The sequence below is a fragment of the Arthrobacter sp. SDTb3-6 genome (assembly GCF_013376095.1).
Classification (GTDB): Bacteria; Actinomycetota; Actinomycetes; order Actinomycetales; family Micrococcaceae; genus Specibacter.
Genome location: NZ_JAAMFN010000028.1, coordinates 1 through 55,698, shown reverse-complemented (window position 1 = coordinate 55,698; position 55,698 = coordinate 1). Strand labels below are relative to the sequence as shown.

The 55,698-nt window shown below is 68.0% G+C and carries 56 protein-coding genes and 1 pseudogene (1 of these 57 only partly in view); 37 read left to right on the top strand and 20 right to left on the bottom strand.

Annotated elements, in window-relative coordinates; translation table 11 throughout:
* Positions 1-498, bottom strand: partial view of a malonic semialdehyde reductase gene (locus G6035_RS13875; protein WP_256884276.1) — the 5' portion only. It extends 132 nt beyond the left edge of the window; the window shows 498 of its 630 coding nt (coding positions 1-498); it begins with the start codon at positions 496-498; its stop codon lies off the left edge, out of view.
* Positions 499-726: 228 nt separating this feature from the next.
* On the opposite strand from G6035_RS13875, the gene G6035_RS13870 reads away from it, so the two are divergent.
* Positions 727-2,136 carry an MFS transporter gene (locus G6035_RS13870; RefSeq protein WP_371131017.1) on the top strand — a complete coding sequence of 470 codons (1,410 nt, stop codon included), beginning with the start codon at positions 727-729 and terminating at the stop codon, positions 2,134-2,136.
* 129 nt (positions 2,137-2,265) lie between these two features.
* A complete protein-coding gene (locus G6035_RS13865) occupies positions 2,266-3,546 on the top strand; it encodes an ATP-binding protein (protein WP_176617688.1) in 1,281 nt (426 codons plus the stop codon).
* Here the strand turns inward: G6035_RS13865 and G6035_RS13860 are convergent.
* Complete coding sequence (locus tag G6035_RS13860) at positions 3,488-4,093, bottom strand: TetR family transcriptional regulator (RefSeq protein ID WP_176617687.1); 606 nt, start codon at positions 4,091-4,093, stop codon at positions 3,488-3,490. The two genes, G6035_RS13865 and G6035_RS13860, sit on opposite strands and share 59 nt — an antisense overlap.
* Positions 4,094-4,304: 211 nt before the next feature.
* On the opposite strand from G6035_RS13860, the gene bioB reads away from it, so the two are divergent.
* From bioB to bioD, 5 genes are read left to right on the top strand one after another with little or no spacing between them, the layout of a single operon-like run.
* Entirely contained in the window at positions 4,305-5,402 is a 1,098-nt protein-coding gene (gene bioB, locus G6035_RS13855; RefSeq protein WP_176617686.1) for a biotin synthase BioB, read from the top strand.
* The gene (locus G6035_RS13850; protein ID WP_176617685.1) at positions 5,395-6,753 is read left to right on the top strand and encodes an adenosylmethionine--8-amino-7-oxononanoate transaminase; all 1,359 of its coding nucleotides are present in this window, start codon (positions 5,395-5,397) and stop codon (positions 6,751-6,753) included. The genes bioB and G6035_RS13850 overlap by 8 nt, the downstream gene beginning before the upstream one ends.
* The gene (locus tag G6035_RS13845; RefSeq protein WP_256127987.1) at positions 6,753-7,880 is read left to right on the top strand and encodes an aminotransferase class I/II-fold pyridoxal phosphate-dependent enzyme; all 1,128 of its coding nucleotides are present in this window, start codon (positions 6,753-6,755) and stop codon (positions 7,878-7,880) included. The genes G6035_RS13850 and G6035_RS13845 overlap by 1 nt, the downstream gene beginning before the upstream one ends.
* Positions 7,877-9,013, top strand: coding sequence for a cytochrome P450 (locus G6035_RS13840; protein ID WP_176617684.1), 1,137 nt, complete (start codon positions 7,877-7,879; stop codon positions 9,011-9,013). The genes G6035_RS13845 and G6035_RS13840 overlap by 4 nt, the downstream gene beginning before the upstream one ends.
* A complete protein-coding gene (gene bioD, locus G6035_RS13835; RefSeq protein WP_176617683.1) occupies positions 9,010-9,735 on the top strand; it encodes a dethiobiotin synthase in 726 nt (241 codons plus the stop codon). The genes G6035_RS13840 and bioD overlap by 4 nt, the downstream gene beginning before the upstream one ends.
* On the opposite strand, the gene corA is transcribed toward bioD, so the two are convergent.
* Both corA and G6035_RS13825 read right to left on the bottom strand, forming a co-directional pair.
* Complete coding sequence (gene corA / locus G6035_RS13830) at positions 9,713-10,708, bottom strand: magnesium/cobalt transporter CorA (protein WP_176617682.1); 996 nt, start codon at positions 10,706-10,708, stop codon at positions 9,713-9,715. The genes bioD and corA overlap by 23 nt on opposite strands.
* 62 nt (positions 10,709-10,770) lie before the next feature.
* Positions 10,771-11,241, bottom strand: coding sequence for an Lrp/AsnC family transcriptional regulator (locus tag G6035_RS13825; protein WP_176617681.1), 471 nt, complete (start codon positions 11,239-11,241; stop codon positions 10,771-10,773).
* A gap of 276 nt (positions 11,242-11,517) precedes the next feature.
* Here G6035_RS13825 and G6035_RS13820 point away from each other — a divergent pair, with 276 nt between their 5' ends.
* The gene (locus tag G6035_RS13820) at positions 11,518-12,762 is read left to right on the top strand and encodes an MFS transporter (RefSeq protein WP_176617680.1); all 1,245 of its coding nucleotides are present in this window, start codon (positions 11,518-11,520) and stop codon (positions 12,760-12,762) included.
* Between the two features lie 60 nt (positions 12,763-12,822).
* On the opposite strand, the gene G6035_RS13815 is transcribed toward G6035_RS13820, so the two are convergent.
* Together G6035_RS13815 and G6035_RS13810 are read right to left on the bottom strand one after the other, a co-directional pair.
* Positions 12,823-13,338 carry an Lrp/AsnC family transcriptional regulator gene (locus G6035_RS13815; protein WP_256884279.1) on the bottom strand — a complete coding sequence of 172 codons (516 nt, stop codon included), beginning with the start codon at positions 13,336-13,338 and terminating at the stop codon, positions 12,823-12,825.
* A gap of 212 nt (positions 13,339-13,550) precedes the next feature.
* On the bottom strand, positions 13,551-14,789 hold the full coding sequence (locus G6035_RS13810) for an MFS transporter (RefSeq protein ID WP_176617678.1): 1,239 nt from the start codon (positions 14,787-14,789) through the stop codon (positions 13,551-13,553).
* Between the two features lie 106 nt (positions 14,790-14,895).
* Here G6035_RS13810 and G6035_RS13805 point away from each other — a divergent pair, with 106 nt between their 5' ends.
* Entirely contained in the window at positions 14,896-15,846 is a 951-nt protein-coding gene (locus G6035_RS13805) for a LysR family transcriptional regulator (protein WP_176617677.1), read from the top strand.
* 73 nt (positions 15,847-15,919) lie between these two features.
* Here the strand turns inward: G6035_RS13805 and G6035_RS13800 are convergent, their stop codons facing one another.
* The gene (locus G6035_RS13800; RefSeq protein WP_176617676.1) at positions 15,920-16,948 is read right to left on the bottom strand and encodes a nitronate monooxygenase; all 1,029 of its coding nucleotides are present in this window, start codon (positions 16,946-16,948) and stop codon (positions 15,920-15,922) included.
* Between the two features lie 17 nt (positions 16,949-16,965).
* On the opposite strand from G6035_RS13800, the gene G6035_RS13795 reads away from it, so the two are divergent.
* Complete coding sequence (locus G6035_RS13795; RefSeq protein WP_256884280.1) at positions 16,966-17,892, top strand: BadF/BadG/BcrA/BcrD ATPase family protein; 927 nt, start codon at positions 16,966-16,968, stop codon at positions 17,890-17,892.
* Between the two features lie 6 nt (positions 17,893-17,898).
* Here G6035_RS13795 and G6035_RS13790 read toward each other — a convergent pair whose 3' ends face one another.
* Positions 17,899-18,915, bottom strand: coding sequence for a LacI family DNA-binding transcriptional regulator (locus G6035_RS13790; protein WP_218063222.1), 1,017 nt, complete (start codon positions 18,913-18,915; stop codon positions 17,899-17,901).
* Between the two features lie 233 nt (positions 18,916-19,148).
* Between G6035_RS13790 and G6035_RS13785 the strand changes: the two genes are divergently transcribed.
* From G6035_RS13785 to G6035_RS13775, 3 genes are all read left to right on the top strand, one after another.
* On the top strand, positions 19,149-21,029 hold the full coding sequence (locus G6035_RS13785; protein WP_176617675.1) for a glycoside hydrolase family 35 protein: 1,881 nt from the start codon (positions 19,149-19,151) through the stop codon (positions 21,027-21,029).
* A gap of 131 nt (positions 21,030-21,160) precedes the next feature.
* On the top strand, positions 21,161-22,111 hold the full coding sequence (locus G6035_RS13780; protein ID WP_176617674.1) for a glycine betaine ABC transporter substrate-binding protein: 951 nt from the start codon (positions 21,161-21,163) through the stop codon (positions 22,109-22,111).
* 67 nt (positions 22,112-22,178) lie between these two features.
* Positions 22,179-23,396 carry a pyridoxal phosphate-dependent aminotransferase gene (locus G6035_RS13775; RefSeq protein WP_176617673.1) on the top strand — a complete coding sequence of 406 codons (1,218 nt, stop codon included), beginning with the start codon at positions 22,179-22,181 and terminating at the stop codon, positions 23,394-23,396.
* Positions 23,397-23,419: 23 nt separating this feature from the next.
* On the opposite strand, the gene G6035_RS13770 is transcribed toward G6035_RS13775, so the two are convergent.
* Both G6035_RS13770 and xseA read right to left on the bottom strand, forming a co-directional pair.
* The gene (locus tag G6035_RS13770; protein ID WP_176617672.1) at positions 23,420-23,659 is read right to left on the bottom strand and encodes an exodeoxyribonuclease VII small subunit; all 240 of its coding nucleotides are present in this window, start codon (positions 23,657-23,659) and stop codon (positions 23,420-23,422) included.
* 68 nt (positions 23,660-23,727) lie between these two features.
* Positions 23,728-24,969 carry an exodeoxyribonuclease VII large subunit gene (gene xseA / locus G6035_RS13765; protein WP_176617671.1) on the bottom strand — a complete coding sequence of 414 codons (1,242 nt, stop codon included), beginning with the start codon at positions 24,967-24,969 and terminating at the stop codon, positions 23,728-23,730.
* 194 nt (positions 24,970-25,163) lie between these two features.
* Here xseA and G6035_RS13760 point away from each other — a divergent pair, with 194 nt between their 5' ends.
* Entirely contained in the window at positions 25,164-25,997 is an 834-nt protein-coding gene (locus G6035_RS13760) for a hypothetical protein (protein WP_176617670.1), read from the top strand.
* A 9-nt stretch (positions 25,998-26,006) separates the two neighbouring features.
* Entirely contained in the window at positions 26,007-27,086 is a 1,080-nt protein-coding gene (locus tag G6035_RS13755) for a 4-hydroxy-3-methylbut-2-enyl diphosphate reductase (protein ID WP_176617669.1), read from the top strand.
* Here the strand turns inward: G6035_RS13755 and G6035_RS13750 are convergent.
* Positions 27,083-28,264 carry a DNA recombination protein RmuC gene (locus G6035_RS13750; protein WP_176617668.1) on the bottom strand — a complete coding sequence of 394 codons (1,182 nt, stop codon included), beginning with the start codon at positions 28,262-28,264 and terminating at the stop codon, positions 27,083-27,085. The genes G6035_RS13755 and G6035_RS13750 overlap by 4 nt on opposite strands.
* A gap of 137 nt (positions 28,265-28,401) precedes the next feature.
* Between G6035_RS13750 and ychF the strand changes: the two genes are divergently transcribed.
* The 5 genes from ychF to G6035_RS13725 all read left to right on the top strand — a co-directional run bounded on the left by ychF (position 28,402) and on the right by G6035_RS13725 (position 31,897).
* Positions 28,402-29,487: a redox-regulated ATPase YchF gene (ychF, locus tag G6035_RS13745; RefSeq protein ID WP_176617667.1), complete on the top strand. Its 1,086-nt coding sequence runs from the start codon at positions 28,402-28,404 to the stop codon at positions 29,485-29,487.
* Positions 29,488-29,520: 33 nt separating this feature from the next.
* The gene (locus tag G6035_RS13740; RefSeq protein ID WP_176617666.1) at positions 29,521-29,802 is read left to right on the top strand and encodes a type II toxin-antitoxin system RelE/ParE family toxin; all 282 of its coding nucleotides are present in this window, start codon (positions 29,521-29,523) and stop codon (positions 29,800-29,802) included.
* A 10-nt stretch (positions 29,803-29,812) separates the two neighbouring features.
* A complete protein-coding gene (locus G6035_RS13735) occupies positions 29,813-30,112 on the top strand; it encodes a HigA family addiction module antitoxin (RefSeq protein WP_176617665.1) in 300 nt (99 codons plus the stop codon).
* Between the two features lie 2 nt (positions 30,113-30,114).
* Complete coding sequence (locus G6035_RS13730; RefSeq protein WP_256884282.1) at positions 30,115-30,933, top strand: alpha/beta fold hydrolase; 819 nt, start codon at positions 30,115-30,117, stop codon at positions 30,931-30,933.
* Between the two features lie 319 nt (positions 30,934-31,252).
* Positions 31,253-31,897: a dihydrofolate reductase family protein gene (locus G6035_RS13725; protein ID WP_176617663.1), complete on the top strand. Its 645-nt coding sequence runs from the start codon at positions 31,253-31,255 to the stop codon at positions 31,895-31,897.
* A 211-nt stretch (positions 31,898-32,108) separates the two neighbouring features.
* Here G6035_RS13725 and G6035_RS13720 read toward each other — a convergent pair whose 3' ends face one another.
* Positions 32,109-32,543, bottom strand: coding sequence for a hypothetical protein (locus G6035_RS13720; RefSeq protein ID WP_176617662.1), 435 nt, complete (start codon positions 32,541-32,543; stop codon positions 32,109-32,111).
* Between the two features lie 548 nt (positions 32,544-33,091).
* Positions 33,092-33,235, bottom strand: a complete 144-nt coding sequence (locus G6035_RS20640; protein WP_371131018.1) for a LysR family transcriptional regulator — start codon at positions 33,233-33,235, stop codon at positions 33,092-33,094.
* A gap of 71 nt (positions 33,236-33,306) precedes the next feature.
* Between G6035_RS20640 and G6035_RS13710 the strand changes: the two genes are divergently transcribed.
* A complete protein-coding gene (locus G6035_RS13710) occupies positions 33,307-33,450 on the top strand; it encodes a hypothetical protein (protein ID WP_176617661.1) in 144 nt (47 codons plus the stop codon).
* Positions 33,451-33,488: 38 nt separating this feature from the next.
* On the opposite strand, the gene G6035_RS13705 is transcribed toward G6035_RS13710, so the two are convergent.
* The 3 genes from G6035_RS13705 to G6035_RS13695 are packed head-to-tail and all read right to left on the bottom strand — an operon-like array spanning position 33,489 to position 35,527.
* A complete protein-coding gene (locus G6035_RS13705) occupies positions 33,489-34,256 on the bottom strand; it encodes an SCO1664 family protein (protein ID WP_176617660.1) in 768 nt (255 codons plus the stop codon).
* Positions 34,256-34,810, bottom strand: coding sequence for a DUF3090 domain-containing protein (locus G6035_RS13700; RefSeq protein ID WP_176617659.1), 555 nt, complete (start codon positions 34,808-34,810; stop codon positions 34,256-34,258). The genes G6035_RS13705 and G6035_RS13700 overlap by 1 nt, the downstream gene beginning before the upstream one ends.
* A gap of 36 nt (positions 34,811-34,846) precedes the next feature.
* Complete coding sequence (locus G6035_RS13695; RefSeq protein WP_176617658.1) at positions 34,847-35,527, bottom strand: histidine phosphatase family protein; 681 nt, start codon at positions 35,525-35,527, stop codon at positions 34,847-34,849.
* 224 nt (positions 35,528-35,751) lie between these two features.
* Between G6035_RS13695 and G6035_RS13690 the strand changes: the two genes are divergently transcribed.
* Both G6035_RS13690 and G6035_RS13685 read left to right on the top strand, forming a co-directional pair.
* Positions 35,752-36,138 (top strand): Rid family detoxifying hydrolase, encoded by a 387-nt coding sequence (locus tag G6035_RS13690; protein ID WP_176617657.1) that lies wholly within the window; start codon positions 35,752-35,754, stop codon positions 36,136-36,138.
* Positions 36,139-36,357: 219 nt separating this feature from the next.
* Positions 36,358-37,439, top strand: a pseudogene (locus G6035_RS13685) (amidohydrolase family protein).
* 122 nt (positions 37,440-37,561) lie between these two features.
* Here G6035_RS13685 and G6035_RS13680 read toward each other — a convergent pair.
* A complete protein-coding gene (locus G6035_RS13680) occupies positions 37,562-38,095 on the bottom strand; it encodes a sugar O-acetyltransferase (RefSeq protein ID WP_176617656.1) in 534 nt (177 codons plus the stop codon).
* A 193-nt stretch (positions 38,096-38,288) separates the two neighbouring features.
* Here G6035_RS13680 and G6035_RS13675 point away from each other — a divergent pair, with 193 nt between their 5' ends.
* On the top strand, positions 38,289-38,783 hold the full coding sequence (locus G6035_RS13675) for an isoprenylcysteine carboxylmethyltransferase family protein (RefSeq protein ID WP_176617655.1): 495 nt from the start codon (positions 38,289-38,291) through the stop codon (positions 38,781-38,783).
* A gap of 34 nt (positions 38,784-38,817) precedes the next feature.
* Here the strand turns inward: G6035_RS13675 and G6035_RS13670 are convergent, their stop codons facing one another.
* Positions 38,818-39,291: a hypothetical protein gene (locus tag G6035_RS13670; RefSeq protein WP_176617654.1), complete on the bottom strand. Its 474-nt coding sequence runs from the start codon at positions 39,289-39,291 to the stop codon at positions 38,818-38,820.
* A gap of 58 nt (positions 39,292-39,349) precedes the next feature.
* A complete protein-coding gene (locus G6035_RS13665) occupies positions 39,350-39,742 on the bottom strand; it encodes a VOC family protein (RefSeq protein ID WP_176617653.1) in 393 nt (130 codons plus the stop codon).
* A gap of 87 nt (positions 39,743-39,829) precedes the next feature.
* Here G6035_RS13665 and G6035_RS13660 point away from each other — a divergent pair, with 87 nt between their 5' ends.
* The 9 genes from G6035_RS13660 (at position 39,830) to G6035_RS13620 (ending at position 51,922) form a co-directional block, all read left to right on the top strand.
* Complete coding sequence (locus G6035_RS13660; protein WP_176617652.1) at positions 39,830-40,366, top strand: DinB family protein; 537 nt, start codon at positions 39,830-39,832, stop codon at positions 40,364-40,366.
* 259 nt (positions 40,367-40,625) lie between these two features.
* Positions 40,626-42,413, top strand: coding sequence for an ABC transporter substrate-binding protein (locus tag G6035_RS13655; RefSeq protein WP_176617651.1), 1,788 nt, complete (start codon positions 40,626-40,628; stop codon positions 42,411-42,413).
* 295 nt (positions 42,414-42,708) lie between these two features.
* Complete coding sequence (typA, locus tag G6035_RS13650; RefSeq protein ID WP_176617650.1) at positions 42,709-44,625, top strand: translational GTPase TypA; 1,917 nt, start codon at positions 42,709-42,711, stop codon at positions 44,623-44,625.
* Between the two features lie 247 nt (positions 44,626-44,872).
* Positions 44,873-46,513, top strand: a complete 1,641-nt coding sequence (locus G6035_RS13645; protein WP_176617649.1) for an ABC transporter substrate-binding protein — start codon at positions 44,873-44,875, stop codon at positions 46,511-46,513.
* Positions 46,514-46,716: 203 nt separating this feature from the next.
* Positions 46,717-47,643 carry an ABC transporter permease gene (locus tag G6035_RS13640; RefSeq protein WP_176617648.1) on the top strand — a complete coding sequence of 309 codons (927 nt, stop codon included), beginning with the start codon at positions 46,717-46,719 and terminating at the stop codon, positions 47,641-47,643.
* The gene (locus G6035_RS13635) at positions 47,636-48,649 is read left to right on the top strand and encodes an ABC transporter permease (protein WP_176617647.1); all 1,014 of its coding nucleotides are present in this window, start codon (positions 47,636-47,638) and stop codon (positions 48,647-48,649) included. The genes G6035_RS13640 and G6035_RS13635 overlap by 8 nt, the downstream gene beginning before the upstream one ends.
* Positions 48,650-48,654: 5 nt before the next feature.
* Positions 48,655-50,487, top strand: coding sequence for an ABC transporter ATP-binding protein (locus tag G6035_RS13630; protein WP_176617646.1), 1,833 nt, complete (start codon positions 48,655-48,657; stop codon positions 50,485-50,487).
* Positions 50,488-50,588: 101 nt separating this feature from the next.
* A complete protein-coding gene (locus tag G6035_RS13625) occupies positions 50,589-51,476 on the top strand; it encodes a PIG-L family deacetylase (protein ID WP_176617645.1) in 888 nt (295 codons plus the stop codon).
* Positions 51,473-51,922 (top strand): hypothetical protein, encoded by a 450-nt coding sequence (locus G6035_RS13620; RefSeq protein WP_176617644.1) that lies wholly within the window; start codon positions 51,473-51,475, stop codon positions 51,920-51,922. The genes G6035_RS13625 and G6035_RS13620 overlap by 4 nt, the downstream gene beginning before the upstream one ends.
* Positions 51,923-51,999: 77 nt before the next feature.
* Here the strand turns inward: G6035_RS13620 and G6035_RS13615 are convergent, their stop codons facing one another.
* The gene (locus G6035_RS13615) at positions 52,000-52,230 is read right to left on the bottom strand and encodes a hypothetical protein (protein ID WP_176617643.1); all 231 of its coding nucleotides are present in this window, start codon (positions 52,228-52,230) and stop codon (positions 52,000-52,002) included.
* A 108-nt stretch (positions 52,231-52,338) separates the two neighbouring features.
* Here G6035_RS13615 and fdxA point away from each other — a divergent pair, with 108 nt between their 5' ends.
* From fdxA to G6035_RS13595, 4 genes are all read left to right on the top strand, one after another.
* Positions 52,339-52,662, top strand: coding sequence for a ferredoxin (fdxA, locus tag G6035_RS13610; RefSeq protein ID WP_176617642.1), 324 nt, complete (start codon positions 52,339-52,341; stop codon positions 52,660-52,662).
* A 10-nt stretch (positions 52,663-52,672) separates the two neighbouring features.
* Complete coding sequence (gene dapC / locus G6035_RS13605) at positions 52,673-53,854, top strand: succinyldiaminopimelate transaminase (RefSeq protein ID WP_176617641.1); 1,182 nt, start codon at positions 52,673-52,675, stop codon at positions 53,852-53,854.
* Between the two features lie 243 nt (positions 53,855-54,097).
* Positions 54,098-55,381: a citrate synthase gene (locus tag G6035_RS13600; RefSeq protein ID WP_176617640.1), complete on the top strand. Its 1,284-nt coding sequence runs from the start codon at positions 54,098-54,100 to the stop codon at positions 55,379-55,381.
* A 125-nt stretch (positions 55,382-55,506) separates the two neighbouring features.
* Positions 55,507-55,689, top strand: coding sequence for a hypothetical protein (locus tag G6035_RS13595; protein WP_176617639.1), 183 nt, complete (start codon positions 55,507-55,509; stop codon positions 55,687-55,689).
* Positions 55,690-55,698 lie beyond the last annotated feature (9 nt).

Genomic DNA, 55,698 nt, shown 5'->3' with positions numbered 1-55,698 from the left:
GCCGGCAGCGTCAAAGCCGGTCATGGGGCCGGCGGCCAGCCCTGCAGCGCGGGCGGCCACGATGAAGAAGCCGGCCTGGATGTGCGCGTTGTTGGCGGCCATGCCCTGGCGCAGGGCGTCGTTGGCGGCGAAGGTGGGCACCATGCCGGCGGCGTGCGGGGCCGTGGTGGGCAGGAGTTCGTGCCAGTCGGTGTCGTAGCTGAGCACGGCCACCACGGGTGCCGTCAGGGTCTTGGCCTTGTTGCCGTCGGCCATGTGGGCAACCAGCCGCTCACGGGCCTCGGCCGAACGCACCCACAGCACGCGCAGCGGCTGGATGTTCATCGCAGTCGGCGCCATGCGGGTCAGCGCGTAGACGGCTTCGAGCGTTTCGGCGGGGATTTCATCCTCGGCCCAGCTGTTGGCCGTGCGGGCCTCCAGGAACAGGGCCGCCGCGGCGCCCGCGTCCAAGATCAGCTCATCCTGCAGATTGATTTCCGATGCGATGTCAACGCTCACGGGCCCAGCTTTCTGTTTCGGGGGTTGTGGTTCCGTACCTTCTCAGCGTCAAAAGGCACGCAATTGTTTCCCGAGGGGGACGTGAGTTGCCTCACGTCCCTTGGGGCCGGCCGGCTTCGGGGTGCTGGCACCGCAGACCGTGCGGGGCCGCTTGCCCGGTAGCGCCGTCGCGCCCTCCCCGCCGCTCGCTCCGCTCGCGGGGGGCCCCTCGGCCGCTAGGCTTGTGCGGTGGGAATCACCAGTACGACGTCGGCCGGCACGAGCTCCTTCAGCCGCGCCCTGGCGCTCTTGGTCGCCGGGACCTACTTCATGGAGATCCTTGACGGCACCATCATTGCCACGGCCGCCGCCGGCATGGCCGCGGACCTGCACGTGCGCCCCGTGGACATCAACCTGGCCATGACCAGCTACCTGATCACCCTGGCGGTGGGCATCCCCATCAGCGGCTGGCTGGCCGAACGCTTCGGCGCCCGGAAGGTGTTTACGGCGGCCATCGCCGTCTTTGCCGTCGCGTCCCTGCTGTGCGCGCTCAGCCCCAGCCTCACCGCCCTCTGTGCCGCCCGGATGCTGCAGGGCATGGGAGGGGCGATGATGGTGCCGGTGGGCCGGCTGGTGGTGCTGCGGGACGCCGACAGGAAGGAATTCCTCGAGGCGATCGCCTACCTGACGTGGCCGGCCCTCGTGGCGCCCGTGATCGCCCCCGCGCTGGGCGGGCTGTTGACCACCTATGCCAGCTGGCACTGGATCTTCCTGATCAACGTCCCGCTGGGTGCCATCGCCTTCATCGTGGCCCTGCGGGTGGTGCCTGACCTCCGCGCACACAAGGTGCCGCCGCCGGACTGGCTGGGCTTTGTGCTGTGCGGCGTGGCGCTGGCCGCCCTGGTGATCGGGCTGGAACTGGTGGGGTCGGCGCCCACCCCGTGGGCCGGCGTCGCACTGTGGCTGCTGCTGGCCCTGGCCGGCGGGGCGGCCGCGCTGTGGTGGTTCAAGCGGTCCCGGCATCCGCTGCTGGACCTGCGGGCGCTGCGGATCCCCACCTTCCGGGTGGGAAACGGCGGCGGGGCGTTGTACCGGCTGGTCATCAACGCCGTGCCGTTTTTGCTGCCGCTGATGTTCATGGTCGGCTTTGGCTGGACCGCGTTTGGGGCCGGGCTGATGACCATGGCCGTGTTTGCCGGGAACGTGCTGGTCAAGCCGGCCACCTCGCCGCTGATCCGGCGGTTTGGATTCCGCACTGTGCTCCTGCTCAGCAACGGCGGCGGTGCCGCGGTGCTGGGCGCGTGCGCGCTGCTGCGGCCGGGGACGCCGCTGGCCGTGGTCGCGGCGGTGCTGTTTGCCAGCGGCGTGCTGCGCTCCATCGGCTTCAGCGCCTACAACACGCTGCAGTTCGCGGACGTGCCCAAGGCCCGGATGTCCGGGGCCAACACGCTGTCCTCGACCATCGCCCAGGTTGCCACCGGACTGGGCGTGGCCGTGGGGGCCCTGATCCTGCGGGCCGCCGACGTGCTGCTGGCAGGCGCCGCACCGGTGGCCGGCTTCCAGTGGACGTTTGCCGTCCTTGCCGTCATGATGCTCTACCCCGTGGCGGAAGCGCTGCTCATGCACCGCTCGGCCGGTGAAGTGGTGCGGACGCGGTAGCCGCGCTGTGGCGCGCCGGCCCTGGCCACCGCGGAAGGCGACACATTACGGCGCCTGAGCGGCGGTGTGCCATGATGCTGGCACCGGTTTTTGCCGGCCGGTCCGCACAACGCAAGGGAGCGTCGGAGCATGACAACGTGGACGATTCGTGACTTTCACCCGCAGGACGTGGAGGGGGTCCTGGCCCTGTGGCAGTCGCTGAAGGCCAACGGCGTGGAGCCCGTCTACGACCTCTCCGAGGTGCTGGCGTCCTGCGAAAAGGACCACGCCGTGGTGGCGGTCCACGGCGAGCAGCTGGTGGGCGCCGCCGTGGCCCGTGCGGCACACGACCAGGGGTGGATCGTGTTCCTGTCCACCCTGCCGGCCTTCCGGGGCCGGGGGATCGGCACCTCGCTGCTGGCCGCCGTCGAAAACCGCATGGCGGCGCACGGGCTGAACAAGCTCTCCGCGTTGATGCCGGAAACCGAGACCCGCGTGGAGGCGTTTTCCAACCGCGGCTTCGTGGTGAAGAAAAACCTGCGCTACTTTGAACGCCGCATCCCCGTCCAGCGTGCGGAGCTGGGGGCGTTGGAGGAACTGGGTGGCCGGGTCCTCCCGCGCGACCTCTGGGACCGGGTGGCGGGCATGTCGGCGGAGAAGGAACTGCTGGAGCGCAGGCTGGTGCTGCCGCTGGCCGAGCCGGAACTGGCCGAGGAGTACGGGGTGGTGCCGCCACGCGCCGTGGTGCTGTTCGGCCCTCCCGGCACGGGCAAGACCACGTTCGCCAAGGCCATCGCGTCGCGGCTCGAGTGGCCGTTTGTGGAGGTTTTCCCCTCGCGGCTGGCGGGGGAGCCGGGCGGGCTGGCCGGCGCACTGCGGCAGACGTTCCTGGACATTGCCGAGCTGGAGCACGCCGTGGTGTTCATTGACGAGGTCGAGGAGATCGCCGCGCAGCGCTCCGGCGAGCCGCCGTCGCCCATGCAGGGCGTCACCAACGAGCTGCTGAAGATCATCCCGGCCTTCCGCGACCAGCCCGGCCGGCTGCTGGTGTGCGCCACGAACTTCATCCGCTCGCTGGACTCGGCGTTCCTGCGCCACGGCCGCTTCGACTACGTCATCCCCATCGGCCTGCCCGACGCCGGCGCCCGCACCGCCCTGTGGACGCGCTTCATCCCTGCGGCCGCGCTGGAACGGGTGGACGTGGCCGGGCTGGTTGCGGCCAGCGCGGGGTTCTCCCCGGCGGACATCGAATTTGCTGCCCGCAGCGCCTCCCAGCGGGCCCTGGAAAAGGCGGTGTACGACGGCGGCGCCCCGGCGGGCGGGCCCGTCACGGCCGACTACCTGGAGACGATTGCGGACACCCGGGCCACCGTCAGCGACGCCGTGGCCCAGGACTTTCTGGAGGACATTGAGGCGCTGGCGCGGACGTAGCCGCCAGGCCGGGGACACCGGCCAAAAACAGCTCTAGGCCCAGCACAAAGACCTCCCCGGCGCTGGAGCCATCCGGCGCGTCCACGGCGTCGAGCAGGCCGGCCCGGGAGAATCCGGCGCGCGTCTGCTCCTCCATGGCCGAGCCCAGGACGTAGTGCACCAGCGCGCGGCCGGCACCCTCCGCCACCGGTGCGGGCAGGCCCTGGCCGGCCAGGAGCGCGCCAAAGCCCAGCAGCGGCGGAGGTGAATCAGGTTTCAGGGCGTGGGCCAGGGCCACCACCTCGGCGCCGTCGCGCACGGACAACAATGCTTCGCGGACGGCCAGGGCAAGGTCCCGCGCCGTGGCTGCCGCACGGCCGTCCACGGGCGCCAGGATCAGGCCGGCCAGGACCGTGAGGAGTTCCTGCTTGTTTTTTACGTGCCAGTAGAGCGCCCCCGGCTGGACGTCCAGGTCGCGGGCCAGGCGGCGCATGGAGAGGTCGGCGAGGCCGTATTCGCGCAGGATTCCCATCGCGGCATCCACGATGGCCTCACGTGTCAGCGGCATGGGCGCGCTCCTTTCCAACAGTCCGGGGTGCTGTTCGGCGGGCGGTCCGGGTGCTGCCCCGTGCCGCCTCCGCGCCAGGGCGGCGCGTCCCTCCATCTTCCCCCATCCCCGCAGCGCCTGCGGTCCATTGGACCCCGTGCGCCGCACAAGCGGCAGCAGGCGCGCAGCGCGCGCCCTTGACAGAGGGCCTCGCCCGGCACAAACTTGAACGGTGTTCAATTATTTTCACGACCTCGCCGACCGGCAGCTCGCCGGCGCCACCCTGGGCCGCGACGAAGCACTCGCCGTCCTTGAATCCACCGATGCGCAGCTGCTGGAGGTGGTGGCCGCGGCCGCCCGCCTCCGCAGGGCCCACTTCGCCAACACGGTCAAGGTAAATTACCTCGTCAACCTGAAGTCCGGCCTGTGCCCGGAGGACTGCAGCTACTGTTCCCAGCGGCTGGGCTCGGCCGCCCAGATCCTGAAGTACAGCTGGCTCAGCCCGGAGGAGGCGGCGGCCCAGGCGGCCACCGGCATCCGCGCCGGTGCCTCACGGGTGTGCCTGGTGGCCAGCGGCCGGGGCCCGAGCGACCGCGACGTGGACCGCGTGGCCGGCATGGTCACCGGGCTCAAGGGGGAACACCCGGACGTGGAGGTCTGCGCCTGCCTGGGCATCCTGAAGGGCGGCCAGGCCGAGCGCCTCAAGGACGCGGGCGTGGACGCATACAACCACAACCTCAACACGAGCGAAAGCAACTACGCCGACATCTGCTCCACACACACCTTCACCGAACGGGTGCAGACGGTGGAGCACGCCAAGGGTGCCGGACTCTCACCCTGCTCGGGGCTGATCGCCGGCATGGGGGAGAGCAACAACGACCTCGTCGACGCCGTCTTCGCCCTCCGCTCCCTGGGCAGCGAATCGATCCCGGTCAATTTCCTGATGCCCTTTGACGGCACCCCGCTGGAAGGGACCTGGCTGCTCACCCCCGGCCAGTGCCTGCGCATCCTCGCCATGGTCCGCTTCGCCTGCCCCGCCACCGAGCTGCGCATGGCCGGCGGGCGCGAGATGCACCTGCGCTCTCTCCAACCACTCGCCCTGCACGTGGCCAACTCCCTGTTCCTTGGCGACTACCTCACCAGCGAGGGCCAGGAAGGCCGGGCCGACCTGGACATGATCGCCGACAACGGCTTCGTGGTCCTGGGCAAGGGCCCTGCCGGCCAGCCCGCCACTGCGATCCGGGGCACGAACGACGCCGGCACCACCCCGGGTGCCCCCGCCACCATCCGCCGCCGCGGGGCGGGAACGGCCGTGGCGCCCAATGCCTGAGGCTGCCGGCGCAGTCCGCGCGGGCGCCGCAGCACCGGCCTGCGGGCTCATTGCCCGGGACCGCGGCCTGCTCTGGCACCCCTACGCGCCGCTGGACGGGGACGCACCCTACGCCGTCCTTGGCGCGTCCGGGACCCGGTTGACCCTGGGCGCGGCCGACGGCACACCGTTCGACGCCGTGGACGCCATGAGCTCCTGGTGGTCCGCCATACACGGCTACCGCAACCCCGTGCTGGACCGGGCGCTGCTGGACCAGGCGGGCCGCTTCAGCCATGTGATGTTTGGTGGCCTGACCCACGGGCCCGCCGTGGAGCTGGCCGAACGGCTGGTGGCGATGACGCCGGACGGCCTGGACCACGTGTTCCTGGCCGACTCCGGCTCGGTCTCCGTGGAGGTGGCACTGAAGCTGGCCGTGCAGTGCCAGCTGGGCCGCGGCCGTCCCCGGCGGACGCGGTTTCTGGCGCTGCGCGGCGGATACCACGGGGACACCTTCGCCGCGATGGGAGTGTGCGATCCCGTGGACGGCATGCACGCGGCCTTTCCGTCCCTCATCGCCGAACAGCTCTTCCTGCCCCGCCCGCCCGCCGCCCGGCTGGTTGGCGGCGAACTGCTGGCCGACGCCGAAGCACTCGCCAAGTGGGTGGGCACGCTTGAGGACACGGTGGCCCGCCACCGAGACGAGCTGGCGGCCATCATTGTTGAACCGGTGCTGCAGGGCGCCGGCGGCATGCACGCCTACGCTCCCGGTGCGCTGGCCGCCATGCGGCGCGTGGCCAGTGACAACGGGCTGCTGCTCATTTGCGATGAGATCGCCACCGGCCTCGGCCGGACCGGCAAGCTGTTTGCCTCCGACTGGGCGGGCGTGGTCCCGGACATCATGTGCGTCGGCAAGGCCCTGACGGGCGGCTACCTGACGCTCGCGGCAACGCTGTGCTCGGCCGGGGTTGCCCGTGCCATCACGGGCTCGCCGCTGCGCGCCCTGCTGCACGGGCCCACGTTCATGGGCAACCCGCTGGCCTGCGCCGTGGCCTGTGCCTCGCTGGACCTGCTGGCCGCCTCCGGCTGGGAGGACCGGGTGCGGGGGATCAGGCGCGGCCTGCAGGACGCCCTGAAGCCGGCGGCATCGCTCGGCGCGGTCCGGGAGGTGCGCGTCCTGGGTGCCGTGGGCGTCGTCGAACTTTCCGGGCCGGTCAACGTGCCGGCCGTGACGCGCGCGGCCCTGGGGCACGGCGTGTGGGTGCGGCCCTTCCGCAACCTCGTCTACACCATGCCGCCCTACACCAGCACCCCTGCCGACGTGGCCGAAATCGGCGCAGGCATCACTGCCGCCATCAGAGAGGTGCACGGCTGATGGCCCCCACGGCAACAGCCATGGACGAATGGCTGGCCGCCCGCGCGGCCGTCCGGAAACGCCGCGGGCTGGTCCGCACCGTGGGGCTGCAGCACGGCCTCGTCGACCTGGCCTCCAACGACTACCTGGGGCTGTCCTCGGACCCGCGCGTGGTCGCGGCTGCCACCGCGGCGCTGGCCCTGCACGGCGCCGGCGCCCGCGCATCCCGCGTGGTGTGCGGCACCACGGCCGCCCACCTGGACCTGGAACGGCAGCTGTGCCTGCTCACCGGCCAGGAAGCCGCCCTGGCCTTTTCCAGCGGCTACACCGCCAATCTAGGCGTGGTCGCGGCCTTGGGCGGACCCGGGACGCTCATGGTCCACGACGCCCACGTGCACGCCTCGCTGCTTGACGGCATCAGGCTCTCGCGCTCGCCGTCGGTCGCCGTGGCGCACCAGGACACGGACGGGATCCGGGCGGCACTGGCCGGGCGCACCCAGCCGCGCGCCGTCGTCGTGCTTGAATCCATTTATTCAGTGCTGGGGGACGCCGCGCCGCTCGCGGACATGGCAGCCCTGTGCGCCGAATACGATGCGCTGCTGCTGGTGGACGAGGCGCACGGGATCGGGGTGGCCGGTGCCGGGCGCGGGGCCGTCCACGCCGCCGGGCTTGCGGGGGCGGCGCACGTGGCCGTCACCGTGACGCTGTCCAAGGCGCTCGGTTCGCAGGGCGGCGCCGTCCTGGGCCCGCATTTGCTTCGGGAGCACCTGGCCAACACGGCCCGGACCTTCATCTTCGACACCGCCCTGGCCCCGGCTGCAGCAGCGGCGGCGGCCGAGGCGGCCCGGATCGTGCTGGCCGAGCCCGCCCTGGCCCGGCGCATGCTGGACAACGCCTCGCTGCTGGCCCGGCGGTGCGGGACGGACCCTGCGGCCGGCGCGGTGCAGTCCATCGCCGTGGGGTCGGCCGAGCGCGCAGCCTCGCTGGCTGCCGGGCTGCGTGCCGCCGGCGTGGCCGTGGGCTGCTTCCGACCGCCCAGCGTGCCCGACGGCGTGTCCCGGCTGCGCCTCACGGCCCGGGCCAACCTTGGTGCCGCGGAACTGGACCGGGCTGCCGGCGCCGTGGCCCGGGCAGTGGGTGCGGCATGACGTTCACGGTGGTCGGGGACCCTGCCCAGGTGCGGGAGGTCATGCGGCGCACGGAGGACTTTGCCCCCACCAACGCCCTGACCTCCGTGGTGCCCCTGGCGCCGGCCACCCTGCGCATCCTCAGCAAGGCCCGCTTTGCGCTGCCGCCCGTGCTGGCCTCCGCCACGGGGGAGCGGCACCGTGCGGTGCGGACCATGGTTGGCCGGTTTTTCACGCCCGCCAAGGTGGCCGCCGTTGCGCCGCGGGTGCGCGAGCTCGCCCGGCAGCGGCTGGACGCGGCGGCGGCCGGCCTCCGGCACGGGCCCGTGGACCTGGCCGACGCCGTGGCCCGCCACATCCCGCCGCTCATCATGGCCGGGCTCACGGGCCAGCCGATCCCGGAACCGGGCCTCCTCAATCGCTGGAGCCGGGACTCGCTGGAACTGTTCTGGGGCTGGCCGGACCCGGAGCGGCAGCAGGTCCTGGCGCGCAGCGCCGCCGAATTTTATGGCTGGCTCCGGGGCGAGGCGGCGGCCGCCCGCGGCACGGCCTCCCTGTTCGGGGTGCTGGACGCCGCCGGGCTGACACAGCCGGAGGTGTGCTCGCTGGGGTATTTTCTGGTCATTGCCGGACAGGAGACCACCTCCCTGCTGATCAGCACCGCACTGTACCGCGGCCTTGAGTCCGCCGGCACCGAGTCCGCCGGCACCGAGTCCGCCGGCACCGAGTCCGCCGGCACCGGCACCCCGGGCCCGGGCCCGGGCGGCTGGGCCGGACTCGCCGAACCCGGGCGGGCGCAGGCCCACGTCCGCCGCGTCCTCGCCGCAGAGTCCTCCGTCCACACCTGGCGGCGGGCCGCCGTCGTCGACACCACGCTGGGCGGCGCCAGCCTCCCGGCGGGGGCGGAAATCCTGCTCGAACTCAGCGGGCACCACCCCGCCGGGGCAGGGCCCACCGCCTATTCGCTGGCCTTTGGCCACGGCCTGCACCGCTGTCTCGGGGCCCGGCTGGCGGAACTGGAAACCGCACTGGTTGTGGAGGAGACCGCCGCGGCCCTGCCCGGACTGCGCCTGGCCGGGCCGCCGCCGCAGTGGCTGCGGCTGCTGTCGTTCCAGGCCCCGCTCACCGTCACCGCCACCCAGGGAGAACCGTGAAACCAGCTGCCATCACGTTTGTCACGGGCACGGACACCGACGTCGGCAAGACCGTCACGACGGCCGCCCTCGCCGCCGCCCACCGTGCCGTCGGGGCAACCGTTGCCGTCTACAAGCCGACGCAAACAGGGGTGGCCCCGGACGGTGCCGGCGACATGGCCGAAGTGTCAAGGCTCAGCGGTGTCAGGGCCGTCCACGAGGGCATCCGCCTGCGGGATCCCATGGCGCCGGTGGCCGCCGCCGTCCGCGAGGGCCGGGGGCTGCCCGCGCTGGCCCAGCACGTGGACCGGATCGCCGGCCTGGCCGGCGCGTTCGACCACGTCCTGGTCGAAGGCGCCGGCGGACTGCTCGTGGAGCTGGACGCCAACGGCAACACCCTCGCGGAGCTGGCGGTGGCGGCGGGACGGGCCTTCCGGTGCAGCACCGTGGTGGTCTGCCGCAGCGGCCTGGGCACGCTGAACCACACGCTGTTGACGCTGGAGGCGCTGGAGCGCCGCGGCCTGCCGGCCGCCGGCCTGGTGGTCGGCTCCTGGCCGCGCACGCCGTCGGACCTTGAGGAGGACAACCGCAGCTATTTCCGCCAGCTGGCCACCCCGTACCTGGGCGCACTGCCGGCCGGGGCGGCCGGCCTGGCGCCGCACACCTTTCAGGAACGGGCGCCGCGGTGGCTGCGCCTGCCGGCCGGGCCCGGACCGGGTGCTACAGCCAGGTCTTCTTCTTGAATACCACGTACATGACGGCGCCAATGAGCAACATGAGGCCGATGGCGTACGGGTAGCCCCACGGCCAGGCCAGCTCCGGCATGTTGTGGAAGTTCATCCCGTACACACCGGCCACGAAGGTCGGGGCGAAGAAGATGGCCGCCCAGGAGGAGATCTTCTTGACCTGCTCGTTTTGGGCGGCGCTCGCCTCGTTCTGGCGGTTGGCGGTCAGGGTGCCGTCCACGGTGAGCGCATTTTGCAGCAGCTGCCGGAACGAATCGGCCTTGGCCGTCAACGATTCCACATGGTCCTCAACGTCGCGCAGGTAGCGCTGCAGCTCCACGTCGACCCCGTACTTCTCAAAGCCGCCCTTGAGCCGGCCCAGCGTGTCGGGCAGGGGGTGGATGGCGCGCTGGAAGTGGATGACCTCCCGGGACAGCTGGTAAATCCGCCGGGAGACGTTGGGGTCACCGGCAAAGAGCTGGTCCTCGATCTCGTCAATGTCGTTTTCCAGCCCGGCCGCCACCGGCAGGTAGTCGTCCACCACCTGGTCAAGGATGGCGTACAGGACGGCCTCGGGGCCCTGGGCGAGCAGCTGCGGGTCGGCCTCCATGCGGTGCCGGGTGGAGGCCAGGCTGCGGGTTTCGGCGTGCCGGATGGTGATGACGAAGTTCTTGCCCGTAAAGATGTGCAGCTCGCCAAACTCGACGGCTTCCTCCGCATCCAGGTAGCGTGCGGGGCGCAGGACGGTGAACAGGACGTCGTCGTATCTCTCCATCTTGGGCCGCTGGTGTGCCTTGATGGCGTCTTCGACGGCCAGCTCGTGGAGCTGGAACTCATCGGCCAGGGAGGCCATTTCCGCGGCATCGGGGCGGAACAGGCCGATCCAGGCCATGCCGCCGCAGGCGGCCATGGCCTCGTAGGTTTGGTCCAGGCCCTGCGGGGTGGCGACGCGGACCCCGTCCACGTACACGCCGTTGTCAATGATGGTCACCTGCCCATTATGGACGCACGACGGCGGCTGCCCGGCTTCCGCGGGCGTGGCCCGGCGTGGCGTCAGCCGCGGCCCATGCCCTCCAGCAGCGGCTCCAGACGGTAGGGGATGTGTTCGTGGAGCGCCAGGGAGGTCTCGGTGCGCACCACGCCCCGGATCCGCAGCAATTGGCGCAGGGCGCCCTGGAGGTGGTGGACGTCGCGGGCGGCCAGCCGGCACCACACGTCGCCGCGGCCGGAGATCTCGTACACCTCCAGGACCTGGGGCACCGCGCGCATGGCCGCGATGACGCCGTCGAGGTCCCGGTGGGTGACCTCGATGGTGATGAAGGCGACCACGTCGTAGCCGACCGCCGCCAGGTCCACCTCACGCCCGCCCTGCCGAAGGGCGCCGCTGCGGGAGAGGCGGCGCAGGTGCGACTGCACGGTGTTGCGGGCCACGCCGAGGGATTCGGCCAGCTCGCCGATCTGGGCCCGGGGGTCCTCGACCAAGGCAAGGAGCAGGCGCACGTCGAGGGGGTCCAAAATGCTCATGCGGCTCACTCCGGGATCGTCTTGACGGGAATTCTTGATCATTTTGATTCAAAGAGTTGGAAAGTCTGGATCATAAAACTTCCCATACGCCATTCTATAGATGGATTTGCAGCATCCGGCAACACTCTGTTGCCGGTTTTCGCGGTCCCGGCCGCTGCGGCCGTGCCACACAAACCGTGCCAGACAAACCGTGCCAGACAAACCGTGCCAGACAAACCGTGCCAGACAAACCGTGCCAGACAAACCGTGCCAGACAAACCGTGAAGGGAACCGCCCGTGACCGTCCTGCAGGAACTTGCCATGCGCCCCGGCCCCGCAGCACGGTGGTCGTGGAACGCCGGCGTCGGCACGCGGCTGTTCCTGGCCGGCACGGTCATCTTCACACTCCTGGTGGGGGCCAACCTGGCCACGCCGCTGTACCCGCTGCTGCAGGCACGGATCGGCTTTGATTCGGTGGGCACCACGGTGGCGTTCACGGCCTATGTGGTGGCCCTGATCGGCGGGCTGGTGGCGTGTGGCCACTGGTCGGAGCACATTGGCCGGCGGGCCGCCCTCGTGCTGGCCGTCGTGGTCGGCCTGGCGGGCGGGCTGGTGTTTGCCACGGCCGGATCGCTGGGGGTGCTGGTGGCCGGACGCGCCCTGCAGGGCCTTGCGGTGGCCATCGGCACCGGGGCGAGCGCCGCGGCGCTGCGCGACTTGATGCCCGGCCGGCCGGAATGGGCCTCGCGGTTTACGCTGTTGGCCTCTTCGGGCGGCGTGGCCGCCGGACCCGTGGCGGGCGGGCTGCTCTCGCTGCTGCCGGACCACACCCAGGCGCCGTTCCTGGTGCATTCGGTGGTGCTGCTGGCGTTGTTGGTGCCGCTGCTGCTCCTGGACGCCCGGCCGGCAGCCAGTCCGGCGCCGGCCGGCCAGGGGCGCAGCTGCCTGCGGCCGCGCCTGCCCGCCCTGGCCCGCTCGGCGCGGGGCACGTTTTGGCTGGCGGCGTCCACCGGCTTTGTCAGCTTTGCCGTCTTTGGGTTCTGCCTCTCGCTGGCGCCCGGCTACTTTGCGCACATCGTGCAGGCCGATTCCCGCCCCCTGGTCGGGCTGCTCGCGGCCGTCACGCTGGGCTGTTCGGCGCTGAGCCAGCTGGTGGCCTTGCGGGGCCGCCACCTGGTGCCTGCCGGCCTGCTGCTGCTCGGGGCCTCGGTGGTGCTGATTGCCGCGGCCGGGACGCTGCACTCGCCCGTGCTGCTGGTGCTGGCCAGCATCAGTGCCGGGCTTGGCCAGGGCGTGGCCTTCCGGGTGGTTTTCAACGACGTTGCGGCCGCCGTGGAGCCGTCGCGGCATGCGCAGGTCATTTCCGCCGTCTACATCGTGACCTACCTGGGCAGTGCGGTTCCCGTGCTGGGGCTGGGCGTGGCCGCCAAGCTGTGGGGCCTGCAGGCCGCCGTGTCCGGCTTCGCCGTGCCGATCGCCCTGGCCTGTGCCGCCCTGGCCGCGGCCGCGCACCTGCAGAACCGGGCCGCCGTCGTGCGGTGACGGCCGGCACGGGGCCCGGGGTGCGACGGCGTTCGTCCGGGAAGCCGGGCCGCCAGCCGGCTAGGTCAGCGGGCCGGTATGGCCGGGCATGTGCTTGAACACGAGGGTGGTTTCGGTGTGGCCCACCACGGGGTCGGTGGTGAGGTTGTCCAGGACCCAGTCGCGCAGCGCGTCGGTGTCGCGGACGGCGATGTGCAGCAGGTAGTCCACCGAGCCCGAGGTGTGGAAGGTGGAGAGGACCTCGGGCAGCTTCGGCACGCGGGAGGTGAAGGTGTCGATCTGGTCGCGGTCGTGGGCGCGGAGCCTGACGGCGATCAGTGCCTGCACGGCCCGGCCGATCACGGCCAGGTTCAGCTTTGCCTCAAACCCTTCGATGGCGCCGCGTTCCATGAGCGAGCGCGTGCGCATGAGCGCCGTGGACGGGGCAATGCCGACGGCGTCGGCCAAGTCCCGGTTGGTGATGCGGGCGTCGGCCACGAGGGCGTCGATGATCTGGCGGTCCACGCTGTCCAGGGCCTCCGCCGGCCGGGAATGCCCGGCCGGTTCACGCCGAACGTTCTTCGCTGGTGACGCCACGGAACCCTCCAAAATGGTGCAAAATAGGCGAACTTGGCGATTCAAATTGCCAATAGTTCGCCATTCTACCAAATATCCGTCCACATAAGCCATGCCCGCCCATCAACGCTCGGTTGCAACCGGGGCACTTTTTCCAAGCCCTTCCGCACTGGGTGAGGGAGGGTTCGCCCGTAACGCCCCGATTGCAACCGGGGGTTGGGTGGGGGTGGGCGTCAGCTGCGGGGGCGGCCCGGGGGGAGGAGTGTGGCGGCGGCTGCTGCCGCCAACAGGGCCAGGCCCGCCAGGGCCGCCGCCAGTGCGGTCCAGCCCACGGCCTGGAACACCAGCCCGGCGGCCCAGCCCACCACACTCGATCCCGCGTAGTAGCTCAGGTTGTATAGCGAGGATGCCTGCGCCCGGCCGGAGGTGGCCATGGCGCCCGTCCAGCCCGAGGCGATGCTGTGGGCGCCAAAGAACCCGGCGGTGAACAGCACCAGGCCCACCAGGATGACCGGCAGGGCGGGTGCCAGCGTCACGGCGAGCCCGACGGCCATGAGCGCCGTGGACGCCAGCAGCAGGGTGCGCCGGCCGAACCGGACGGCCAGGCCGGCCACCGTGCGTGAGGACACCGTCCCGGCCAGGTAGGCCAGGAACAGCAGCGCCACTGCCGAAGCCGGAAGCAGGTAGGGAGGCGCCTCCAGCCGGAAGCCCAGGTAGTTGTAGACGCTGACAAAGGCGCCCATCAAAAGGAATGCCTGTGCGTACAGGGCCAGCAGCGACTTGTTGCGCAGCTGCGGGACCAGCCGGGCCAGGACCATGCCGAAGCCGCCCCCTCCCCGGACCGGGACAAAGCCCCGGGGCCCGGGCGCCAGCAGCAGGAAGCCCGCCGCTGCGACGGCGGCGCAGACGGACACGGCAAGCGTGCCCATGCGCCAGCCGGCAAGGTCCGCCACCGGACCGGCCAGCAACCGCCCAAACAGCCCGCCCAGGGTGGTGCCGGCCACGTACGCGCCCGCGGCTGCCGCAGCATTACGGGGACTGATCTCCTCGGTCAGGTAGGCAATCGCGAGGGCCGGGATGCCGCCCAGGGCCGCCCCCTCCAGGGCGCGCAGCGCCAGCAGCACCTCAAAGTTGGGGGCGGCCGGCACCAACAGCCCGAAGATGGTGGCCAGGATGACGGCCAGTCCCATGGTGCGCACCCGGCCGACGCGGTCGGCCACAAAGGACCACGGAAGCACCGCCACGGCCAGACCCATCGTGGCCGCGGAAATGGTCAGGGCCGCCTGGGCGGCCGTGACGTGGAGGTCGCGGGACAGGAGGGGAAGCAGGCCCTGGACGGCATACAGCTGGGCAAAGGTGGCAACGCCGGCGCACGCCAGTGCGGCCAGCACGCGCCGGTAGCCGGCACTGCCGAGTTGGTGTCCGGCCCACGGGGCTGCCGGTGCCGCTGTCCCTGCCTGGTTCGCGCTCATCACCCTTCAACGGTAAGACCGCCGAACTAATGCGTCCAATGCATGATTATTTCAAAATACATCCAAATATGCATGACATCCGGCGTGCCGCGTGGTTCCATGAAGCATGGACGACGACCACGCGGAACTTTCCGGGCTGCTGCCCGTGCTGCCCATCCTGGTGGAACTGGGTGCCAGCCGGCACGTCACGGCCACCGCCCACGCACTGGGGCTCCCACAGTCCACGGTGAGCCGGGCACTCTCCCGGGCGGCCGCCGTCGTCGGCACCCCGCTGCTGCTGCGCAGGGGGCGCGGCGTGGAGCTGACGCCCGCTGCGCTGGCCCTCATCCCGAAGGCGGCCGAAGCGCTGGATGCCGTGCGCACGGGCCTGGCCCTGGCCCGCCAGGAATCCGGAAAGTCGTTCGGCCGGATCCGGGTGGCCTTCCAGCACACCTTCGGGGAGGCCGCACTGCCGCTGCTCATCCGGGCCTTTGCCTCGGACAACCCCGGTGTCACCTTCGACCTGCAGCAGGGGAGCCGGCAGTTCTGCCTGGATCTTTTGGAAAGTGGCACGGCCGACCTGGCGCTGGTGGCCCCGCCGCCGGTGCCAAACAGCGTGATCGGCGCAGAGGTGCTGTATTCGGAACCGCTGAAGCTGGTGGTCCCCGAGGGCCACCGGCTGGCCGGATCGGCCGGGACCAGGCTCGACGCCGTCCGGGACGAAGGCTTTGTCATGCTGGAACCCGGCTACGGCATGCGTTCCATCGTCGAGGCCCTGTGCCACAGCGCCGGATTCCGTCCACGGGTCGCCTTCCTGGGCCAGGACCTGCACACCATCCGCGGCCTCGTCTCGGCGGGCCTGGGCGTGGCCGTGGCCCCGCCGGCGCGGGTCAGCCTGCCGGCGCCGCACGGCAGCGTCCTCGGCTGGCGGGAAGTGGACATCACCTGGCCTGCCGCGCGCCGCGACATCGGCCTGGTGTGGCGGAACCGGCCTGACGGCCCCGCCCAGGCGGCCCGGTTCCGGGACATGGTGCTCGCCGGGGGCCGAGAACTCCTCGGCGGCGCGGACCGCCAGTAGCCGCAGGCGGCGCCCTCCGCCGAAACATGCCCCGCTGAAGCGCGCCCCTTAACGAAACACGCCCGGCGGCTGCCTACAGCCCGTCCAGGAAGCCCCTGACGATGTCCGCGACCGGCCCGGCGGCCGCCTTTTGCCACGCGGTCCCGGCCCACAGGTTCAAGGCTGCGCGGTCGCCGGACGCTCCAGCGGCGGCACGCAGCGGACCCGTCAGGAAATGCACTTCCGGATAGGCATGGGGCGCCCCGGCCGAATGGGCCCGGACAAAATCGTTGACCAGCGCCCGCGCCGCACGCCCCGTGAAGGCCCGGGTGACGGCGGTGGCCGTGAACGCAGGATCGGCCAGCGCCTCCTTGTGCAGCGCCCGGGCGCCGCTTTCATCGCTGCGCAGCACGGCCGTGCCCAGCTGGACCGCCTCGGCGCCGGCCGCCAGGACGGCCCTGGCCGTCGCCGCGTCGCCAATTCCGCCGGCGCCGACGAGGGGAAGCCCGACGGCGGACCGCACCTGGGCGACCAGTTCCACGACACCCGGCGCACCCTGGGGCGCGTCCGGAAGGAAGGCTGCGGAGTGCCCGCCGGCGTTGGCGTGCTGCACCACCAGGGCGTCCACGCCGGTGGCAGCCGCGGCCAGGGCCTCCTCAACGCCGGTCACGGATGCCACCACCCGGGTGCCCTTGCCGTGCAGCGCCGACACCACGGATTCCGGTGCCAGGCCGAAGGTGAAGGAGACCAGCGGCACGGGATCGTTCAGCAGCAGGTCCAGCTTTTCGTCCCAAAAATCCCGTGCCTTGGGGTCTGCCGCGTCCGGCAGCGCCGCGGGCAGTTCCGTGCCCAGGCGTTCGGCCTCGCCGGCCAGCTCCGTGCGGTAACGGGCCAGTGCGGCGGCGTCGCCGGACGGGAGCGCCCCACTGCGCGGCACGAAGAGGTTCACACCAAAGTCTCCGCCGGCCGCACGCAGCGGGGCCAGGTGCCCGGCAAGGGCCGTGGCGGTGAGGTACCCGCCTGCCGCATACACAAACGCGCCGGCGCCGCGGGCCGCCAGGGCGAGTTCCGGCGTCGTGGTTCCCCCGGCCATGGGGGCAATGATGATGGGGGAGGCGAACATGCCACTAGTCTAGATGAGTGACTCCCGACACCCTGAAATCCCGCGCCCTGCCGAAGACCGTGCTCGGCCTGGACATCGGCGGGTCCAAGACCCGCGGCATCCTGTGGGTGGACGGCGAAGTCGCCGCCGATGCGAGCGCCGGCAGCGCCAACGTGCAGAACGTGAGTGTCGAGACGGCGCGCGAACACCTGGCCGCGCTCTGCGGCGCGCTGGACAGCCCCCGCCCGGACGTGGTGTTTGCCGGCGCCGGCGGCGTGGACACGGACGACGATGCCGCTGCCCTTCGGGCGCTCATCTCGCCTTTTGTGCCCGGGGCCAAGGTCACCGTGGTGCACGACACCCGCCTGCTGCTCGCTGCGGGCGGCGCGTCCACCGGCGTGGCCGTGATTGCGGGCACGGGCTCGGCTGCCTGGGGCACCAATGCCGACGGCGCCGAGGCGCGCGCCGGGGGATGGGGCTACCTCCTCGGCGACGAGGGCAGCGGCTACTGGCTGGGGCGCGAGGCCGTGCGGCACAGCCTGCACCGGATGGACCTGGGGGCCGTGCCGGACGAGCTGACGCTCGGCCTGCTTCGGTATTGCCGGCTGGAGCAGCCCGGCGAACTGATTGCGCACTTTCACCAGGGCACCACGCGCCGCTACTGGGCGGCCGCGTCGCCGGTGGTCATCGCGGCCGCCGCCAACGGCCACGCCGGCGCGCTCGCGATGGTGGACCGGGCCGGCGCCGACCTGGCCGCCATGGCGCACCAGGTGGCGGTGCAGCTGGGCGTGGCGGGCCCCATCGTGCTGGGCAGCGGACTGGGCAGCAACGTGCCGGCCCTGCAGGCGGCCTTCCGGCGGCACCTGGCGGCCAGGGGGCTGGGCGACGTGCGGATCCTGGACCAGGACCCGATCTTTGGGGTGCCCCGTCTTGTTGCCGACGGCGCCGCGGCGGACGCCGGCTAGGTACGGCTAGCCTTTCGGCGGCGGGGCGGTGCTGCCGCGCACCACCAGGGTCGGGGCCACCAGCTCTGGACAGCCCTCCCGGTCCGGGTCGGCGATCTGTGCCAGGAGGTGCAGCACGGCGCGGCGTCCGGTGTCCTCGAACGACTGGCGGATGGTGGTCAGCGGCGGGTTGGCGTAGGCGGCCAGGTCGATGTCGTCAATGCCCACCACGGAAACGTCGCCGGGAATGCGCCGGCCCAGTTCGCCCAGGGCCCGGATGACGCCAAACGCCATTTCATCGCTGGCCACCAGGATGGCGGTCACCTCCGGCATGCGGCCCAGGATCAGCCCGTTGCGGTAGCCGGACTCCGGGCTCCAGTCGCCGTGCAGCTCCGGCGGCACTTCGCGGCCGGCCTCCTGCAGGGTCCGCCGCCAGCTTTCCAGGCGGCTCGCGGCGTCGGACCAGTCGGCGGGGCCGGCCACATGCCACACGGTCTTGTGGCCCAGGTCGAGGAGGTGCTGCGTGGCCAGGACGGCGGCAAGTTCCTGGTCCACGCCCACCAGCCCTGCGCCGCTGCCGGCCGGACCGTCCGTGGTGACAGTGGGGATGTGGGCCGTCAGCTCGCGGACCTTTGCAGCGGCTTCCCGCAGCGGGGTGGCAATGACGAGTCCGTCCACGCCCTGCTGGACCAACCGGTTGACGGCGTCGGTCAGCGCCTGCACGCTGAGGTCGGAGGTGACCGAATTGACGGTGTAGCCGGCCTCGCGGGCACCCAGCTCAACGCCGAGCGCCAGCGAGGAACGTGAGTAGTGGTTGGTGGCCAGCGTCAGCAGGCCCAACGTCTTGGAGCGCCCGGTGACCAGGGCGCGGGCCATGTTGTTTTGGCGGTAGCCAAGCTCCTCGACGGCCGCCAGCACCCGGCGGCGCGTTGACTCCTGGACGTGGGGATGGTTGCTGAGGACGCGTGATACTGTCTGGGCCGAGACGCCGGCGGCTGCCGCGACGTCGCGCATGGCGGGGCCCCGCTTGAATTGTTGTTTCATGGTGTGCCTCCTCGCTCGGTTGCGCGGTCTCCGCCGGCTGCCCGGAGAGTGGTGCTTCAGTCCGGTGCCGGGTGGCCCGTCGCGCCTGCCACCATTGTAGGTGTTTCGCGTAACATGGCCGCCCCGGGGCCCACAAACGGACCCCGCATTTCACCAGCCGGGGAGCAGACGCCTATGCTTGTTATCCATAACAGTCTGTGCCTGCCGAACGAATGCCGGGAGAAGCCTTGTCCATGAATGCCCCAACGCCCGCCGAGGAGGCCGCACGCCTTCCCGCAACGCGCCGGTCAGGCCCCGGCCCGGCGCTCTCCTATTCCGGGCGGAAGCTCAGCCGGTACGGCCGGCCGCACCGGATCCTGGCCGGTGCCATGCACTATTTCCGCATCCACCCCGAGCTGTGGGAGGACAGGATCGCCCGGCTCGCGGCCATGGGGGTGAACACGCTGGACACCTACGTGGCCTGGAACTTCCACCAGCCCACCAGGGGGGTGGCCCCGGATTTCACCGGCTGGCGGGACCTTGCCCGCTTCATCACGCTTGCCGGCGACGCGGGCCTGGACGTCATTGTCCGCCCCGGACCCTACATTTGCGCCGAATGGGACAACGGCGGCTTCCCGGCCTGGGCCATTGCCGACCCGGAGATGGTGCTGCGCTCCTCGGATCCGCGCTTTACCCGCGTCGTGGGGGAGTGGTTTGACGGGCTCCTGCCCGTCCTCGTGCCCCTGCAGGCTTCGCACGGCGGCCCCGTGGTCGCCGTCCAGATTGAAAATGAATACGGCAGCTATGGCGACGACGCCGGCTACCTGCGCTGGAACCGGGCAGCGCTGCAGTCCCGCGGCATCACCGAAATGCTGTTCACGGCCGACGGCGGCACGGACTACTTCCTGGACGGCGGCGCCCTGCCGGACACCTGGGCGGCGGCGACCCTGGGCTCCGGCGGCGATGCGGCCGACGCCGTCTGGCGGCGCCGCCGGCCCGGCGAACCGTTCTTCAACGTCGAGTTTTGGAACGGCTGGTTTGACCATTGGGGCGAGGAGCACCACACCCGCGGTGCGGCCGATGCCGCCGCCGACGTGGCGAAGATCCTGGACCTTGGCGGTTCCGTCTGCCTGTACATGGCCCATGGCGGCACCAACTTCGGCCTGACGTCCGGGTGCAACCACGACGGCGCCATCCAGCCCACCGTCACCAGCTACGACTCGGACGCGCCCATCGGCGAGGACGGGCGCCTCACCGACAAGTTCCATGCCATGCGAAAAGTGTTCCATGCCGCGGCCGGCCGCGAGCCGGCCCCGCTGCCCGAGGCCCTGGCCCGCCCGGCCGCGGTCCTGCCGGCGTCGGGCATCGACCTCACGGCCGGCACCGGGCTCCTGGAACTGGTCCGCGCAGGGGAAGCCGCCGCCAGCATCAAGCCGCTGTCCTTCGAACAGCTGGGCCTGGACCGCGGACTGGTGCACCACACCGCCACGGCCGTCCTGCCCATCGGCGGCGGCACCATCAGGATCCGCGGCCTGCATGACCGCGCCTACCTGTGGATTGACGGTGTGCCCGCCGGCGTCCTGACGGACAGCACGGCGGAAGCCGGCCTGACGGTGGCCCACGCGGGCGGTCCGGCCGTGCTGGAGATCCTGGTGGAAAACCAGGGCCGCATCAACTACGGGCCGCTGTTCGGACAGGGCAAGGGCATCCTGGGCGGCGTGCTGGTCAACCAGCGCTACGTCTTCCACTGGGAGCAGCGGGCCCTGGACCCCGGCGCGCCGTTGGCGGAGCTGCTGGGCCGCGCGGGCGGCCGGGATTCGGGCAGCCAGGACCCGGGCGGTGAGGCGGGCGGCCGGGGACTCTTCCACGGCAGCCTCCACGTCGACGGACCGGCGGACACCCACCTGGCCCTGCCGGGCTTTGTCAAGGGGTTCGCCTGGGTCAACGGCTTCCTCCTGGGCCGCTACTGGGAGGTGGGCCCGCAGCATACGCTCTACGTCCCGGCGCCCCTGCTGCGGCCCGGGACCAACCGCATCACGGTGCTGGAACTGGAGCACGCCGGCACACAAGCGCAGTTTCGGGAGGCGCCGGAACTCGGCGCCCGGGGCGCAACCCACGTCGAGGACCTGGGCTGAGCACGCGCGGCCGTTCCCGCGGAGGCGGGGACGGGGCGGGTGCGGGCCGCCGGTAAGCTGTTCCCTGAAGGACGCGCCGCAGGCCCGGCCCGGCCAGCAGGGCCGCCGGACCCGGCAGACCAAGGGAGAACATGCACCTGTTACGTTTGGCCGCGTCCGCGGCCGTGGCGGTCATGCTGGTTGCGGGCACCACGGCCTGCACCACCAGCCCCATTGTCGTCATCCCCAGCGCCACGCAGTCGAAGCGGCCGGCGCTCGTGGTGGGGACCCCGGCCGTGCCGGATGGTTCGAACCCGCTGGAGGGCGTGCTGCTGGCCAATGTGTACGCCGAGGCAATGAACGCCGCCGGTCTGGCCGCCGTCGTCAAGCCGGAGGACCCCAAGGACCCCACGCTGCTGGACCAGGTGGCGGCGGGAAAGGTCGACGTCGTGCCGGGCTACTCCAGCGACATGCTGCTCGGACGGGACCCGTCGGCGGGTGCCACCGCGCCGGCAGCAGTGCCCGCCGCCCTGAAGGCCGCACTTCCGGCCGGGACCGCCCTGTTGGACCCGGCCGCGGCCAATGACAACGATTCCCTCGTGGTCACGGCGGTGACGGCGGAAAAATACCACCTGAAGACCATCTCCGACCTGGCAAAGGTGTGCGCCAAGCTCAGCTTTGGCGGCTCGGCCGCCTTCCACACCAAGGACCGCGGCCTGGCCGCCGTCGGTGCCGACTACAACTGCGTCCCCAAGACCTACCGGGAACTGCCTTCCACCCACGACGAACTCCTGCTGGCGCTGCTGCGCGATGACATCCAGGTCGCGGACATCCACAGCACCTCGCCCGCCATCGACGACAACGCACTGGTGGCCCTGACCGACACCAAGGGCATCTTCCGGCCCGAAAACGTGGTGCCGGTGGTCAACGAGGCCAAGGTGCCCGCCGACGTGCAGGCGGTCCTGAACAAGGTCTCCGCTGCGCTCGGCAACGACGAACTGGTCAACCTGAACCGCATCGGCGCCGGCATGCACTTCGGCTCCCCGGCACAGGTTGCCAGGTCCTGGCTGGTGCAAAACGGGCTCGTCAAGGCCACTTCCTGACCATTGGCACTGCCCCGGCGGGCACGTCACACAGGCACCGGCAGGGACGGTGTGCAATATTTGGTTAATGGCAGATTTCAAGCAGTCCACCAAGCTTCACAACGTCCTCTATGACATCCGCGGCCCCGTGCTGGAACGGGCCCAAAAGCTGGAGTCCGAGGGCCACCGCATCCTGAAGCTGAACATCGGCAACCCGGCCCCCTTTGGATTTGAGGCGCCCGACGCCATCCTCGTGGACATGATCCGCCACCTGCCGCACGCCCAGGGGTACAGCGATTCGCGCGGAATATTCTCGGCACGGACCGCCGTGGTCCAGTACTACCAGACGCGGGGCATCCACAACATCAGCGTCGATGACGTCTACCTCGGCAACGGCGTCAGCGAGCTCATTACGCTCTCCCTCATGGCACTGCTGGACAACGGCGACGAGGTCCTGGTGCCCACCCCGGACTACCCGCTGTGGACCGCGTCGGTCAGCCTGGCCGGCGGGAGGCCGGTGCACTACCTGTGCGACGAGGACAACGGCTGGTGGCCGGACCTGGCGGACCTGGAGGCGAAGATCACGCCCCGGACCAAGGGCCTGGTCATCATCAACCCCAACAACCCCACGGGCGCGGTCTACCCGCCCCACGTCCTGAAGTCCATGGTGGACCTGGCCCGCAAGCACGGGCTGATCGTGTTCTCGGATGAGATCTACGAGAAGATCCTCTACGACGGCACCGAGTTCACCAACACCGCCATGGTTACCGGCGACGACGTGCTGTGCATGACGTTCAGCGGGCTGTCGAAGGCGTACCGGATCTGCGGCTACCGTTCCGGCTGGCTGGCCATTTCCGGGCCCAAGTCCAGGGCCGCGAACTACCTTGAGGGCATCAACCTGCTGGCCAACATGCGCATGTGCGCGAATGTGCCGGGCCAACACGCCATCCAGACCGCCCTCGGCGGGCACCAGAGCATTGAGGATCTCATCCTGCCGGGCGGGCGGCTGCGCGAACAGCGGGACGCCGCCTACCGGCTGCTCAACGAGATCCCCGGCGTTTCCGTCAACCAGGCCAAGGGGGCGCTCTACCTCTTCCCCAAGCTTGATCCGGAAGCCTACCCGATCAAGAGCGATGAACAGTTCGCCCTGGACCTGCTGGAGCAGCAAAAGATCCTCATTTCCCACGGGACCGCCTTCAACTGGGTCCGCCCCGACCACTTCCGGCTGGTCACGCTGCCCAACGTGGAGGACCTTGAAGAAGCCGTGGGACGGATTGCCGAGTTCCTAGGCACCTACAAACCCTAGAAAAGGTGCCGCGGGGTCCCAGCTCAGCCCTCCGTTGAGGCGCGGGCGGCGTCGAGGCGGGCCTTGGCGCCTTCGAGCCATTCCTCGCACTTCCTGGCCAGCGCCTCCCCGCGCTCCCAGAGGGCGAGCGAGTCCTCCAGGCTGGAGCTGCCCGCCTCGAGCTGGTTGACCACGGCCACCAGTTGTTCGCGGGCCTGTTCGTAGCTCAGGATGGCAACGTCGGCGTTCTGCGGGTTCGTTGTTGAGGGTGTTTCGGGGCTCATGGCTGGTCCTTTGCTTCGAGCCGGCAGCGTCCGCCGGCGGTGTCGGTTGGCAGTGTCAGTTGGCAGTGTCAGTTGGTGGTGGCTGCGGCGCTGAAGTCGCCGCCCGCCACACGGATTTTCAGGGGTGTGCCGCCGGGCGCCTGGGCGGGGTCGCGCACAATGCTGCGGTCCGCAAGCTGCACCACGGCGTAGCCGCGGTCGAGCGTCTTTTGCGGGGACAGGGCGCGCACCTGGGCACGGAGGTGGGTGAGCTGGTCGGCATGCCGCCCCACCTGGCTGCGCACCGCGGTCAGTGCCCGCCCGCCGAGCCGGGCGATGTCATCGGCACGGGCCGTGAGCATGCTTTCGGGGCGGGCCATGGCCGGCCGGGAGCGGAGCTGGGCCAGCCGGTCGCCTTCGCGCTCCAGCAGCTGGTTGATGCGGCGGTTGAGCTGGGTGCGTGACTGGTCCACGCGCCGCAGTTCCTCGCCGACGTCGGGGACGATCCGCTTGGCGGCGTCGGTCGGGGTGGAGGCGCGCAGGTCCGCGACGTCGTCCAGCAGCGGGCGGTCCGCCTCGTGGCCGATGGCACTGACCACCGGCGTCACGGCGTCGGCCACGGCACGGACCAGCGATTCGTGGCTGAAGGGCAGCAGGTCTTCCAGGGAGCCGCCCCCGCGGGCAATGACAATCACATCCACGGCCGGGTCGGCGTCAAGCTCCCGCAGCGCCCCGATCACCGCCGTGACGGCATTGACGCCCTGGACGGCGACCTCGCGCACTTCGAATTCCACCGCCGGCCAGCGCAGCGCGGCATTGCGCAGCACGTCCTTCATGGCATCCGAATTGCGCCCCGTGACCAGCCCGATCCGGTGGGGGAGCAGCGGCAGCCGCTTCTTGCGACGCGGGTCAAACAGGCCTTCGGCGGCCAGGGCCTGGCGCAGCTGCTCAATCCTGGCCAACAGATCGCCCAGGCCCACGGGCCGGATGTCCCGGCCCTGCATGGACAGGCGGCCGGTTTTCAGCCAAAAATCCGGTTTCAGGAGCGTCACCACGCGGGCGCCGCGCTCCAACGGAGTGGCGAGCTGGCTGAGGACCGAACCCCAGACCGTGACACTGAGCGAGACCTCTGCGTCGACGTCGCGGATGGTGAGATAGCTGACATTGGCCCGCTTGTTGAGTTCAATGATCTGCCCCTCAACCCAGGCCGCGGGCGCCCTGTCAATATGGGACTTCAGCTTTTGGCTCAGCATGGCCAGCGGCCACGGGTTCTCCGGGGATGTCTGTGCCGCCGTGGGCGGAAGCACTTTCCGTTCCGGGGTTTCCTGCATGGGCAACGCGCTCCGTCCTGGTGGGCAACACAATCCTTGGGAAACAAATTCTGCTTCCACTCTAGCTTTGGCCAGCGACAACCCCCCGCCGTTATCCACAGGCGCCCGGGGTGGTAATCCGCCAGGCGTGTGGCGGGGACGCCAATATTCTTCGAATAAAGTGGTATCCCACCACCTCAATCAAGGGATTATTCATGCGCTCACTGGTCTCCGCCATCCTGGTCATCGCTGCGCTGGTGCTGGCCGCCATCAGCGGTCCCGCGGTGTGGACCGAACGCAACATAGTGGACCAATCCGGCTTTGTGGCCCTGGCCGGGCCGCTGGGCGCCAACGCAGACTTCCAGCAGGCCCTCTCCTCCATGGTCGCCAGACAGGCAACCGCCAAGCTGAACCTGCCACCGGAACTCCAGGGCCTGGCCGCCGGCATCATCAAGTCGACCTCCCAGTCCCTCTACACACAGCCCGGTTACCCCGAGGCCTGGTCGGAAACGCTGCGCCGCAGCCACACGCTCACCTTCGACCCGTCGGCACAGCAACAGGGCAGTGGCGACGTCCACCTGGACGTCGCCCCGCTGGTGGGGCTGGTGGGTGCAAAGATCTCCGCCGACACGGGCGTCAGCCTGTCCACGCCGAAGCAGGTGCTGGTCAGCCTGGACCAGCCGACGGTGGCCAAGGCCATTCCCGTGGTGACCAAGGTGGGGGCCGCGGGACAGTGGCTGGCGCTCGCCGCCGTGCTCCTGCTCCTGCTGGCCGTGGCTGTGGCGCGGCGAAGGGCGCTGACACTGGTCCTGGCCGGCCTGGGGATGGGCGTGGTGGCCCTGGCCTGGCTGGTGGGCACGGGCTCTGCGGCCGGGCAGGTCAGCAGGATCGGCGCGGGAAGCGCGGTGGTGGCACGGTTTGGGAGCGAACTTGCCGCGCAAGCCCAGGCAAGCTGGCAGTGGGGCATCGTGCTCGGCTTCATCGTGGCGGTCGCGCTGGTGGTTGTCGGCCTCCTCACAGGCCTGCTGGGCAGGGGGCGGGCAACGTAGGATGGGGGCATGAGCACCACTGCCGTTTCCGTCCCCATGCCCGCCGTTCCGCGCCGCCGCCGGTCTCCCGAAGAGGTCGCTGCCGCAGCCCCCGTGGCCGGCGCCAAACGGGTCCTGCTGGCCGCCCCGCGCGGCTACTGTGCCGGCGTGGACCGTGCCGTGATCGCCGTGGAAAAGGCGCTGGAACACTATGGTGCGCCGGTCTACGTGCGCAAGCAGATCGTGCACAACGTCCACGTGGTCTCGACGCTTGAGGAACGCGGCGCGATCTTCGTCGAGGAAACCGACGAGGTGCCCGAAGGCGCGCTGGTCGTGTTCTCGGCACACGGGGTGAGCCCCGCCGTCGTGCAGTCCGCCGAAGACCGGAAATTGCGCACCATCGACGCCACGTGCCCCCTTGTCACGAAGGTCCACCGCGAGGCAGTGCGCTTTGCCAAGGCGAAAAACCACATCCTGCTCATCGGCCATGTGGGCCACGAGGAGGTCGAGGGGACCTACGGAGAGGCGCCGGAAAGCACCACGATTGTGAACAACCCGGCCGAAGCCCGCACCGTGCAGGTCGAGGATCCGGAACACCTGATCTGGCTGTCGCAGACCACGCTGTCCGTGGACGAGACGATGGAGATTGTCAAGATCCTGCGTGAACGCTTCCCGAAACTGCAGGATCCGCCCAGCGACGACATCTGCTACGCCACCACCAACCGCCAGGTGGCCATCAAGAAAATTGCACCGCAGGCCGAGCTGGTCATTGTGGTGGGTTCGGCCAATTCCTCCAACTCGGTGCGGCTGATGGAGGTCGCCTTGGAATACGGTGCCAAGGCCTCCCACCGCGTGGACTTTGCCAACGAGATCGACGAATCCTGGTTTGAAGGCGTGGCCACCGTCGGCGTGAGCAGCGGCGCCTCCGTCCCGGAAATCCTGGTCCAGGACGTGCTGCACCTCCTCGCCGGGTACGGCTACGGTGCGGTGGAGGAAGTGGTCACCGCTGAGGAGGACATCCTTTTCTCCCTGCCCAAGGAACTGCGTGCCACGCTCAAGGCAGCCGGCGACACCTCCCGCGGCCTGGGCGGCCACGGACACGCCGGCTAGCCCGCTTGTTCCTCCAGCTCCGGTGCCGTGAGGGATCTCGGCACGGCTTCCACCAGGGCGGGGGCGGACAGCGTGTTGGGGTCGAAGGCGTTCAGCTTCCGGGCAGTGGGAAGCACCCGGGACTCGAGCGTGCCGACCAGCTTGTTGTAGCGCTCCACCGAGGTTTTCAGCGAGGCCCCCACCCCGGAGACGGCCTCGCCCATGACGCCCAGGCGTGAATACAGCTGCGCCGAGAGGTCAAAAAGTTCCTTGGCGCTTTCCGTGAGCACATCCTGGCGCCAGCTGAACGCGATGGACTTCAGGATGGCCAGCAGGGAAATCGGCGAGGCCAGCACCACGCTCTTGCCCATGGCGTAGTCCAGCAGCGAAGGATCCGCGACCAGGGCGGAGGACAGGATGGATTCCACCGGCACAAAGCAGATGACCAGTTCCGGGGAATTGTGGGCGGACGTCCAGTATTTCTTGGCGGCCAACGCATCCACGTGGGCCTTTACCGCCTTCGCGTGGCGGGCCAGGTGCGCGTCCGCGCCGGCACCTGCGGACGGGCCGGCGTCGTGCGCGTGCAGGTAGGAGGACAGCGGCACCTTCGCATCCAGCACCAGTTCCTTGCCGCCGGGCAGGTGGACCACCATGTCGGGGCGGTGCGCGCCGTCGGCCGTGGCCGTGTGGACCTGTTCCTCAAAGTCCACATGGGCCAGCATGCCGGCAGCCTCCACGACGCGGCGCAACTGCACCTCGCCCCACTTGCCGCGGGCGTTGTTGGAGCGCAGCGCGGACTCCAGGGAGGTGGTGGTGGCCAGGAGCCGGGCGTCGGCATCCTTGGCTTCACGCAGCTGTTCGGCGAGCTGGCCGTACTGCTCCACCCGGTCCCGCTCCAGGAGCGCCACCTGCCGCTGGACGGCATTCAACTTTTCCGACACCGGGCCCAGGGCCTGCAGCACGGAGGAATCCGAGCCCTGCTGGGCGGACAGCGCACGGTTCTGGTTGAACAGGAGACGGCGTTCGGCGTCGGCCGCGGCAAAGTTCGCATTCACCTCGCCGGTCTCGCGCCGGGCAGCGGCAGCCTCGCCCTGCGCGGCGAGCAGGCGCCCGCGCATCAGCCACGCAGCCACGGCGGCGCCGGCCAGCACGCCGGCCAACAACATCAATACGGCCACAAGCCATCCAATTCCAGTCATGCCTCCACCTTGCCACGGGGGTCTGACATGCACGGCCAGCGGCACAGGCCCGCCCCGCAAAACCAGCCCGAAGGGCCCGTACCGTCCGGCCATTGCCCCAGGCGGCGAAATCCGGGCCCTGCCGGTACGATTGACGGGTGGCACTTACAATTGGCATCGTCGGACTGCCCAACGTCGGCAAATCAACCCTTTTCAACGCACTGACGCGCAACAACGTGCTCGCGGCAAACTATCCGTTCGCCACGATCGAGCCGAACGTTGGCATGGTCAGCCTGCCCGATCCGCGACTGGCCCGGCTGGCCGAGGTCTTCGGATCCCAGCGGCTGCTGCCGGCGACGGTGTCCTTTGTGGACATCGCCGGCATTGTCAAGGGCGCCTCGGAGGGCGAAGGGCTGGGCAACAAGTTCCTGGCCAACATCCGCGAGGCGGAGGCAATCGCCCAGGTCATCCGCGTCTTTGACGACCCGGATGTGGTGCATGTGGACGGGAAGGTGGATCCCCGCTCCGACATGGAGACCATCAATACCGAGCTGATCCTCGCGGACCTGCAGACCATTGAAAAGGCCGTCCCGCGCATTGAAAAGGCCGTCAAGCTCAAGCAGCGCGAGGCTGCCGAGCTCAACGCCGTCAAGGCCGCGCAGGCCGTGTTGGAGCGTGGCGACACCATCTTCTCCGCTGTAAAGACTGACAAGCTGGAGACGGAACACCTGAAGGAACTGGGCCTGCTGACGGCCAAGCCCTTCATCTACGTCTTCAACGTGGACGACGCCGTGCTGGGCAACCCGGAGCGCCAGGCGGAGCTGCGCGAGCTGGTGGCCCCTGCCGATGCGATCTTCCTGGATGCCAAGCTGGAGGCCGACCTTGTGGAACTTGACGAGGACGAGGCCCGCGAAATGCTGGAGATGAGCGGCCAGGAGGAATCCGGGCTGGACCAGCTGGCCCGGGTCGGCTTCCACACCCTGGGCCTGCAAACGTACCTGACTGCCGGGCCGAAAGAGGCCCGTGCCTGGACCATCCGCCAGGGCGACACCGCCCCGCAAGCGGCCGGCGTGATCCACTCCGACTTCCAGCGCGGCTTCATCAAGGCCGAGGTGGTCCACTTCGAGGACCTCATCGAAGCCGGGTCCATGCACGAGGCCAAGGCCAAGGGCAAGGTGCGCATTGAAGGCAAGGAATACGTCATGCACGACGGCGACGTGGTGGAGTTCCGCTTTAACGTCTAGCGTTATTGACGCACTCCGTTATACACTGGTGTCATGATCAGATCGTTCGGTGACCGCGACACTGAGTTCGTCTGGTTGCGCGAACGGGCGAAACGTATCGACCCGCGAATACATAGGGTGGCGAATCGGAAGCTGCATCTGCTGGATGCGGCGACGACCCTCGACGCTCTGCGGGTGCCTCCGGGGAATCGCCTGGAAGCTCTCAAGGGTAATCGGGCTGGTCAGCACAGTATTCGAATCAACGACCAGTGGCGGATCTGCTTCCGTTGGACCGACGCCGGACCCGAGAACGTCGAGATCGTGGACTATCACTGAGGAGGAGACGATGACTCAGAAGCTCTATCCGCCGATTCACCCTGGCGAGATTCTCATGGAGGACTTCATCAGGGGCTTCGGCATCACGCAGAACAAGGTCGCCGTGTCGATCGGTGTGCCTCCGCGGCGTATCAACGAGATTGTGCATGGCAAGCGAGCCATCACTGCCGATACGGCTCTGCGGCTCGGACAGTACTTCGGCATCGACCCGCAGTTCTGGCTGAATCTTCAGTCCCAGTACGAGCTGGAGCTTGCCCGCGACGCCGGGGCGGCGACCTACGCACAGATCACGCCTTTGAAAGCGGCATGAGAGTGGGCGTCAACCTTGTGAGGAGAGGAAGCGGAGTTCCGCTCATCGCAGTGCATGGCAACGGCGTCGATCACCGGCTGCTGTTAGCGCTCGACGACTGTTTCGCGGGTGACGGTGACTGGGAACGGATCTATCTCGACCTTCCTGGTTTCGGTGAGACGGCTCCGCTCGACGACGTTGGCGGACTTCCGGAACTCGCACAGTGGCTCGTCGAAATGATCCGCGAGCTTGTCGAAGAGGGCCCGTTCGCGCTCCTAGCGAATTCGATGGGCGGACTTCTCGCGAGGCATGTGGTCGCCGCGCTCCCTGATCAAGTAATGGGCCTCGCCCTGATTGCTCCAGCGGTTGAGCCTGACGCAGCGCTGCGCCGCCTACCGAAGTTCGAAGTACTCGAGTGCGATGCGGGTGTGCTGGATGCACTGACACCCGCGGACCGTGAAGAATTTGCGGGTATCGCGGTGCGTCAGGACGATGAGTCTTGGAAGGCATTTCGCGATCATGCGCTTCCGGGTATTCGTGCCGCCGATCAGGCCGCAATGGATCGTCTTTCGCGGCGCTACTTTCTCGAGGAGCGGCCCGAGGATGTGTTCAACCAATTTGATGGCCCGACGGTGATCATCACCGGACGGCAGGATCATGTCGTGGGTTTCGAGGATCAGTTCACCTTGCTGATGCACTATCCACGAGCAAGCTACGTCGTGATCGACGGGGCCGGGCACAATGTCCATCTTGAACGGCCTGCGGTCGTCGAGGCTACGTTGCGGGACTGGGCGCAGGATCTGATGCGGCAACACAAGGGCTCGTCGACGCATACTGTGTGACTAATTGCACAGATGCAGATGTGACGTATAGAGGTTGCCATCTGCGGCGACGTGGTGGAGTTCCGCTTCAACGTCTAAAACACCTTGGGAACGCTCTTCGGAACATTATCCGGGGAGCGTTTTCCCGTATCCCCACCATAAGGCTGAAACTGCCATTCCAGCTGCTTCGTGTAGAGCCGGCGCTTGGTCGATGACCATTTTTGCGCGGGTATCGGTCAGACATGGCCTGGGCCATCCGACCGCCAGAACGATTGCAGCCGGAAACCACTCTGCGCTAGGGTTCAAACGGTTCCGGATTGCAACCACATAGGGAGATCTCATGGTTCAGACGCGGGTGCACAACCTGTTCGTTTCTTCAGATGGATACGCCGCTGGTGATTACGTGACGCTCGAAAAGCCGATCGGTGGAGCCGGGGCGCTTTTCAGCAAGTTCGACGGCCGCGTCATCCATGGCATTCATGGCACGGACGACCCCGTGACCGTGGATCGGGCCATGTTCAGCATGTGGGGCCAGGGCATCGGGGCGGAGATCATGGGGCGCCGAAAGTTCGGTCCGCAGTCGGGGCAATGGCCCGACGACGGCTGGGAAGGATGGTGGGGAGGCGAACCGCCTTTCCTCACTCCGGTGTTCATCCTGACCCACTATCCCCGCAAACCACTCGAGTTCGCCAACGGCACCAGCTTTCATTTCGTCGATGCGTCCCCGGAAAAGGCGCTTCGCCTGGCTCAGGAAGCCGCAGGTGGGTTGGACGTTCGGATTGGCGGCGGGCCCTCGACCGTGGGTGAGTTCCTCCAAGCTGATCTCATCGACTTCCTGCATGTGGCGATCGTTCCGATCGTGCTCGGCACCGGGGTCCGGATTTGGGACCACCTTGCAGGCTTGGAAGACCGCTTCAGCGTTGAATCCATCAGCACGTCCAGCGGACTGACGCATCAGCTGTGGAACAGGAACAACCGCGTGTGAAGGCTCCACCCCGGTATCAGGTCGCTGCAAAGTGCAAGAATGCCGTGGGGTTCCGCTTCAAGGTCCAACCTTCCCGGCAGCCGGATGTTGCCGGCACGGATCAAAAACGACCCGATTCCAGCACGGTGCATGCGGGAATCGGGTCGTTTTTGATGCCTGGGGTTTCCCCTGACTACACGTACCGGGGGCGGCCGCTCACGACTCCGACAAGTTAGCTTGCAGCCTTGCGGACGTACTCCGCGATCTTCTTTTCGGTCTCCGGGGTCAGCGCCAGCACGGCGAACGAGGTTACCCACAGATCTCCGTCATCGAGATTAGCTGCCTCTTCGAAGCCGAGGGTGGCGTAGCGGGACGTGAACTTCGAGGCGGCCTTGAAGAACACGACGACCTTCCCCTCATCGTTGGCGTAGGACGGGAAACCATACCAGGTCTTCGGAACGAGATGCGGGGCGACTTCGGAAACAATCCTGTCGATGCCCTCGGCGAGAAGCCGGTCGGCCTCCGGCAACGCGGCGATTGCCTCCCGGACCGCCTGCTCGCCTGCAGCGCGGTTTTTCCCTGCCTTTTCCTGTGCCCGCAGCTCCGCGGCGCGCTGTTTGACGGCCTCGCGTTCTTCCTTGGACAGCCCGGCGGTCTTCTCGGCCATGTGATTCTCCTAAGTTCAATTGCGGCATTCATTCGTGGTTCAGAATCACACTACTGCCATCGGTCGAGGCGCGCTTCTTGAGTCCTGCTCGCCTGTTTCCCGAACCGGCTGGCTTGATCCTGCGTGGGCATTCTCGATTGATCTCCCCGCCCAGCGTCCATGCCTGGCGAACGCCACGGGTGCCTTGCACGGGGAGAATGCGGGCGTTACGCGTTTCAGCTGTCCTGCTTTTGAGTTTTTCGGTGGCCGGGTGTTCCAGCGGCACGGCTTGCCCGCCATCGGGTGGTGCGAGACCGTTCTTCCCATTCGTGACCGGCGGGCACACCCGCAGCGACGGGGTCCTCCATGAATGTGATCGCGTCGGGCTCGGCGGGCGGTGAAGTCGGTCGACTGGCCTTGGCTGGCGCTGACCGTGACACCTGGATGGGCGGTGCGGAATTCGGCGAAGATGTTGAGATAGCCGGGGATGCTTCATCCGATGACGGCACCGCGGGCGAGGCCGGGGGGATCGCCGGCGGCCCCTTCGATGCGCCCGACTTCGGCCACGGTCAATCGGCCGTACGCCGAGTTCCCGCTCCAGCTTTGCGACTTGCGGAGACTGCGGACTGGTCGACGTGCAGCGCATCTGCCGCGGAGGTAAAGGATCCGCGCCGCTGAACCTCGATCGCATAATGGAGTTGCTGCAGTTCCACAACCAACAATGCCAGGTCCAGGAGGAATAATTTGTTGTACTTCTGGCAGATGACCGGTTAATCATGGGCTTATGACAACTTCTGGAGACCCGCCCACCCGCCCCGCCGACATCGCTGAGCCCTACTTCGCCTGCTGGGACGCGGGCGACCCGGAGCCGTTACGGCCCTTCCTTCACGCAGAGGTGACCTTCGACCCGCGCCCGATGTTCGCGTAGGGCAGGGGCGGCGCCTGAAGGGGCTGCTCCATCGTGAATTAGAACAGCGGCCAGGGCACTGCCGGCATCCCACCGCTCGGAGACGGGAACTGCCCGGCCCGGCGCAACTGGGCGCAGCGCGCGGCGAGGGATGCGATTTCTTCGGCGCTGAGCAAGTCGGCCAAGTCCCGGCCCAGCCCACCGCGCAGTCCTTCACTGACACGATCGATGCTTTCGCGTTCCTCGGCGGTCAGCGCATCTCCCAGCCACCCCCACAGCACCGTGCGCAGCTTGTGGTCACGGTGAAAGGTGAGCCCATGGTCCACGCCGTGCCGGTGGCCGTCCGGCATGGCCAGAATGTGGTCGCCTTTGCGGTCTGCGTTGTTCACGACGACGTCGAACACCGCCATGTGCCTGAGCGCCGGTGAGTCTTCGTGGACGAGGGTGACCAGTTGCCCGTTCCCATCGCGTCCCTGGAGAACGTGTTTCCAGCCCGACTCCGGCACCTGGTCCGTCGCGATCAGGTCGACGGCGCTCTGGTCGGGGTCCTGCTCCTGCCAGAGCTGCACCATACCTTCGCCCATGGGGCCATCGCGCAGCCAGGTGTGCGGGACAACGTCCCAGCCAAAGGCCTGGGAGACCAGGTAGGCGGCCACCTCACGGTGGGCCAGGGTGCCGTGGGGAAAATCCCACAGTGGGCTTTCGCCGGCTATCGGCTTATAGACGACCATCACGTCGCCGATGTTGCCCAGGAAGGTGGCGTTTGAAGCAGTCGTGATGCGGCCGGTCAGCTTCAACTCGGCGGTCACGAGATCCAGTGCCGGCATCAGGGCTCGGGAAGGGTGCAGGTGTGCCCGTCGGCGTCGATGGGGTAACCGCAGAGCGGGCATGCAGGTCGTCCGGCGCCCACGACCTCACGGGTGCGCTTGGCGAATGCACGGGCGGCGCCTACCGGCATCCGCACCAGCAGCATTTCGGTCTCGTTGGCGTCATCCATATCGGGCGATTCATCGTCAACGTCAACGTCGACGTCGGTGATGGGATAGGCCTCCATGACGACCTGCGCCGTCGTTGGGTCCCAGCCCAGGCTCAGGGTCCCTGCGCGGAACTGCTCCTGAACGGGCTCGAGCTGGTCATTGTCGACAAGTTCAATGGGAGTGCTGGGGGGAACGCTGAAGGGGTTGCCCTCAACGGTCATGAGCTGGTCGAGAATTTCGTCGATCTTCTCCGCGAGCAGGGCCGACTGCTGCTTCTCGAGGGCAACACTGACGATCTGCGCCCCCAGGCGGACCTGCAGGTAGAACGTGCGCGCCCCCGGAAGGCCAATGGTGCCAACGACGACCCGATCGGGCCAGGCAAACTCGTGAACACTTGTAGGCATGTCAGTATTCTAGGCACACGAAGTTCTTGGCGCCTTTTACCTGGCACCGCCGCCCACCGGCGCATCGCCGGATTGGATGCCGTTCGACAGCCAGGACAGATCACCGGCGTCGGTGTTGGTCGCGTGGACGATCGGCCGGCTGGCTCCGTAGCGCACGATCGATACGGAGGCGGGACCGACGTTGATGCGCTGAAACAGGTCAAGGTGCATGCCGAGTGCGTCGGCGAGTATTGACTTGATGATGTCACCGTGGCTCACCGCCGCCCACACTGCACCCGGCCCGTGCTCGGCTTCGAAGGCTGCATCGTGGCGGCGGATCGCTGCCACCGACCGGGCCTGCATGGCGGCCATGGATTCGCCGCCGGGAAAGACGACCGCGGACGGTTGGGACTGCACCACCGGCCATAGGTCCTCGGTTGCGAGATCGGTGAGCGTGCGGCCCTGCCACCGGCCGTAGTCGCATTCGGTGAGATTGGGATCGACCGGCGCGTAGGGCGTGCCCGCCTGCCGATCGAGAATGTGCCGGGCCGTCTGCTGACAACGCTCAAGGGGGCTGGACACCACCCCGACCAGGGGAATGGCCGCGAGACGGCCACCGGTCACGGCCGCCTGGTCGCGCCCGGTCTGGTCCAGGCTGACGCCGACGGCCCTTCCGGCCAGCAGCCCGGTGGCATTTGCTGTGGTGCGGCCGTGCCGCACGAGGATAACTGTCGCCATGCAGCCAGCCTAACCACCCGGTCGACGGCGGTGTGAACACACAGGGGCGCGCCTCCCGTTGCCGGCGGCCCCACGCCCTGAAGTGACACCCAGTTGATTGTCCTTGTGACTTACGGCATAGTTTCTTGCGTCGACGCGCGGACGCCGAAACGTCGGGCATCGGCGCCGGGGCGACTCAGCGAAGCACACAAGGCTGCTTCCCGTAAACCACCGGAGGATAAAACATGAAACGTCACGCCGTACTGACGTCGGCAGCGCCCGAACCCATCGGCCCCTATTCCCAAGCGGCCACGATGCCCGGACTCTCGCTGCTCTTCTTGTCCGGGCAGGCACCCGTCGACCCCTCCACGGGCAAGCTGGTGGAAGGCGGCGCCGAAGACCAGACGCGCCAGGCCTTTCATAACCTGGCACAGGTGCTTTCGGAGGCAGGCCTGGGCTGGGACAATGTTGTCAAGGTCAATGTGTACCTGACAGCCATGGCGGACTTCGAGGCCATGAATTCTGTTTACCAAGAGACTTTCAGCGAACCGTTTCCGGCCCGCACCACGGTTGCCGTGGCGGGGCTGCCACTTGGTGCCCGAGTGGAAATTGAACTGGTCGCAGTGCGCTGACCGGGCCCACGTGAAGCAGCTTCCCATCATGGGACTCCATTTCCTCCGCTGTGTTGAGTGCGACAATGCGGCCTTTCACCGCCGGAACCTTTCACACAACCAGCCCTGGGCCCCGTAGGCCCGTGGGCCCAATCCCGCCCACGCCATCACACCGCCCCGCCACCTGCCGATTCCGCGGCTGCCGTGGGAGAACGCCAAAATGAGCGCGAAAGTAGTCCAATGCGGGCGGGTATTCGACGGCGGCTCCCCCCCCACCTTCGCAGGGACGTGGAGATCCTCCTCCGCGACGGGGTGATCGAGGAAATGTCACGGGCAGTGAGCCGCCTTGCGGATGTCGAGGTGATCGACCTGCGCGACTGTACCGTGTCGCCTGGTTTCATCGACTCCCACGTGCACCTGACGATGAACGCTGCCACCCTCGCCGGGCAAACGCTGGGTTCGACGGCCACGAAGGCGTTGACCGGCCCCGCCATCGCTCGCAGGTACCTTGATGCGGGGTGCACGACGTTGCGCGACCTGGGTGCGATGGACCCTGGGAATCCGACGATCGATCTGCGCAATGCCATCGACGCCGGGCTCGTTCGCGGGCCCCGGCTGATCGTGGCGGCGCACATCATCAGCCCTACCGGCGGGCACGGCGACATCAGCGGGTTCTACACTTCCCGCTGGGATCTGCCGGTGTCGACGCTCGCCGATGATCGGGCTGCGGTGCGCGCGGCAGTGCGCCGCGAGCACTCCATCGGTTCCGCCTGGGTCAAGACGGTCAATGCGGGAGGCTACTTCAGCTTCGGTGACGACCCTGCCGTCAACACGTGGTTCGACGATGAGATGGAAGCGCCCTGCGCCACGGCGAGGCAGTTGGGCATGCCTGTCGCAGTACACACAGGGGCGGCCGACGCATGCAAACAGGCCATCAAGATGGGGGTGCGGAGCCTGGAGCACGCGTACCTCATTGATGAGGAAGGAGTGCGGATGGCCGCCGAATCAGGGGTCTTCATCGTGCCGACCATGCAGATGTCGTCTTCGGCGCCGATTGCGGGAAGTTCCCGTTCGACCACGGCATCAAGGAGTTTACAGCGACGGTGGCGGCCGGTCCCAGCCCCTTGCGCGCGCTCAAGGCCGCTACCTCAACGGCGGCACGCATGCTCGGCCGGCAGGACATCGGCACCTTGAAGGTCGGGTCGTGTGCCGACATCGTCGCGATGCCGGGCGACCCCCTGGACGACATCGCGGTGACCGGGCAAGTCGACTTCGTCATGGCACGCGGGGACGTTGTGCGTCGAGGTGGGGTGTCGGTTTAGCGCCTGGTCGGACCTGCTTGGCCCTGACCGGTCGGTGGCGGATCCGCCCAGCCGGGTGATTGCCACGTGGATCCCGAATTACGCGACCCGGCAGGAACGCAAGGGCCGCCGCGCGTCGGGCGTCATCCCTCAGGCACCGTGCCCGCCTGCCTGGCCGGCACCCCCACAGCGGCACCCGCACCGACAGTTATGCCCGGGAGCACGGTCACGTTGGCCCCGCACCACACGCCCGCGCCGATCACGACGCGGGCCGGGTGTATGTCCGCCCGCCGGCCCGGCAACATTTCGTGGTTCAACGTGGTGATGACGGCGTTGTGGCCGATCAGGGAACCAGCGCCGATTTCAATGCCGCCCTGGTCCTGGAACCGGCAGCCGCTGTTGACGAACACGCCGTCGCCAAAGCGGATGTTCCTGCCGAAGTCAGCGCTGAATGGCGGGAAGAGCTGGAGCGACCCGGGGACCTCGCGCCCGGTCAGCTCACCCAGCAGGGCCCGGACCTCATCGGGGGAATGGTAGCGGCCGATCAGCTCGGCGGTAATGCGCAGCGAGTCCTGGCTGGCGGCGTGCATGGCCGCGTGGTGCGGCGAGCCGCCGGGAATCGTTTCCTGGGCCTTCAGCGCAGCCAGGAGAGCGTCGAGTCCTTGGATATCCGCCATGTGCCCACCCTATGGTGCACCCGGCCAATCGAGACCGCCGGGAGTCCTGAAGCTGTCCCGGCGCCGGCGGACCCCGCCACCGGCGGCGAGAGACCATGCCGCATGGCACCAGCCGCACAAACGCGGCTGAAGATTCCCGCCGCCGGCCTGCCAATGCTGGAAATTGCGGGCGGTTCAGGCCTACTGTGAAGGCATGGCTTCAAGAGCAGACAGGCACAAGGGCATTCCCGTTCCACCCGTCGCCATGGCAGCTGCAGTGGTCTTGCAACGGTTGGCCCCGAAGGGCCGCAGGGCGCGGCGGCTGCGCCGCGTGGTCGCGGTGGCACTGGCGGCGGGGTCAGGAACCTTGCTGCTGTCCACGCTTGGCGCTTTCGCCCGGAACGGCACCACGGCCGATCCCACGGCGCCCGGGAACGCCTCGGTGCTCGTCACCGGCGGCAGCAACGGATTATCACGCAATCCCATGTACCTTGCCGTGGCCGGGCTGCTCGTTGCCCATGCCGTGGAGCGGGGCTCCTTGCCGGCATGGCTGCCCGTCGGCGGGTTTGTCCTGGTGATGGACCGTTTCCAGATTGCCCGTGAGGAGGAGGCGCTGCGCAACCGCTTTGGCGAGGAGTACCTGCAGTACTGCGCCCGTACTCCGCGATGGCTGGACCGTCGTTCCGTGGACTTCACCAAACGGCGCTGAAGGCGGGCCGTTCCCGCCAGCCTGCCGGAGGGCACTAACCGATGGAGTAGACCAGCCCCTGGCCGCGCTCGGCCAGCCGGGCCGTAAACACCCTGGCCTTCCTCGCATAGGATTCAACGGTGCAGCGCCGTCCGTCCATGATGGCGGCCCAATCCGGCGAGACCAGGGATGAGTACGCCTGGTACATGGCCGCCAGGTCCAGCCGCGCCAGGTCCCGGGCCACCCCGGCAATATCCTGGGGCCCGAGGACCCGCTCGTAGGGCAGCCATCCGTAACCGTATTCCTTGACCTCACCCCGCAGCAGTTCAAAGGCAGGCCTTGGCGGTTTGTCGCGTGGCATGCCCAGGAGGTCCCTCAAGTCACGCCATGGCTTGTCCAACAGGAGCGCATCGGGAGGGTTCGGCCACGCATGTCCTGCCGGCAGCACGGGCAGGAACGCACGCGGATTGATGCGCGCAATGTTGACCAGCGGGGCAGGCACCGGAAGTGCGAAGTAGGTGATTCCCATGCAGCAATTTTTCCAGCGAACCGGGTTTCCTGCTTGAAGTTATCCACAGCCGGAGGCGTTACGCCCCTGTCCGCTCCGTGTCCGTCAACGCCTGCAGCACGCAAAACTCGTTGCCCTCCGGGTCCGCCATGACCACCCACGTGACGCCGGGGCCCTGGCCGACGTCCACCCGCCGGGCGCCCAATGCCTCCAGGCGTGCCACTTCCGCCGCCTGGTCGTCCGGGCGCAGGTCAAGATGGAGCCGGTTCTTCACCGCCTTGGGCCCGGGCACACGCAGGAACAGGATGTCCGGGACCATGCCGGCCTGCGGACTTCCGGCGGCAGGCTCGAGGACGACTTCATCGGGGTCGCCGTCCGCCATGACCTGCCAGCCCAGGGCATCAGCCCAGAAGCGGGCCGTCTCGGCCGGGGTGGTGGAGTCAAAGGACAGGTTTTGAATGAGGAGGGCCATGAACAAATTCTGCCGCCAAGGCCCGCCCCTGGCCACCCTGCCGGCGAAAGCCCGACAACCCCGCGTGCGCTGTGGAAGAGTTGTCCCATGGACACGCCCGGACACCGCACACCTGACGTCCCCGACACGCGCACAGCCCCGCCCTTCATGGCCGGGGACAGGGAGTCGCTGGAATCCTGGCTGGAGTTTTACCGCCAAACGCTGCCCATCAAGGTGGGCGGGCTGACTGCCGGGCAGCTGTGCCAGGCCGCAGTGCCGCCGTCGGCCCTGACGATTGCCGGCATTGTCCGCCACCTGACCGACGTCGAACGCTACTGGTTCTCCAACGTCGTCGCGGGCACCGCGCAGCCGGCCCGCTACGGCGCCGAGGACCCGGATGCCGACTTCAACGCCTACAGCCCGGACACGGCGCTCGCCGACGTTGCCGCCTACACGGGGGAACTGGCCCGGGTGCGCCCCCTGGCCGCCGCGGTGGCGGACCTCGACGCCCCGCTTCCCGCACTGCGGCACGGCCAGGAACTCAACCTGCGCTGGGTGTACACGCACATGATCGAGGAATACGCCCGGCACCTGGGCCATGTGGACCTGCTGCGCGAATGCCTCGACGGCTCCACCGGCTACTAACGCCTTTTAGGGCACGACGCCGCTTCGCTTATGCGCCGGACCGGAAGCAGGTCCGGCGCATCTTGTCCACTGGCGCCAAACCAGCGGCGGGTCCGGCGCATAACAAAAGCAGCCCGGCGCCCCAGGCAACCCCGGGACCGGCAAGGCGGCCTGCGGTAGTCTTTCAGGCAGGCTCGTTCCTTGCCGGGGCACTGCCCCGGCGCCCGGGAACCACACTGCACGGCATCCCGCTGCAGACGCAAAAGAAACTGGAGGTGGAATGCGCGCCGGACGCATTTCCAAGGCATTCACCCTGGCCGTGGCGGCAGTGCTGGCCCTCGGAGCCTGCACGGCGGCGCCGCCCGCACCCGAAGGATCCACGGCGGCCACGGCCTCCCCGGGAGGGAACGTCACGGTCCTGGAACCGTCCCCCTTTACCTCCTTCAACCCGGACAGCACCACCGGACAGGGTGCCACGAATGCGCGGATCGACTACGCCACGCACTCCGGCTTCAACTACGTGGACAACAACCTCAAGCTCGTCAGGAATGACAAGTTCGGCACGTATGAGAAACTCTCCGACAAGCCGCTGACCGTCAAATACACCATCAACAGCGGTGTCCAGTGGTCCGACGGCGAACCCGTCACGGCCGCGGACCTCTTCCTTGAGTGGGCCGCCGGCTCCGGCTACTACAACGACGCAACCCTGGACGCCAATTTCAAGGTGGCCCGCGGCAACGCCTACTTCAACTATGCGGGGGACACCACCGGGCTGTCGCAAACGTCCATGCCCGTCATTGGCGACAACGGCGCATCGCTGACCCTGACCTACACCAAGCCGTTCTCCGACTGGGAGACGGCACTGGGTTCGACGGTGAGCATTCCGGCCCACATTGTGGCAGCCCGGGTCGGCCTGAAGGACGCCAACGCCCTCGTCACGCTCCTGCAAGGCATCCCGAAGGGTGATCCGGCAGCCCCGGTCAAGGCAAATCCCGAACTTCGCAAGATTGCCAACTTTTGGAACACGGGCTTTGACACAAAATCGATGCCGGACCCCTCCCTGGCCTTGTCCAACGGGCCCTACCTGGTCAAGGGCATCACCGCCGGCAAGGACCTGGTCCTCACACGCAACGCCGACTACAACTGGGGCACGGTGCCCACCCTGGACACCGTCACCGTCCACTACACCGCCCGGCCCGAGGCGCAGATCGCAGCCCTGAAGGCAGGCAAGGCCGACATCGCCTCGCCCGCCCTGACCCAAGACAGTGCGGCCGCACTCGCCGACGCGAAGTCCGGCGGCGTCCAAACGCAGGTGGGTGCCAGTCTCGGCTTTGACCAGGCCGTGCTCAATTTCAAGGGCGTCCTGGCCAAGCCCGATTTCCGCACCGCGTTCCTGAAAACGGTGCCGCGCCAGGACATCGTGGACCAGGCGGCCAAGCCGGTCAACCCCGGCGCCACGGTCCTGGACTCCTTTGTGTTCCGGGCACTCCAGACCCCGTATAAGGAATCATCGGCCAGCAACGGCACGGCCGCCTACGCCGCCGCGGACATCGACGCGTCCAAGAAGCTGCTGGCCGGGGCGACGCCCACGGTCCGTGTCCTCTACAACAAGGACGATCCCGTGCGGTCCACGGAGTTCAACCTCATGGCGGCCTCGGCCCGGATGGCCGGCTTCAATGTCGTCGACGACGGCAAGGGTGCCGGGCAGTGGCTCCCGGCGCTCAAGGCCGGCGCGTTCGACGTCGCCCTGTACGGCTGGACCAGCAACCCCACCGGATCCGTCCAGGTGCCGCAGGTGTTCCGCACGGGCGCCGTGTCCAACCTGAACAACTTCTCCAACACGGTGGTGGACCAGTTGGCCGGGCAGTTGGCCCAGGAGCCGGACTCCGCCAAGCAGGACGCCCTGAAAATGCAGATTGACAAGCTGGTGGTCGGGGCCGGCTACGGGCTGCCGTTGTTCGCGCGCAGCGCCGCGGCGGCCAACGGCCCCCATGTTGCCGGCGTCATGTATTCGCCGGTGCCGGTCGGCATCTGGTGGAACGTGTGGGACTGGAAATACGTGAAGTAGGCCCGCCCCCACGCCGCGGCGGATGCGGCGGCGCACGACGGCGGCAGGTGAGGTTCGTCACGGACCCCGCCTCCCGCCGTCGTACTTTTGGCGCAGAAAGGCGGCGTTGGCGCCGAAAACCGCGGCAACGGTGTGGGAAAACCTGTCCGTCATGCGATAAGGTGGCTAGGCCGTATTTGGCACTACGTCTAGAATGGTGTTATCTGCCGACGAATCACGGCCAAACATAAATGTGACTTTCTGCCGTCGCCCTTTCGGGCCTGCAGCCGGGCCCAACTGAAACGAGTCTTCACGCATGAGCGAAACTTCCCTCAACACTGCCTCGCGCAATGACCTGCGCAACGTCGCCATCGTGGCGCACGTTGACCATGGCAAGACCACCCTGGTGGACGCCATGCTCAAGCAGACGCACTCATTTGCCGAGCACGGCAATGTTGCAGAGCGCGTCATGGACTCCGGTGACCTGGAGCGCGAAAAGGGCATCACCATCCTGGCCAAGAACACCACCGTGGCCTACAACGGCCCGTCGGCCGACGGCACCGTCATGACCATCAACGTCATCGACACCCCCGGCCACGCCGACTTTGGCGGCGAGGTGGAGCGCGGCCTGTCCATGGTGGACGGCGTGGTGCTCCTCGTGGACGCCTCCGAAGGCCCGCTGCCGCAAACCCGCTTTGTGCTGCGCAAGGCCCTGGCTGCGAAGCTGCCCGTGATCCTGCTGGTCAACAAGACCGACCGCCCGGACGCCCGCATCGACGAGGTCGTGGCCGAGTCCATGGACCTGCTGCTGGGCCTGGCCTCCGACCTGGCCGACGAGGTCCCGGACCTGGACCTGGATGCCGTGCTGAACGTTCCCGTTGTCTATGCCTCCGGCAAGCTGGGCCGCGCCTCGCTGACGCAGCCCGCCAACGGCACCGCACCGGACAACGAGGACCTTGAGCCGCTGTTCAAGACCATCATCGAGCACATCCCGGCCCCGCGCTACAACCCCGAAGGCGTGCTGCAGGCGCATGTGACCAACCTCGACGCCTCGCCGTTCCTGGGCCGCCTGGCGCTGCTGCGCATCTTCAACGGCACCCTGCGCAAGGGCCAGAACGTTGCCTGGTACCGCCACGACGGCAGCATCAAGCAGGTCAAGATCACCGAGCTGCTGGCCACCCAGGCCCTGACCCGCGTGCCGGCCGAATCCGCCGGGCCGGGCGAGATCGTGGCCGTTGCCGGCATCGAGGACATCACCATTGGCGAGACCCTCACGGACCTGGAAAACCCGCAGCCGCTGCCGCTGATCACGGTGGACGACCCCGCGATCTCCATGACCATCGGAATCAACACCTCCCCGATTGCCGGACGCGTCAAGGGCCACAAGGTCACCGCCCGCCAGGTCAAGGACCGCCTCGACAAGGAACTTGTGGGCAACGTGTCCCTGAAGGTTCTCCCCACCGAGCGCCCCGACGCCTGGGAAGTCCAGGGCCGCGGCGAGCTCGCCCTGGCCATCCTGGTTGAGCAGATGCGCCGCGAAGGCTTCGAGCTGACCGTGGGCAAGCCGCAGGTTGTCACCAAGATGATTGACGGCAAGGTCAACGAGCCGATGGAACACATGACCATCGACGTGCCCGAGGAATACCTCGGCTCCGTCACCCAGCTCATGGCCGCCCGAAAGGGCCGCATGACCAACATGGCCAACCACGGCACCGGCTGGTGCCGCATGGAATTCATCGTTCCCGCCCGCGGCCTGATCGGCTTCCGCACCCGCTTCATGACCGACACCCGCGGTGCCGGCATTGCCGCCTCCATCTCCGAAGGCTACGAGCCGTGGGCCGGCCCCATCGAATACCGCACCAACGGTTCCATCGTGGCCGACCGCTCCGGCGTCGTCACCCCGTTCGCCATGATCAACCTGCAGGAGCGCATGAACTTCTTCGTGCAGCCCACCTCCGAGGTGTACGAGGGCATGATCGTGGGCGAAAACTCCCGCTCGGATGACATGGACGTGAACATCACGAAGGAAAAGAAGCTCACCAACATGCGTGCCGCGTCCTCGGACACCTTCGAGAACATGACCCCGCCGCGCACCCTGACCCTGGAGGAATCCCTGGAATTCGCCCGCGAAGACGAGTGCGTTGAGGTAACCCCGGAGGCCATCCGCATCCGCAAGGTCATCCTCAACGCCAGCGACCGGGCCAAGGCGTACCGCAGCCGCGCCAAGGTCTGATCTGCGCACGCCGGCACGCCATCCGCGCCTGCCGCACAGCAGCCCGTCCCTGCCTTGGCAGGGGCGGGCTGCTGCCTTTAAAGGTTTCATCTGTATAAAGATCTGGGCGGGACGGGTTCGGGATTACTTGCTGGTAACTATTTCCGGGTAGCCTAGTCCGGTATGAGCTGGGACACGTTCACGTTCAACGACGAACAAGCTGTTGGGCAGTCTTAACTCGAATCCATTTCATAACCAAGGAGGCGGAATGCGTTTCTCGCGCACTTCCAAAGCACTGGGCGTGGCAGCAGTTCTGGCCATGTCCCTCACCGCCTGTGGCGGGACGTCCGGTGGCGGCAATACCGGCGCCGCCGGTGGCAACACCAGCAAGGCCATCACGGCAAACGGCACCGAGCCACAAAACCCGTTGCTGCCGGCGAACACCAACGAAGTTGGCGGCGGCCGTGTCATGGACCTGATCTTCGCAGGCCTGGTCAGCTACGACGTCCACGGCAAGACCGTGAACGAACTGGCCCAGTCCATCGAAACCACGGACTCCCAGCACTACACGATCAAGATCAAGCCGGGGCAGGTGTTCAGCGACGGCACCCCCATCACGGCAAAGAACTTTGTTGACGCATGGAACTACGGTGCGGCAGCCAAGAACGCGCAGCTGAACAGCTACTTCTTCGCACCCATCAAGGGCTACGACAAGGTCAGCGCCCCCAAGTCCACCCTGGACAAGATGGAGGGCCTGAAGGTTGTGGATGACACCACCTTCACGGTCGACCTGTCCGCCCCGGAATCCGACTTCCCGCTGGCCCTCGGCTACACGGCCTTCTACCCGATGCCCGAATCCGCCTACAAGGACATCAAGGCCTATGGCCAGAACCCGGTCGGCGACGGTCCGTACAAGCTGGCTCCCGGCGGCTGGAAGCATGACACCTCCATCACGCTGATTCCGAACGACAAGTACAAGGGGCCGAACAAGCCCAAGAACGGCGGCGTGACCTTCACGCTGTACTCCAGCCCGGATGCCGCCTACACCGACGTGCAGTCGGACAACCTGGATGTCCTTGACCAGGTGCCACCGAGCGGCCTGCAGAACTTCAAGACGGACTTCAAGGGCCGTTTTGTCAACCAGGCCTATGCCGGCAACGCGACCATGACGATCCCGAGCTACCTGCCCGAGTTCAAGGGTGAGGCCGGCCAGATGCGCCGCCAGGCCATCTCGATGTCGATCAACCGCCAGCAGATCATCGACAAGATCTTCTACGGCAACAAGAAGGTGGCCACGGAGTTCACCTCGCCCGTGCTGGACGGCTACGACGGCAACCTGCCCGGCAGCGACGTGCTGAAGTACAACCCCACCAAGGCCAAGGAACTCTGGGCCGCGGCGGACAAGATCAGCCCCTGGCCGGCCGGCAAGGTCTTCACCATCACCTCCAACATCGATGGCGCCGGCAACAAGGAATACATCACGGCCATGGCCAACCAGATCGCCACCACCCTGGGGATCAAGGCGCAGCTGAACCCGATCGCCACGTTCAAGCAGTCGCGTGACCTGATCAACTCCAAGAAGCTCACCGGCGCCTCACGCGCAGGCTGGCAGGCGGACTACCCGTCGCTGCAGGACTTCCTCGGCCCGCTGTATGGCACCGGTGCCGGTTCCAACGACGGCGACTACTCCAGTCCGGCGTTTGACGCCAAGCTGAAGGAGGGCCTGGCCGCCAAGTCCGTTGAAGAAGGCAACAAGATCTTCAACCAGGCACAGGAAATCCTGCTCAAGGACCTTCCGGTCATCCCGCTGTGGTACCAGGCAGTCCAGGGTGTTTGGAGCAACAACGTCACCAACGTGCAGTTCGGCTGGAACGGCGTTCCGCTGTACTACAACATTACTGCCAAGTAATATTCTTAGGGCTGTTGCTTAAGTGGGGGACCCGGCCTACATGCCGGGTCCCCCTTTTATTGTCTGAATCACACTCCCATGTGCTACTTTCCGTACTAGAGACAAAGCGGAGATCCCGCCAGTTGTCCAGTACCGTCCACTATCTGAACAGGTAATTTCATGAACGATTTGCCAACAGGAACACCGGAGGGGGAAACACCGTAATGGTCATGTTCACGCTCCGTCGTTTCCTGCAGCTGGTTCCCGTCTTCTTTGGGGCCACGCTGCTGGTGTACTTCCTTGTCTTTGCAACTCCTGGCGATCCCATTGCTGCACTGTCCGGCGGCAAGCCGATGGCACCCGCCGTCGAAGCCGCACTCCGGGCCCAATACAACCTGGACCAGCCGTTCTGGATCCAGTACGGCCTGTACCTGAAGAACCTCGTGACCCTCAACCTGGGCCAGACGTTCTCCGGACAGGACGTCTCCGCCGTCATTGGCCGTGCCTATCCTGTCACCGCACGCCTGGCCATCATGGCATTGGCCATCGAGGCCGTCTTCGGCGTGCTGTTCGGCGTCATCGCCGGCCTGCGGAAGGGAAAGCTCTTCGACGCGACTGTCCTGGTCGCCTCGCTTGTCGTCATCGCCGTCCCCACCTTCGTTCTGGGCTTTGTGCTCCAGCTGGTCATCGGCGTCCAGCTCGGCTGGGCCCGCCCCACCGTCAGCGGCGCCGCACCCTGGGATGAACTCATCCTGCCGGCGCTCGTCCTGGGGCTGGTGTCCCTGGCGTACGTCATCCGGCTCACCCGGGCCTCCATCAGCGAAAACATGAACGCCGACTACGTGCGCACCGCCACGGCGAAGGGCCTGAGCCGGCCCCGGGTGGTGGTGGTCCACATTTTGCGCAACTCGCTGATCCCGGTTGTCACCTTCCTCGGCGCGGACCTTGGCTCGCTCATGGGCGGCGCCATTGTCACCGAGGGCATCTTCAACGTCCCCGGCGTTGGCAACCTGCTCTACAAGGCCATCCAAAAGGGCGAAAGCGCCACCGTGGTGGCCGTGGTCGGCATCCTGGTCATCGTCTTCGTGGTGGCCAACCTGGTTGTGGACCTTTTGTACGCATGGCTCGACCCAAGGATTCGCTATGTCTGAGAAACTCACACCTGAAACAGACCTGACCAAGCCGGTGATCCCGGCCGCGCGTCAGGGCAAGACGTCCAGCCGGGTCATTGAACACTTCGTGGCCCCGCTGGAGGAAACACCCCTGGCAGCCATAGACAATGTCGATGAATCGGAAGCCCCCCTGAGCCTGTGGGCGGATGCCTGGCGAAACCTGCGCCGGCAGCCGCTGTTCATCATCTCCGCCCTCCTGATCATCTTTGTCCTCGTGGTCGCCTTCCTGCCCCACCTGTTCGCCAGCGTGGATCCCACCAGCTGCAGCCTGAACGATTCCTCTGAAGGGGCCCGTGCAGGGCACCCGCTCGGCTTCACGCTGCAAGGCTGCGATGTTTATTCGCGCATGGTCTACGGCACGCGGGCGTCACTCATGGTGGGTGTCTTCACCACCCTGGGAGTGCTCGTGGTTGGCGGCATCATGGGTGCCCTGGCCGGCTACTACGGCGGCTGGATCGACGCCATCCTGGCCCGCCTGGGCGACATCTTCTTCGCCCTGCCGCTGATCCTTGGCGCCATCGTTGTCATGCAGCTTCCCGCCTTCCGCGACAACCGGAGCGTGTGGACGGTGGTCCTGACCCTGGTGATATTCGGTTGGCCGCAAATCGCCCGAATCACGCGCGGCGCGGTGATTGAAAACCGCAATGCCGACTTCGTCACCGCCTCCAAGGCACTGGGCCTTTCGCGCTTCAGCGCCTTGGTGCGACACGTCATCCCCAACTCGCTGGCCCCCATCATCGTGGTGGCGTCCATCTCGCTGGGCACCTTCATCGTTGCAGAAGCGACGCTGTCCTTCCTGGGCATCGGCCTGCCGGACACGGTCATGTCGTGGGGCAATGACATTGCGGCCGCCCAGCCGCAGGTCCGCAACAACCCCGGCGTGCTGTTGTGGCCCGCCGTGGCACTGTCCATCACCGTCCTGAGCTTCATCATGCTGGGCGACGCCCTGCGTGATGCGCTCGACCCCAAGGCAAGGAAGCGGTGACGGCCATGTCAAACCATGCAAAAGACGAAACTGTGAAACCAGCGGCACCCCGTGCGGATGACGCGCCCCTGCTCGAGATCCGTGACCTGGCCATCACCTTCGAGACCTCCAACGGCCCGGTGAAGGCGGTGCGCAATGCGCACCTGACCATCATGCCCGGGGAAACGGTGGCCATTGTGGGTGAGTCCGGTTCGGGCAAGTCGACGACGGCGCTGGCGGCCATCGGCCTGCTGCCCTCCAACGGGCGGGTCAGTGCCGGGCGGATCATCTTTGACGGCGAGGACATTGCCAACGCCAGCGAAAAGCGGATCATTGAACTCCGCGGAAATTCGATCGGCATGGTCCCCCAGGACCCGATGTCCAACTTGAACCCGGTGTGGAAGATCGGCTTCCAGGTCAAGGAAACGCTCAAGGCGAACGGCCTGGCCGGCGCCAACTCCAAGGAACGGGTCGCGGAGGTCCTCTCCGAGGCCGGGCTGCCCGATGCGGCGGCCCGGGCCAAGCAGTACCCGCACGAGTTCTCCGGCGGCATGCGCCAGCGCGCACTCATCGCCATCGGGCTCGCCTGCCGGCCCCGCCTGCTTATCGCCGACGAGCCCACCTCCGCCCTGGACGTGACGGTGCAGCGCCAGATCCTGGACCACCTGGACCGGATGACGACGGAGCTGGGCACCGCCGTGCTGCTCATCACCCACGACCTCGGCCTCGCCGCCGAGCGTGCCGAGAAGCTGGTGGTCATGTACAAGGGGCAGGTGGTGGAGTCAGGTCCCGCCCTGGAGATCCTGCGCAACCCGCAGCACCCGTACACGCAGCGCCTGGTCAACTCCGCGCCGTCGCTGGCGTCCCGCCGGCTGCAGTCGCAGAAGGCCAAGGACGCCCTGGCGGCAGCCGTCGCCGAGCTGGACACGCCCGCGGACGCCGACACCGCCCCTGATACCGCCGGTGCGACGCCCGCGGACGCCGGGCATGCGCCGTCGTCCATCCCTGCAGCGGCGGCCAAGCCGCCCGCTGCGTCCCTGGACGGTCAGCGGAAGGGCGCCCAGGCCGGCGAGACCATCCTGGAGATCAAGAACCTCACCAAGGTGTTCAAGCTCCGCGGCGCGCTCGGCAAGTCCTCGGACTTCAAGGCGGTGGACGATGTTTCCTTCAGCGTTCCCCGCGGCACCACCATGGCGATCGTGGGGGAGTCCGGCTCGGGCAAGTCCACCGTGGCCCAGATGGCCCTGAGCCTGCTGGCGCCCACCGAGGGCAGCATCCTGTTCGACGGGGTGGAGGTGAACACGCTCAAGGGGAAGGCGCTCTTTGACTTCCGCCGCCGCGTGCAACCGATTTTCCAGGACCCGTACGGTTCGCTGGACCCGATGTTCAACATCTACCGGACCATCGAGGAACCGCTGAAGATCCACAGGATCGGCGATGCCAAGTCCCGGGAAAAGAAGGTCCGTGAGCTGCTGGACCAGGTGTCCATGCCTGCCTCCACCATGCACCGCTTCCCCAATGAGCTCTCCGGCGGCCAGCGCCAGCGCATCGCCATTGCGCGTGCACTGGCCCTGAACCCGGACGTGATCATTTGTGACGAGGCCGTGTCCGCGCTGGACGTGCTGGTGCAGGCACAGGTGCTGAACCTGCTCAACGAGCTGCAGGAGGACCTGGGCCTGACGTACCTGTTCATCACGCACGACCTCGCCGTGGTCCGCCAGATTGCCGACCACGTCACCGTCATGCAGAAGGGCCGCGTGGTGGAGGCCGCCTCCACGGACGAGGTCTTCAGCAACCCGAAGCAGGTCTACACGCAGGAACTGCTCAACGCGATTCCGGGGGCCACGCTGCTGGTGTAGCCGCCGGCACGTGCCCCGCCAGATGGCCGGCATGCCCCCTTGTCCGGGGGCGTGCCGGCCATCGGCGTATCCGCCGGTGCCATTCGGGTAGATTGGGTGCCATGGAGATCCCCACGCTGCTGCCCGGAGTGGGCCCCGACGCCACGCTGCTTTTCATCCATGCGCACCCGGACGACGAAACCCTCGCCACGGGATCGACGATTGCCGCCTATGCTGCTGCCGGGGCCCGCGTGGCGCTGCTGACGTGCACGCGCGGCGAACTGGGCGAGGTCATCCCCGCCGAGCTGGGCCACCTGGAAGTGGGCCGGGCGCTGCGCCTGCCCGCCGCGCACGACGCCGGAACCGGGCCGGGTGCCCCGCCCGCCGACGGCACGGGGCTGGCCCGTGTGCGCGAACGGGAACTGGCCGCAGCGCTCGAGGCGCTGGGCGTCCGGGAACACCTTTGGCTGGGCCAGGGGGCCACTGCACCGGCCGCCGGCCCGGTGGTGTTCCGCGATTCGGGCATGCAGTGGGGGCCCGACGGCCGGGCCATGGCCGCGTCGACCGTCCTGGAGGGTTCGCTGTCCCGCGGCTCCCTCGAAGGGGAGGCGGCCCTCGCGGCGGCCGCCATCCGCGCCCTGCGGCCTGATGCCGTGGTGACCTATGCGGCCGACGGCGGCTACGGCCACCCGGACCACGTCCGCACCCACGAGCTGGTCCTGGCCGCCCTGGGCCTGGCCGCAGGAGCTGAAAATGGCACCCCCGGCTGGACCGTGCCCCACGTTTTCGCGATCGTCAGCGACCGTCCCGAACGCCCGTTGGAACCCGGCACCGCCCGGATTGCGGTGGCCGGCAACAAGGCGGCCAAGGCTGCTGCCATGCGGGCGCACCGGACGCAGATCACCGTGGACGGGGACCGCTACGCGCTCTCCGACGGTGAGTGGCGGGACATCTGCGGCGTGGAGGAATTTGTGGAACTGATGCCCGCCCCGTCTTCCGGGGCCGGATGAGCGGCCCCACGGGGGACGGGCCGTCCCCGGACGGGGGGCCCGCGGACCCTGTTCCGGGGCCGGAGGGGGGACGCTGGCCGAAGCCGAGCCGCTGGGCCGTGGTGACGGCTGCCCTGGCCGCCGGCATCGGCACGGGCTTCCTGGGCACCTCGCTCCACGGGCACCTCTGGTACGCCGGCGGCACCGCCATTCCCCTTGGTGCCGTGGCCGCCCTGCTCCTGCTGGCCTCCGTCGAACTTTTTGTGGGGCTGTGGAGCCGGAGCGCGTGGCTGGTGGTGCTGTGCGGCGGGGCCGCCTACCTGTGTGCGGGCGTATTGTCGCAGCAGCGCGGGGCGTTTGGGATGATCTCCGCCAACATCCAGGGGACGGTGTGGCTGTTCGGGATCGCGGTGGTTTCACCCTTGATGGCGTGGCTGGCCTGGGCCGTCCTGCGCCGGAGCCGCTGAACGCACGGCCGTGGCGGGTCCGTGCCGCCGCCCGTCCGCCGGTGCTGCCCCGCCGGCGCGCAAGGGCGGCCCCACGCCTAGGGGAAGCGCGGCGCGCGGCGTGGGGGAGGCGGGGGAACGGGCTTGGCCAGCAGGACGTCGTCGTACGCAATGGCCACCTCACCGGTCCGGGCCGCCACGCTCACCCCGAGCGCATCGCGGGCCGTGAGGTTGCCCAGCGCGTCGGTGGCGCCGCCGTCGATCCTGTAGCGGACCACCACCCGGGTGCCCAGGGGCAGGGCGGCGAGGACTTCAAGGGCACGGTTCACGTCTTCATACTAAGTCTCGCCGGGATGCGGGAGGGTGTGCCGTGGGGGATAATGAACGTACCGCGGCCATCCAGCCGGCGGGTGATTCTTTGCGAGGAAGGTCGGGACGTGACGTATGTAATTGCGCAGCCGTGCGTGGATGTCAAGGACAAGGCATGTGTGGAGGAGTGCCCTGTTGACTGTATCTATGAAGGCGAACGCTCGCTCTACATCCACCCCGACGAATGCGTTGACTGTGGTGCCTGTGAACCCGTCTGCCCCGTGGAGGCGATTTACTACGAGGACGACACCCCGGAGGAGTGGGCCGAGTACTACAAGGCCAATGTTGAGTTCTTTGACGTCCTGGGCTCCCCGGGTGGCGCGGCCAAGATCGGCAACACGCACACCGACCACCCCCTGATCGCCGCGCTGCCCCCGCAGAACCAGGACTGAGCCGCACCCCATGACAACGGAACCGACCACGGCGGCCGCCACCGCGCCCCAGGGCACCGTCCGCCACGGCCTGCAGCTGCCCGACTACCCGTGGGACTCCATGGCGCCGTACCTGGCCACGGCGGCCGGGCACCCGGACGGCCTGGTGAACCTGTCCATCGGCACGCCCGTGGACCCCACCCCGGCGCTGATCCAGGACGCGCTGAAGGCGGCCTCGGACGCGCCGGGCTATCCCACCACGCACGGGACGCCGGAACTGCGCCAGGCCATCGTGGACTGGTTCGCACGCCGGCGCAACGTGCCCGGCCTGGACCCGGAGAACGTCATGCCCACCGTGGGTTCGAAGGAACTCGTGGCCTGGCTTCCGCTGCTGCTGGGATTGGGCAGGGGCGACGTCGTTGTCCGCCCCACGGTGGCCTACCCCACCTACGACATGGGTGCCGTGTTTGCCGGTGCCACCGCGGTGGCCGCCGATTCGCTGGACGGGCTCGACGCCGACACCCGGTCCCGTGTGCGCCTGGTCTGGGTCAATTCCCCGGGCAACCCCACCGGGATTGTGCGCCCGGTGGAGTCCCTGGCCGCGGTCGTGGCCCAGGCCCGCGAGGTGGGCGCCGTCGTCGCGTCCGACGAATGTTACGGCGAGCTGGGCTGGGGCCGGTGGGATACGGAAAACGGCGGCGAGCCCGTGCCCAGCATCCTGGACCCCCGCGTCACCGGCGGCAGCCACGACGGCCTGCTGGCCGTCTACTCGCTGAGCAAGCAGTCCAACGTGGCCGGCTACCGGGCCGCCTTTGTGGCCGGGGACCCGGCCATCATGGCGAACCTGGTCAACAGCCGCAAGCACGCCGGCATGATCGTGCCGTACCCGGTGCAGGAAGCCATGCGTGTGGCCCTGGGCGACGACGCCCACGTCAGCGCGCAAAAGGCCCGCTACCGGGCGCGCCGCGAACAGCTGGTTGGCGCCCTGGAGGCCTTTGGGCTCACCATCCACCACTCCGAGGCAGGGCTTTACCTGTGGTGCACAGCCGGCGAGGACACCTGGACCACCATCGGCAGGCTCGCCGAACGCGGCATTGTGGTCGGTTCCGGCACGTTTTACGGCGACGCCGGGCATGGTTTCATCCGCGTGGCCCTGACCGGAACGGATGAACGCGTCGCGGCCGCCGTGGCGCGGCTCGGCGCAAATTCGTGACGTTTCACCCCTGCGGAGGCCGTAAAACGGACCGCGGATTAGTGCTCGGCGGCACCTAAGCGGTAGTTTCGTACATAGACGTCTATGCCACCGTGCACCGTTGCGCCGATTTGCAGCCGCTGCCCCGCAGCAACTTCGAGGCCCGCGCAGCCGGGTCCTGCGGTGCGCGGTGAACCCCGCGGGCGGAACAGTCGCATAGATCTGACCAAAGCCTTTCGCAGGCTACCTCATGAAGGGGACTCCATGTCTGAATCCACGAGCGCCACACTGCGCTACGACGGCGGAGAGCTCGAGCTTCCGCGGATTGAAGCCGTAGAAGGCAACGCCGGCTACGACGTGTCCAAACTGCTGGCAAGCACCGGCGCGGTCACATTCGACCCCGGTTTCGTGAACACGGCCGCCACGTCCTCGGCCATCACCTACATCGACGGCGACAAGGGCATCCTGCGCTACCGCGGGTACCCCATCGAGGAACTGGCCCAGCACTCCAACTTCCTGGAAGTGTCCTACCTGCTGATCTACGGGAACCTCCCGTCCGCCTCCGAGCTGGACAACTTTGATTCGCGGATCCGCCGCCACACCATGCTGCACGAGGACCTCAAGGGCTTCTTCGGCGGCTTCCCGCGCGATGCGCACCCCATGCCGGTGCTCTCCTCCGCCGTGTCGGCCCTGTCCACGTTCTACCAGGACTCCCTGGACCCGTTCGACGACGACCAGGTGGAGATGGCCACCATCCGCCTGATGGCCAAGATGCCCGTCATCGCCGCCTACGCCCACAAGAAGTCCATCGGCCAGCCCATGCTGTACCCGGACAACTCCATGGGCCTGGTGGAGAACTTCCTGCGCCTGAGCTTCGGCCTGCCGGCTGAGCCCTATGAGATGGACCCGGTGGTGGTCAAGGCACTTGACCTGCTGCTGATCCTGCACGCCGACCACGAGCAGAACTGCTCCACCTCCACCGTGCGCCTGGTCGGTTCCGCGAACGCCAACATGTTCGCGTCCGTCTCCGCCGGCATCAACGCCCTGTTCGGCCCGCTGCACGGCGGCGCGAACGAGGCCGTGCTGAACATGCTCCGCCAGATCCAGGCCAGCGGAGAACCCGTGGAGAAGTTCGTGGAGCGGGTGAAGAACAAGGAAGCCGGCGTCAAGCTCATGGGCTTCGGCCACCGCGTCTACAAGAACTACGACCCCCGCGCCAAGATCGTCAAGGAGACCGCGCACGAGATCCTGGCGAAGCTCGGCGGCAACGACGAGCTCCTGGACATCGCCATGCACCTGGAGGAAGTCGCCCTGACGGACGAGTACTTCGTCTCCCGCAGACTCTACCCGAACGTGGACTTCTACACCGGCCTGATCTACAAGGCCATGGGCTTCCCCGAAAAGATGTTCACGGTGCTCTTCGCCATCGGCCGCCTGCCCGGCTGGATCGCGCAGTGGCGTGAAATGATGAAGGACCCGCAGACCAAGATCGGCCGCCCCCGCCAGCTGTACACAGGCGAGCCGGAACGCATGTACCCGTCGCGGTAAAGGCCGGTACGACGGCGGTGGGCGGCTTCCCCTGGAGGCCGCCCACCGCCGTTTGCCATTTCCCCCAGACCACCCCCTGAACCACGCCCCCTGAACCACGCCCCCTGAACGAGGAAACACCCGCCGTGAAGAAAATGTTGTTGCAGTCCTTTGCCCTTGCCTTTGGCATCGTGGTCGTCGTGCTGGGGATCATGATCCTCATCGGCAAGGGCGCGTTCCTCCCGTATTTCATAATCGCCGCCGTGCTCCTGGTGGCGGCCCTCGCCTTCCTGTACCGCGGGAAGGCAGGGATCGCCGGCAGAAAGTAGCCGCGCGGC

Excerpts from the sequence above, each read along its gene's own strand:
- G6035_RS13635 (WP_176617647.1), top strand. The coding sequence starts at position 47,636 with ATGTCTGAGAAACTCACACCTGAAACAGACCTGACCAAGCCGGTGATC.
- G6035_RS13805 (WP_176617677.1), top strand. The coding sequence starts at position 14,896 with ATGGACGACGACCACGCGGAACTTTCCGGGCTGCTGCCCGTGCTGCCC.
- G6035_RS13800 (WP_176617676.1), bottom strand. The coding sequence starts at position 16,948 with ATGTTCGCCTCCCCCATCATCATTGCCCCCATGGCCGGGGGAACCACG.
- G6035_RS13780 (WP_176617674.1), top strand. The coding sequence starts at position 21,161 with ATGCACCTGTTACGTTTGGCCGCGTCCGCGGCCGTGGCGGTCATGCTG.
- G6035_RS13660 (WP_176617652.1), top strand. The coding sequence starts at position 39,830 with ATGGACACGCCCGGACACCGCACACCTGACGTCCCCGACACGCGCACA.
- G6035_RS13640 (WP_176617648.1), top strand. The coding sequence starts at position 46,717 with ATGGTCATGTTCACGCTCCGTCGTTTCCTGCAGCTGGTTCCCGTCTTC.
- G6035_RS13810 (WP_176617678.1), bottom strand. The coding sequence starts at position 14,789 with ATGAGCGCGAACCAGGCAGGGACAGCGGCACCGGCAGCCCCGTGGGCC.
- xseA (WP_176617671.1), bottom strand. The coding sequence starts at position 24,969 with ATGCAGGAAACCCCGGAACGGAAAGTGCTTCCGCCCACGGCGGCACAG.
- G6035_RS13790 (WP_218063222.1), bottom strand. The coding sequence starts at position 18,915 with ATGAAACAACAATTCAAGCGGGGCCCCGCCATGCGCGACGTCGCGGCA.
- G6035_RS13630 (WP_176617646.1), top strand. The coding sequence starts at position 48,655 with ATGTCAAACCATGCAAAAGACGAAACTGTGAAACCAGCGGCACCCCGT.
- dapC (WP_176617641.1), top strand. The coding sequence starts at position 52,673 with ATGACAACGGAACCGACCACGGCGGCCGCCACCGCGCCCCAGGGCACC.
- G6035_RS13840 (WP_176617684.1), top strand. The coding sequence starts at position 7,877 with ATGACGTTCACGGTGGTCGGGGACCCTGCCCAGGTGCGGGAGGTCATG.
- G6035_RS13740 (WP_176617666.1), top strand. The coding sequence starts at position 29,521 with ATGATCAGATCGTTCGGTGACCGCGACACTGAGTTCGTCTGGTTGCGC.
- G6035_RS13680 (WP_176617656.1), bottom strand. The coding sequence starts at position 38,095 with ATGGCGGATATCCAAGGACTCGACGCTCTCCTGGCTGCGCTGAAGGCC.
- G6035_RS13690 (WP_176617657.1), top strand. The coding sequence starts at position 35,752 with ATGAAACGTCACGCCGTACTGACGTCGGCAGCGCCCGAACCCATCGGC.
- G6035_RS13770 (WP_176617672.1), bottom strand. The coding sequence starts at position 23,659 with ATGAGCCCCGAAACACCCTCAACAACGAACCCGCAGAACGCCGACGTT.
- G6035_RS13665 (WP_176617653.1), bottom strand. The coding sequence starts at position 39,742 with ATGGCCCTCCTCATTCAAAACCTGTCCTTTGACTCCACCACCCCGGCC.
- G6035_RS13755 (WP_176617669.1), top strand. The coding sequence starts at position 26,007 with ATGAGCACCACTGCCGTTTCCGTCCCCATGCCCGCCGTTCCGCGCCGC.
- G6035_RS13670 (WP_176617654.1), bottom strand. The coding sequence starts at position 39,291 with ATGGGAATCACCTACTTCGCACTTCCGGTGCCTGCCCCGCTGGTCAAC.
- G6035_RS13710 (WP_176617661.1), top strand. The coding sequence starts at position 33,307 with ATGACAACTTCTGGAGACCCGCCCACCCGCCCCGCCGACATCGCTGAG.
- G6035_RS13785 (WP_176617675.1), top strand. The coding sequence starts at position 19,149 with ATGAATGCCCCAACGCCCGCCGAGGAGGCCGCACGCCTTCCCGCAACG.
- G6035_RS13675 (WP_176617655.1), top strand. The coding sequence starts at position 38,289 with ATGGCTTCAAGAGCAGACAGGCACAAGGGCATTCCCGTTCCACCCGTC.
- G6035_RS13720 (WP_176617662.1), bottom strand. The coding sequence starts at position 32,543 with ATGGCCGAGAAGACCGCCGGGCTGTCCAAGGAAGAACGCGAGGCCGTC.
- G6035_RS13705 (WP_176617660.1), bottom strand. The coding sequence starts at position 34,256 with ATGCCGGCACTGGATCTCGTGACCGCCGAGTTGAAGCTGACCGGCCGC.
- G6035_RS13725 (WP_176617663.1), top strand. The coding sequence starts at position 31,253 with ATGGTTCAGACGCGGGTGCACAACCTGTTCGTTTCTTCAGATGGATAC.
- G6035_RS13695 (WP_176617658.1), bottom strand. The coding sequence starts at position 35,527 with ATGGCGACAGTTATCCTCGTGCGGCACGGCCGCACCACAGCAAATGCC.
- G6035_RS13655 (WP_176617651.1), top strand. The coding sequence starts at position 40,626 with ATGCGCGCCGGACGCATTTCCAAGGCATTCACCCTGGCCGTGGCGGCA.
- G6035_RS13760 (WP_176617670.1), top strand. The coding sequence starts at position 25,164 with ATGCGCTCACTGGTCTCCGCCATCCTGGTCATCGCTGCGCTGGTGCTG.
- G6035_RS13850 (WP_176617685.1), top strand. The coding sequence starts at position 5,395 with ATGCCTGAGGCTGCCGGCGCAGTCCGCGCGGGCGCCGCAGCACCGGCC.
- G6035_RS13825 (WP_176617681.1), bottom strand. The coding sequence starts at position 11,241 with ATGAGCATTTTGGACCCCCTCGACGTGCGCCTGCTCCTTGCCTTGGTC.
- G6035_RS13620 (WP_176617644.1), top strand. The coding sequence starts at position 51,473 with ATGAGCGGCCCCACGGGGGACGGGCCGTCCCCGGACGGGGGGCCCGCG.
- typA (WP_176617650.1), top strand. The coding sequence starts at position 42,709 with ATGAGCGAAACTTCCCTCAACACTGCCTCGCGCAATGACCTGCGCAAC.
- G6035_RS13865 (WP_176617688.1), top strand. The coding sequence starts at position 2,266 with ATGACAACGTGGACGATTCGTGACTTTCACCCGCAGGACGTGGAGGGG.
- G6035_RS13750 (WP_176617668.1), bottom strand. The coding sequence starts at position 28,264 with ATGACTGGAATTGGATGGCTTGTGGCCGTATTGATGTTGTTGGCCGGC.
- G6035_RS13735 (WP_176617665.1), top strand. The coding sequence starts at position 29,813 with ATGACTCAGAAGCTCTATCCGCCGATTCACCCTGGCGAGATTCTCATG.
- G6035_RS13845 (WP_256127987.1), top strand. The coding sequence starts at position 6,753 with ATGGCCCCCACGGCAACAGCCATGGACGAATGGCTGGCCGCCCGCGCG.
- G6035_RS13600 (WP_176617640.1), top strand. The coding sequence starts at position 54,098 with ATGTCTGAATCCACGAGCGCCACACTGCGCTACGACGGCGGAGAGCTC.
- G6035_RS13775 (WP_176617673.1), top strand. The coding sequence starts at position 22,179 with ATGGCAGATTTCAAGCAGTCCACCAAGCTTCACAACGTCCTCTATGAC.
- G6035_RS13860 (WP_176617687.1), bottom strand. The coding sequence starts at position 4,093 with ATGCCGCTGACACGTGAGGCCATCGTGGATGCCGCGATGGGAATCCTG.
- G6035_RS13645 (WP_176617649.1), top strand. The coding sequence starts at position 44,873 with ATGCGTTTCTCGCGCACTTCCAAAGCACTGGGCGTGGCAGCAGTTCTG.
- G6035_RS13700 (WP_176617659.1), bottom strand. The coding sequence starts at position 34,810 with ATGCCTACAAGTGTTCACGAGTTTGCCTGGCCCGATCGGGTCGTCGTT.
- G6035_RS13625 (WP_176617645.1), top strand. The coding sequence starts at position 50,589 with ATGGAGATCCCCACGCTGCTGCCCGGAGTGGGCCCCGACGCCACGCTG.